Source organism: Aquabacterium sp. (assembly GCF_041909175.1).
Taxonomy (GTDB): Bacteria; Pseudomonadota; Gammaproteobacteria; order Burkholderiales; family Burkholderiaceae_C; genus Aquabacterium.
Window position 1 is genome coordinate 1 of sequence record NZ_JAYRDZ010000013.1, and the last position, 55,782, is coordinate 55,782.

General features: G+C 60.7%; 54 protein-coding genes and 1 tRNA gene (1 of these 55 only partly in view). 37 read left to right on the plus strand and 18 right to left on the minus strand.

Features of this window, described 5'->3' with window-relative positions:
* The first annotated feature begins 125 nt into the window (after positions 1–125).
* Both ACE3PH_RS15010 and ACE3PH_RS15015 read left to right on the plus strand, forming a co-directional pair.
* Complete coding sequence (locus ACE3PH_RS15010) at positions 126–395, plus strand: carbonic anhydrase family protein (protein ID WP_374320639.1); 270 nt, start codon at positions 126–128, stop codon at positions 393–395.
* 133 nt (positions 396–528) lie between these two features.
* The gene (locus ACE3PH_RS15015; RefSeq protein WP_374320641.1) at positions 529–1,383 is read left to right on the plus strand and encodes a PEP-CTERM sorting domain-containing protein; all 855 of its coding nucleotides are present in this window, start codon (positions 529–531) and stop codon (positions 1,381–1,383) included.
* Here the strand turns inward: ACE3PH_RS15015 and ACE3PH_RS15020 are convergent.
* The 3 genes from ACE3PH_RS15020 to ACE3PH_RS15030 form a co-directional block, all read right to left on the minus strand.
* Complete coding sequence (locus ACE3PH_RS15020; RefSeq protein ID WP_374320522.1) at positions 1,353–2,345, minus strand: MBL fold metallo-hydrolase; 993 nt, start codon at positions 2,343–2,345, stop codon at positions 1,353–1,355. The two genes, ACE3PH_RS15015 and ACE3PH_RS15020, sit on opposite strands and share 31 nt — an antisense overlap.
* A 153-nt stretch (positions 2,346–2,498) precedes the next feature.
* Positions 2,499–4,025 carry a fumarate hydratase gene (locus ACE3PH_RS15025; protein ID WP_374320524.1) on the minus strand — a complete coding sequence of 509 codons (1,527 nt, stop codon included), beginning with the start codon at positions 4,023–4,025 and terminating at the stop codon, positions 2,499–2,501.
* A 69-nt stretch (positions 4,026–4,094) separates the two neighbouring features.
* Positions 4,095–4,691 carry a YqhA family protein gene (locus ACE3PH_RS15030; RefSeq protein ID WP_374320526.1) on the minus strand — a complete coding sequence of 199 codons (597 nt, stop codon included), beginning with the start codon at positions 4,689–4,691 and terminating at the stop codon, positions 4,095–4,097.
* 157 nt (positions 4,692–4,848) lie between these two features.
* On the opposite strand from ACE3PH_RS15030, the gene acs reads away from it, so the two are divergent.
* From acs to ilvD, 5 genes are all read left to right on the plus strand, one after another.
* Positions 4,849–6,828, plus strand: coding sequence for an acetate--CoA ligase (acs, locus tag ACE3PH_RS15035; protein WP_374320528.1), 1,980 nt, complete (start codon positions 4,849–4,851; stop codon positions 6,826–6,828).
* A 178-nt stretch (positions 6,829–7,006) separates the two neighbouring features.
* Positions 7,007–8,392 carry a sulfatase-like hydrolase/transferase gene (locus ACE3PH_RS15040; protein WP_374320530.1) on the plus strand — a complete coding sequence of 462 codons (1,386 nt, stop codon included), beginning with the start codon at positions 7,007–7,009 and terminating at the stop codon, positions 8,390–8,392.
* A 173-nt stretch (positions 8,393–8,565) separates the two neighbouring features.
* Positions 8,566–10,221: an MFS transporter gene (locus tag ACE3PH_RS15045; protein WP_374320532.1), complete on the plus strand. Its 1,656-nt coding sequence runs from the start codon at positions 8,566–8,568 to the stop codon at positions 10,219–10,221.
* A 183-nt stretch (positions 10,222–10,404) separates the two neighbouring features.
* Positions 10,405–10,665 carry a TIGR04438 family Trp-rich protein gene (locus ACE3PH_RS15050; RefSeq protein WP_374320534.1) on the plus strand — a complete coding sequence of 87 codons (261 nt, stop codon included), beginning with the start codon at positions 10,405–10,407 and terminating at the stop codon, positions 10,663–10,665.
* A gap of 84 nt (positions 10,666–10,749) precedes the next feature.
* A complete protein-coding gene (gene ilvD / locus ACE3PH_RS15055) occupies positions 10,750–12,600 on the plus strand; it encodes a dihydroxy-acid dehydratase (RefSeq protein ID WP_374320536.1) in 1,851 nt (616 codons plus the stop codon).
* Here ilvD and ACE3PH_RS15060 read toward each other — a convergent pair.
* Both ACE3PH_RS15060 and ACE3PH_RS15065 read right to left on the minus strand, forming a co-directional pair.
* The gene (locus ACE3PH_RS15060) at positions 12,591–13,535 is read right to left on the minus strand and encodes a mechanosensitive ion channel family protein (protein WP_374320538.1); all 945 of its coding nucleotides are present in this window, start codon (positions 13,533–13,535) and stop codon (positions 12,591–12,593) included. The two genes, ilvD and ACE3PH_RS15060, sit on opposite strands and share 10 nt — an antisense overlap.
* Positions 13,536–13,709: 174 nt before the next feature.
* Positions 13,710–14,201 carry a MarR family winged helix-turn-helix transcriptional regulator gene (locus ACE3PH_RS15065; protein ID WP_374320540.1) on the minus strand — a complete coding sequence of 164 codons (492 nt, stop codon included), beginning with the start codon at positions 14,199–14,201 and terminating at the stop codon, positions 13,710–13,712.
* On the opposite strand from ACE3PH_RS15065, the gene ACE3PH_RS15070 reads away from it, so the two are divergent.
* Together ACE3PH_RS15070 and ACE3PH_RS15075 are read left to right on the plus strand one after the other, a co-directional pair.
* Positions 14,200–15,543: a chloride channel protein gene (locus ACE3PH_RS15070; protein ID WP_374320542.1), complete on the plus strand. Its 1,344-nt coding sequence runs from the start codon at positions 14,200–14,202 to the stop codon at positions 15,541–15,543. The two genes, ACE3PH_RS15065 and ACE3PH_RS15070, sit on opposite strands and share 2 nt — an antisense overlap.
* Before the next feature lie 93 nt (positions 15,544–15,636).
* Positions 15,637–16,392: a 4-hydroxy-tetrahydrodipicolinate reductase gene (locus ACE3PH_RS15075; RefSeq protein WP_374320544.1), complete on the plus strand. Its 756-nt coding sequence runs from the start codon at positions 15,637–15,639 to the stop codon at positions 16,390–16,392.
* Here the strand turns inward: ACE3PH_RS15075 and ACE3PH_RS15080 are convergent.
* Together ACE3PH_RS15080 and ACE3PH_RS15085 are read right to left on the minus strand one after the other, a co-directional pair.
* Positions 16,370–16,657, minus strand: a complete 288-nt coding sequence (locus tag ACE3PH_RS15080) for a hypothetical protein (RefSeq protein ID WP_374320546.1) — start codon at positions 16,655–16,657, stop codon at positions 16,370–16,372. The two genes, ACE3PH_RS15075 and ACE3PH_RS15080, sit on opposite strands and share 23 nt — an antisense overlap.
* Positions 16,658–16,742: 85 nt before the next feature.
* Positions 16,743–17,999: a putative Na+/H+ antiporter gene (locus tag ACE3PH_RS15085; protein WP_374320548.1), complete on the minus strand. Its 1,257-nt coding sequence runs from the start codon at positions 17,997–17,999 to the stop codon at positions 16,743–16,745.
* Positions 18,000–18,078: 79 nt separating this feature from the next.
* Here ACE3PH_RS15085 and lgt point away from each other — a divergent pair, with 79 nt between their 5' ends.
* Complete coding sequence (gene lgt / locus ACE3PH_RS15090; protein ID WP_374320550.1) at positions 18,079–18,897, plus strand: prolipoprotein diacylglyceryl transferase; 819 nt, start codon at positions 18,079–18,081, stop codon at positions 18,895–18,897.
* Positions 18,898–19,034: 137 nt separating this feature from the next.
* On the opposite strand, the gene ACE3PH_RS15095 is transcribed toward lgt, so the two are convergent.
* From ACE3PH_RS15095 to ACE3PH_RS15110, 4 genes are all read right to left on the minus strand, one after another.
* Positions 19,035–19,835, minus strand: coding sequence for an ABC transporter ATP-binding protein (locus tag ACE3PH_RS15095; protein WP_374320552.1), 801 nt, complete (start codon positions 19,833–19,835; stop codon positions 19,035–19,037).
* Positions 19,836–19,863: 28 nt separating this feature from the next.
* A complete protein-coding gene (gene ntrB / locus ACE3PH_RS15100; protein WP_374320554.1) occupies positions 19,864–20,778 on the minus strand; it encodes a nitrate ABC transporter permease in 915 nt (304 codons plus the stop codon).
* A 184-nt stretch (positions 20,779–20,962) separates the two neighbouring features.
* Entirely contained in the window at positions 20,963–22,186 is a 1,224-nt protein-coding gene (locus ACE3PH_RS15105; RefSeq protein WP_374320556.1) for a CmpA/NrtA family ABC transporter substrate-binding protein, read from the minus strand.
* Positions 22,187–22,451: 265 nt separating this feature from the next.
* Positions 22,452–23,084, minus strand: coding sequence for an ANTAR domain-containing response regulator (locus ACE3PH_RS15110; RefSeq protein WP_374320558.1), 633 nt, complete (start codon positions 23,082–23,084; stop codon positions 22,452–22,454).
* A gap of 43 nt (positions 23,085–23,127) precedes the next feature.
* Here ACE3PH_RS15110 and tsaD point away from each other — a divergent pair, with 43 nt between their 5' ends.
* The 23 genes from tsaD to ACE3PH_RS15225 all read left to right on the plus strand — a co-directional run bounded on the left by tsaD (position 23,128) and on the right by ACE3PH_RS15225 (position 44,752).
* Positions 23,128–24,240, plus strand: a complete 1,113-nt coding sequence (gene tsaD / locus ACE3PH_RS15115) for a tRNA (adenosine(37)-N6)-threonylcarbamoyltransferase complex transferase subunit TsaD (RefSeq protein ID WP_374320560.1) — start codon at positions 23,128–23,130, stop codon at positions 24,238–24,240.
* Between the two features lie 152 nt (positions 24,241–24,392).
* Positions 24,393–24,662, plus strand: a complete 270-nt coding sequence (gene rpsO, locus ACE3PH_RS15120; RefSeq protein ID WP_374320562.1) for a 30S ribosomal protein S15 — start codon at positions 24,393–24,395, stop codon at positions 24,660–24,662.
* 198 nt (positions 24,663–24,860) lie between these two features.
* Positions 24,861–27,140 carry a polyribonucleotide nucleotidyltransferase gene (gene pnp, locus ACE3PH_RS15125; RefSeq protein ID WP_374320564.1) on the plus strand — a complete coding sequence of 760 codons (2,280 nt, stop codon included), beginning with the start codon at positions 24,861–24,863 and terminating at the stop codon, positions 27,138–27,140.
* 8 nt (positions 27,141–27,148) lie between these two features.
* Positions 27,149–27,895 carry a triose-phosphate isomerase gene (gene tpiA / locus ACE3PH_RS15130; protein WP_374320566.1) on the plus strand — a complete coding sequence of 249 codons (747 nt, stop codon included), beginning with the start codon at positions 27,149–27,151 and terminating at the stop codon, positions 27,893–27,895.
* 33 nt (positions 27,896–27,928) lie between these two features.
* The gene (gene secG / locus ACE3PH_RS15135; protein ID WP_374320568.1) at positions 27,929–28,306 is read left to right on the plus strand and encodes a preprotein translocase subunit SecG; all 378 of its coding nucleotides are present in this window, start codon (positions 27,929–27,931) and stop codon (positions 28,304–28,306) included.
* 143 nt (positions 28,307–28,449) lie between these two features.
* Positions 28,450–28,534, plus strand: a tRNA-Leu gene (locus tag ACE3PH_RS15140).
* Positions 28,535–28,749: 215 nt separating this feature from the next.
* Entirely contained in the window at positions 28,750–29,109 is a 360-nt protein-coding gene (locus tag ACE3PH_RS15145; protein WP_374320643.1) for an NADH-quinone oxidoreductase subunit A, read from the plus strand.
* A 37-nt stretch (positions 29,110–29,146) separates the two neighbouring features.
* Complete coding sequence (locus ACE3PH_RS15150; RefSeq protein WP_374320570.1) at positions 29,147–29,623, plus strand: NADH-quinone oxidoreductase subunit B family protein; 477 nt, start codon at positions 29,147–29,149, stop codon at positions 29,621–29,623.
* Between the two features lie 15 nt (positions 29,624–29,638).
* A complete protein-coding gene (locus ACE3PH_RS15155; protein ID WP_374320572.1) occupies positions 29,639–30,250 on the plus strand; it encodes an NADH-quinone oxidoreductase subunit C in 612 nt (203 codons plus the stop codon).
* Positions 30,251–30,259: 9 nt separating this feature from the next.
* On the plus strand, positions 30,260–31,513 hold the full coding sequence (locus ACE3PH_RS15160; protein ID WP_374320574.1) for an NADH-quinone oxidoreductase subunit D: 1,254 nt from the start codon (positions 30,260–30,262) through the stop codon (positions 31,511–31,513).
* 13 nt (positions 31,514–31,526) lie between these two features.
* On the plus strand, positions 31,527–32,012 hold the full coding sequence (gene nuoE, locus ACE3PH_RS15165) for an NADH-quinone oxidoreductase subunit NuoE (protein WP_374320576.1): 486 nt from the start codon (positions 31,527–31,529) through the stop codon (positions 32,010–32,012).
* Between the two features lie 9 nt (positions 32,013–32,021).
* Entirely contained in the window at positions 32,022–33,365 is a 1,344-nt protein-coding gene (nuoF, locus tag ACE3PH_RS15170) for an NADH-quinone oxidoreductase subunit NuoF (RefSeq protein ID WP_374320578.1), read from the plus strand.
* Between the two features lie 14 nt (positions 33,366–33,379).
* Entirely contained in the window at positions 33,380–35,695 is a 2,316-nt protein-coding gene (gene nuoG, locus ACE3PH_RS15175; RefSeq protein ID WP_374320580.1) for an NADH-quinone oxidoreductase subunit NuoG, read from the plus strand.
* Between the two features lie 19 nt (positions 35,696–35,714).
* Positions 35,715–36,773: an NADH-quinone oxidoreductase subunit NuoH gene (nuoH, locus tag ACE3PH_RS15180; RefSeq protein ID WP_374320582.1), complete on the plus strand. Its 1,059-nt coding sequence runs from the start codon at positions 35,715–35,717 to the stop codon at positions 36,771–36,773.
* Between the two features lie 12 nt (positions 36,774–36,785).
* Entirely contained in the window at positions 36,786–37,277 is a 492-nt protein-coding gene (nuoI, locus tag ACE3PH_RS15185; RefSeq protein ID WP_374320584.1) for an NADH-quinone oxidoreductase subunit NuoI, read from the plus strand.
* A gap of 2 nt (positions 37,278–37,279) precedes the next feature.
* Positions 37,280–37,927 carry an NADH-quinone oxidoreductase subunit J gene (locus tag ACE3PH_RS15190; protein ID WP_374320586.1) on the plus strand — a complete coding sequence of 216 codons (648 nt, stop codon included), beginning with the start codon at positions 37,280–37,282 and terminating at the stop codon, positions 37,925–37,927.
* Positions 37,924–38,235: an NADH-quinone oxidoreductase subunit NuoK gene (gene nuoK / locus ACE3PH_RS15195; protein WP_374320588.1), complete on the plus strand. Its 312-nt coding sequence runs from the start codon at positions 37,924–37,926 to the stop codon at positions 38,233–38,235. Before ACE3PH_RS15190 ends, nuoK begins: the two co-directional genes overlap by 4 nt.
* Positions 38,236–38,262: 27 nt before the next feature.
* Complete coding sequence (gene nuoL, locus ACE3PH_RS15200) at positions 38,263–40,266, plus strand: NADH-quinone oxidoreductase subunit L (protein ID WP_374320590.1); 2,004 nt, start codon at positions 38,263–38,265, stop codon at positions 40,264–40,266.
* Between the two features lie 25 nt (positions 40,267–40,291).
* The gene (locus ACE3PH_RS15205; RefSeq protein WP_374320645.1) at positions 40,292–41,770 is read left to right on the plus strand and encodes an NADH-quinone oxidoreductase subunit M; all 1,479 of its coding nucleotides are present in this window, start codon (positions 40,292–40,294) and stop codon (positions 41,768–41,770) included.
* A 12-nt stretch (positions 41,771–41,782) separates the two neighbouring features.
* Complete coding sequence (nuoN, locus tag ACE3PH_RS15210) at positions 41,783–43,264, plus strand: NADH-quinone oxidoreductase subunit NuoN (RefSeq protein WP_374320592.1); 1,482 nt, start codon at positions 41,783–41,785, stop codon at positions 43,262–43,264.
* 43 nt (positions 43,265–43,307) lie between these two features.
* Positions 43,308–43,622 carry a DUF2818 family protein gene (locus ACE3PH_RS15215; RefSeq protein ID WP_374320594.1) on the plus strand — a complete coding sequence of 105 codons (315 nt, stop codon included), beginning with the start codon at positions 43,308–43,310 and terminating at the stop codon, positions 43,620–43,622.
* Positions 43,623–43,648: 26 nt separating this feature from the next.
* Complete coding sequence (locus ACE3PH_RS15220) at positions 43,649–44,236, plus strand: NUDIX domain-containing protein (RefSeq protein WP_374320596.1); 588 nt, start codon at positions 43,649–43,651, stop codon at positions 44,234–44,236.
* A gap of 15 nt (positions 44,237–44,251) precedes the next feature.
* A complete protein-coding gene (locus tag ACE3PH_RS15225; protein ID WP_374320597.1) occupies positions 44,252–44,752 on the plus strand; it encodes a DUF1178 family protein in 501 nt (166 codons plus the stop codon).
* Positions 44,753–44,760: 8 nt separating this feature from the next.
* On the opposite strand, the gene ACE3PH_RS15230 is transcribed toward ACE3PH_RS15225, so the two are convergent.
* Together ACE3PH_RS15230 and ACE3PH_RS15235 are read right to left on the minus strand one after the other, a co-directional pair.
* Positions 44,761–46,200: an FAD-binding oxidoreductase gene (locus ACE3PH_RS15230; RefSeq protein WP_374320599.1), complete on the minus strand. Its 1,440-nt coding sequence runs from the start codon at positions 46,198–46,200 to the stop codon at positions 44,761–44,763.
* A 1-nt stretch (position 46,201) separates the two neighbouring features.
* Positions 46,202–46,648, minus strand: coding sequence for a DUF2069 domain-containing protein (locus tag ACE3PH_RS15235; RefSeq protein ID WP_374320601.1), 447 nt, complete (start codon positions 46,646–46,648; stop codon positions 46,202–46,204).
* A 17-nt stretch (positions 46,649–46,665) separates the two neighbouring features.
* Between ACE3PH_RS15235 and ACE3PH_RS15240 the strand changes: the two genes are divergently transcribed.
* Complete coding sequence (locus ACE3PH_RS15240) at positions 46,666–47,910, plus strand: YihY family inner membrane protein (RefSeq protein ID WP_374320603.1); 1,245 nt, start codon at positions 46,666–46,668, stop codon at positions 47,908–47,910.
* 11 nt (positions 47,911–47,921) lie between these two features.
* Here the strand turns inward: ACE3PH_RS15240 and ACE3PH_RS15245 are convergent, their stop codons facing one another.
* Positions 47,922–48,245, minus strand: coding sequence for an Mpo1-like protein (locus tag ACE3PH_RS15245; RefSeq protein ID WP_374320605.1), 324 nt, complete (start codon positions 48,243–48,245; stop codon positions 47,922–47,924).
* A gap of 203 nt (positions 48,246–48,448) precedes the next feature.
* Between ACE3PH_RS15245 and ACE3PH_RS15250 the strand changes: the two genes are divergently transcribed.
* A complete protein-coding gene (locus tag ACE3PH_RS15250) occupies positions 48,449–48,919 on the plus strand; it encodes a CBS domain-containing protein (protein WP_374320607.1) in 471 nt (156 codons plus the stop codon).
* A gap of 98 nt (positions 48,920–49,017) precedes the next feature.
* Complete coding sequence (gene aroC, locus ACE3PH_RS15255; RefSeq protein WP_374320609.1) at positions 49,018–50,115, plus strand: chorismate synthase; 1,098 nt, start codon at positions 49,018–49,020, stop codon at positions 50,113–50,115.
* A gap of 71 nt (positions 50,116–50,186) precedes the next feature.
* On the opposite strand, the gene gloA is transcribed toward aroC, so the two are convergent.
* The 4 genes from gloA to ACE3PH_RS15275 are packed head-to-tail and all read right to left on the minus strand — an operon-like array spanning position 50,187 to position 53,455.
* Positions 50,187–50,603: a lactoylglutathione lyase gene (gloA, locus tag ACE3PH_RS15260; RefSeq protein ID WP_374320610.1), complete on the minus strand. Its 417-nt coding sequence runs from the start codon at positions 50,601–50,603 to the stop codon at positions 50,187–50,189.
* Between the two features lie 24 nt (positions 50,604–50,627).
* Entirely contained in the window at positions 50,628–52,475 is a 1,848-nt protein-coding gene (locus ACE3PH_RS15265) for a chorismate-binding protein (RefSeq protein ID WP_374320612.1), read from the minus strand.
* A gap of 22 nt (positions 52,476–52,497) precedes the next feature.
* Complete coding sequence (locus ACE3PH_RS15270) at positions 52,498–52,998, minus strand: disulfide bond formation protein B (RefSeq protein WP_374320614.1); 501 nt, start codon at positions 52,996–52,998, stop codon at positions 52,498–52,500.
* 1 nt (position 52,999) lies between these two features.
* The gene (locus tag ACE3PH_RS15275; protein WP_374320616.1) at positions 53,000–53,455 is read right to left on the minus strand and encodes a RidA family protein; all 456 of its coding nucleotides are present in this window, start codon (positions 53,453–53,455) and stop codon (positions 53,000–53,002) included.
* Between the two features lie 155 nt (positions 53,456–53,610).
* Between ACE3PH_RS15275 and ACE3PH_RS15280 the strand changes: the two genes are divergently transcribed.
* Positions 53,611–55,782, plus strand: partial view of a DNA internalization-related competence protein ComEC/Rec2 gene (locus ACE3PH_RS15280; protein WP_374320618.1) — the 5' portion only. Its footprint extends 276 nt past the window's final position; only the first 2,172 of its 2,448 coding nucleotides appear in the window; its start codon is at positions 53,611–53,613; its stop codon lies off the right edge, out of view.

Genomic DNA, 55,782 nt, shown 5'->3' on the forward strand with positions numbered 1-55,782 from the left:
TGCTCTGAGCGGTGCTCCAGCACCATGCGCACAGCGCGCTCACGGACCTCTGGCGAAAACTTTGCGGACTTCTTCATGGCTCCATTCTCCAGTGTTGGAGCCTCCGCAAAACCCGGGGCGCTTCAATTTTTGATCACTTGCCTCGGGTGGGTGAAAAGATCTCGGTTGATGACCTCTCGCTGGACATGGCTGCGGTGCTCCCATCAGAGCGTGGTTACTACAACTTCGAGGGCTCCCTGACAACGCCGCCGTGTTCGGAAGGGGTGAACTGGATGGTGCTGAAGAGCCCCATTGAGTTGAGCCGCGCTCAGATTCAGTCCTTTCAGCGCATGATCAAATTCAACGCCCGCCCACTGCAACCACTCAACGGGCGCGTTATCAAGGAATCCATGTAATCGGGTGGCTGCGCGGTACACACCCGTCAGCCACACTGTCGACCGAGCCTCTGCCTGAAAGGGCTGGGGCTTTTTTTTGCGATTTTTTGACAGTGTCAATGTCAATCTTGGGGGTTGAGGTCGGGTCTTGTTCGTGAAAAAATTCACGAAGAATGAGTTGGGTGTCCGCATGTGCCATGAGTTAGGTAAAGCGCTGACGGGGAGGATCAGATCCGCCTGGTCAAGCCCGGTACTCCGGTGTGTGCAAACAGCTGAGTTGCTCTGCCAAGCTGCTGACGTGGATAAAGCCGTCAATTTGGATAGGCGTTTGGGTGCACCGGGCGTCTATGTACTCGACGAAGAAATTGCCTGGAACAACTGGCTGGCTAAAGGCAACCATGGTGTGATCAAACATCTTGTTTCGGGAGTGGGCGCGTTGCCTGGGATGGCCGACCCGTCTGAGGCTGCGAATGCTCTTGTCAAGCACATGCTGGACAACTCCGGTTGCGAACAGGGCGTACATCTGTTTGTTTCGCATGACTCGATCGTGGCACCTACCGTCGCGCGTGTATTTGATGCAGCAATGACTTGGGGGGGAATGATGAAAAAACTCGCTATTGGCATGGTGCTGCATGCATTGATGCTCGCGACAGGCCTGGCGCACGCTACGTCATCTTCTTCATCAGACTTCATATCAGCCGACCTTGTCCCGGCTGAAACCGATTCAATTGCTGACGCCACCGCTTCTTTCGCTCACTTGTCGGGTGAGCGGGTGGTCGGGTTCAAGCAGGACCGACATGGTGAGGCCTTCTGGGGTACACACGGCCATTCGCCTACCAGTGGCTGGTCGGATGGCGATGGGGCTGGGCACTTGCCGCATTGGTCTGGACATGATCAGGTCATGTCGACACCTGTCCCTGAGCCTTCAACGGCCATGCTGCAGATCTTGGGCTTGGGCGCCTTGGGTGTAGCGGTGCGTCAGGTGCGCCGAGGTACCAGGCGCGTCTGACCAATCGCCAGCACGTCAAACAGCTCTGGTGCAACATGGGCGCGCCGCAAGGCTGCGGCCAGTTCGCGGGGCGGCTCATCCAGGGCCTCGTCGGTCAGTTGATACGTACCCCAGTGCACGGCAATGGCTCGCTTGGCAGCCAGATCCTGGAAAATCTGAACCGACTCTGCCGGGTTGGCATGCTGGTCTTTCATGAACCAACGTGGCTCGTAGGCCCCAATGGGTAGCAGTGCCATGTCAAAGCCACCACCTTGCGCCGGGCTCTGTACATGGGCGAAGTGCTGGCGAATGTCTACAAAGTCGGCTGAGTAGGCGGTGTCCCCCGAAAAGAACAGGTGGCAGTCGGGCGACAGCACGGCATAGCCGCCCCACAGGCTGCGGAGTGCGTCCGTGGCCGTTCGGGCTGACCAATGTTGTGCTGGTGTCAGCGTCACCGGGATGCGCAAGCTATGGTCGCTGGCTTCCAGCACATGCTCGTCCCACCAGTCCAGCTCCACCACGTGATGTATGCCCCGTTTCGCAAACCAGGCCTTGTGGCCCAGAGGGGTGATGAACAGCGGTGATCCCCCTTTTTGTCGAGCCAGGGCCGTCAGCGAGGCTTCGTCCATGTGGTCGTAATGGTTGTGGGACAGCAGGACCACATCGATGCGGGGGAGCTGTTCCAGCGTCAGCCCGGGCGGTGTCTGTCGCTGGGGCCCTGCCCACTGCACCGGGAAGCACCGCTCTGAGAACACAGGGTCGGTGAGGATGTTGAGACCACCGATCTGAGCCAGAACGGTGATGTGTCCGATCCAGGTCATCGCGGGCTGCATGATGAGCCCGGCCTTGGCATTGGCCTGGATGAACGTCAAATCAGGTGCTGTAACCGGGATGGGGGTGGTGATGGGCTTGGGGTGGCCCGCCCGCCAGGCCTGCCACCGCCAGCGCAAGATCTCGTGCCAGCGCTTTCCCCGAAACGACATGTAGTTGTTCTGAAACCCGTCTGGTCGATGGTGCTTTTTGGCAGGGTTGAAGTAGGGGTTCTTCATGCGCATGAATGGGCGAGCTGAAAAACAAAACCCCGAGGGGCCGAAGCCCATCGGGGTTTTCTCAGGATCAGATGACGGAGCGAGTCATCAGGCCACGGTCACTGGGATCTTGCCAATCTTGGCTTGCCAGGTCTTGGGCCCTTCGATGTGTGCGCTGGTGCCGCCGGCATCCACTGCCACGGTCACAGGCATGTCGACCACGTCAAACTCGTAAATGGCTTCCATGCCCAGGTCGGCAAAGCCCACCACCTTGGCGGCCTTGATGGCCTTGGAAACCAGGTAGGCCGAGCCACCCACAGCCATCAGGTAAGCCGACTTGTGCTTCTTGATGGCTTCGATGGCGGCGGGGCCGCGCTCGGCTTTGCCCACCATCGAGATCAGGCCAGTCTGAGCCAGCATCATCTCGGTGAACTTGTCCATGCGGGTGGCGGTGGTGGGGCCTGCGGGGCCCACCACTTCGTCGCGCACGGGGTCCACCGGGCCAACGTAGTAGATGACGCGGTTGGTGAAGTCCACGGGCAGCTTTTCGCCCTTGGCCAGCATGTCCTGAATGCGTTTGTGCGCAGCATCACGACCGGTCAGCATCTTGCCGTTGAGCAGCAGGGTGTCACCGGGCTTCCAGCTGGCCACTTCTTCCTTGGTCAGCGTGTTCAGGTCCACGCGCTTGGACTTGTTGTAGTCCGGTGCCCAGTGCACATCGGGCCACAGGTCCAGACTAGGCGGGTCCAGATACACGGGGCCCGAGCCGTCCATCACGAAGTGGGCGTGGCGGGTGGCAGCGCAGTTCGGGATCATGGCGATGGGCTTCGAAGCCGCGTGCGTCGGGTAGGTCTTGATCTTGACGTCCAGCACGGTGGTCAAACCACCCAGGCCTTGTGCGCCAATACCCAGGGCGTTGACCTTCTCATACAGCTCGATGCGCAGTTCTTCCAGCTTGTTCTGCGGGCCGCGGGCCAGCAGCTCATACATGTCGATGTCGTCCATCAGCGACTCTTTGGCCAGCAGGGCCGCCTTTTCGGCGGTACCGCCCACCCCAATGCCCAGCATGCCGGGTGGGCACCAGCCCGCGCCCATGGTCGGTACGGTCTTCAGCACCCAGTCGACGATGTTGTCAGACGGGTTGAGCATGTAGACCTTCGACTTGTTTTCCGAGCCGCCGCCCTTGGCTGCCACGGTCACATCGACCTTGTCGCCCGGCACCAGCTCCATGAAGACCACGGCAGGGGTGTTGTCCTTGGTGTTCTTGCGTTCGAAGATGGGGTCGGACAGCACAGAGGCGCGCAGTTTGTTGTCCGGGTTGTTGTAACCACGGCGTACGCCTTCGTCGATGGCTTCCTGGATGCTGCGGGCGCCAAAACCTTCCCACTTCACTTCCATGCCGATCTTCAGGAACACGTTGACGATGCCGGTGTCCTGGCAGATGGGGCGGTGACCTTCGGCACACATGCGGCTGTTGGTCAGGATCTGCGCAATCGCGTCCTTGGCTGCAGGGCTTTCCTCGCGCTCGTAAGCGCGCGCCAGGTGAGCGATGTAGTCAGTGGGGTGGTAGAAGGAGATGTATTGCAGCGCGGCTGCGACGCTTTCAACGAGGTCGTCGTAACGAATGGTCGTCATGGCTAGGCCTTTTTGGGGCGGTCAGTGGGGGATGAGACCGACATTGTGCCAAGGTCTGGCCCCCTGTGTTCAATGGTGTTCGTCCGAATGCCCACTGGCTGGGTGAAGGATACGATCAGCGGCAGCAATGGCCATGGCCGACAGCAGGAACGCGATGTGGATCACCGTCTGCGCAATCAGCACCTTCTCCGAGTAGTTTTCTGCGTTGATGAAGGTCTTGAGCAGGTGAATGGACGAGATCCCGATGATGGCCGTGCCCAACTTGACCTTCAGTACGGACGCATTCACATGGTCAAGCCATTCGGGTTGATCGGGGTGGCCTTCCAGATTCATGCGCGACACAAAGGTTTCATAGCCGCCCACGATCACCATGATCAGCAGATTGGAGATCATGACCACGTCAATGAGCCCCAGCACCACCAGCATGATGGTCGTTTCAGTCAGGTGCGTTGGCACGGTGTCAGCGTGCTGACCAGATGCTGCATAGATGGCTTGCAGTGCATTCTGGTTGCCGAAGGCTGCCTCAACCAGGTGAACCAGTTCGACCCAGAAATGGAAGACATAGACGCCCTGAGCCAGGATGAGGCCGAGATAAAGCGGCAACTGCAGCCATCTGCTGGCAAAAATCAGGGACGAAATGAAGTTGGGGCGTTTGTTGATCTGCATTCAATTGTTTTCGTTTCTAGGGGAATGTCCGAAGTTCCAAATGTTAAAGATGTTGGCATCTTTAAGGTCTGTCGAAGTGTCCATCCATGAGTGGACGTTCCGATGATTTCAAACACAGGTGCCAAAAGCGCCGGTACCGGTACCCAGGAGCAATGACATGACTGGTTCCAGCCAGACGACCACTTCCAAGCTTTATCCCGTTCCCGAGGCCTTTGCCCGCACGGCGCACATTGGCAGCCGTGCCGCATATGACCAGCTTTGTGCTGAGGCCCAGGCCGACTATCCCGGTTACTGGGCGCGTCTCGCACGCGAACTGATCACATGGCAAAAGCCTTTCACGAAGGCGCTGGATGAAAGCCAGGCACCATTTTTCAAATGGTTCGATGACGGCTTGCTGAACGTATCCTACAACTGTCTCGATCGCCATGTGGAAGCAGGGTTGGGTGACAAGGTTGCCATCATCTTTGAAGCCGATGGCGGCGAAGTCACACGCGTTACCTACAAGGAACTGCTGTCGCGCGTCTCGCGTCTCGCCAATGCGCTGAAGACGCAAGGCGTGAAAAAGGGCGACCGCGTCGTGCTGTATCTGCCGATGTCGGTTGAAGGTGTGGTGGCCATGCAGGCGTGTGCCCGCATTGGCGCAATCCACTCGGTCGTGTTCGGTGGTTTCTCTGCGCAGAGCCTGCGTGATCGCATCGAAGATGCTGGCGCAGTGCTGGTGATCACGGCGGACGAGCAGATGCGTGGCGGCAAGAGTCTGCCCTTGAAGGCCATCGTGGATGAAGCGGTGGCGCTGGGCGGCTGTGATTCGGTTCGCAATGTGATCGTGTTCAAGCGGACCGGCGGCGATATCCCATGGTCGGCTGGCCGCGACCTGTGGATGAGTGACGTGATGGCGTCGGAGTCCGATGTGTGCGCCCCCGAGTGGGTGGAGGCCGAGCATCCCTTGTTCCTGCTTTATACGTCTGGTTCAACCGGCAAACCCAAGGGTGTTCAGCACAGCACCGGCGGCTATCTGCTGCATGCAGCGTTGACCACCAAGTGGACGTTCGACCTGAAGCCTGACGACGTTTTCTGGTGCACGGCTGACATCGGCTGGGTGACGGGGCACACCTATGTGGCCTATGGTCCTTTGGCCAACGCGGGCACTCAGGTGGTGTTCGAAGGCGTGCCGACTTATCCGGATGCCTCGCGCTTCTGGCGCATGATCGAGGCCCACAAGGTCACGATCTTCTATACCGCTCCGACAGCCATTCGTGCGTTGGTGAAGGCGGCCGAGTCGAATGCAGCCGTTCACCCCCGCAATTTCAACCTCAGCAGCTTGCGTCTGCTGGGTACCGTCGGTGAGCCCATCAACCCTGCGGCCTGGGAGTGGTACCACCGTGAGGTCGGCGGCGGTCGTTGCCCGATTGTGGATACCTTCTGGCAGACAGAAACCGGTGGGCACATGATCACGCCGATTCCGGGCGCGCATGCCCTGACGCCGGGCTCTTGCGGTTTGCCTTTCCCTGGTATTGATGCCGCTGTTGTCGACGAAACGGGCAAGGAAGTACCGTGGGGTCAGGGTGGGGTGCTGGTGGTGCGCAAGCCCTGGCCGTCCATGATCCGAACCATCTGGGGTGACCCTGAGCGTTTCAAGAAGAGCTACTACCCGGCAGACTTCGGTGGCAAGTATTACCTGGCAGGTGATGGCGCCATCCGCGATGCCGAGACCGGCTACTTCACCATCACCGGGCGCATTGATGACGTGCTGAACGTGTCCGGGCACCGCATGGGTACCATGGAGATCGAGTCGGCCTTGGTGTCACACCCGCTGGTGGCCGAAGCTGCAGTGGTGGGGCGCCCAGACGACCTGACCGGCGAAGCCATCTGCGCCTTCGTGGTGCTCAAGCGGCCGTGCCCGACTGGGGACGAGGCCAAGCAGCTCGCCACTGAGTTGCGCAACCACGTTGGCCACGAGATCGGGCCGATTGCCAAGCCCAAGGACATCCGCTTTGGTGACAACCTGCCCAAGACCCGCTCGGGCAAGATCATGCGGCGCCTGTTGCGTGTGGTGGCCAAGGGCGAGACCGTCACCCAGGATACCTCCACGCTGGAAAACCCCGCGATCCTGGATCAACTGTCCAAGGCCAACTGATTGGCGTGATGCGGACATTTGTCCGCATCCCATCCCCAAAGCTCGGTATCGACCGAGCTTTTTTTACGCCCATACTGGCCGGTTGTTTGTTTCCAGGCTTGTTCAGGGGTGGTTTGTGGTGTGGGGTGCTGGTCGAGAGCCGTGTGCAGGGTGGCGTATCGCCTTGCGGTTTGTCTTCGTGTGGCTTTTGCTGACGCTGGCTTTTGCCCTGTGCGTCTTTCCGTTCTGGCTGGCTCGCCATTTCGGTCAGGTCGGATTCGATCAGGTTGTCTTCCAGCTTCAGTCTGGTGTTGACAGTCTCTTTTGTGCAGATCAGCGGCTTATCCGGCGTTTTGTGCGTGAGTGTGTGGTCAGCCCGGCTCTGCTGGCCGTGTTTGTCAGCACGCTGCTGTGTCGAAGTGGTGCCCTCGTTCGATGGGGGTGTTTGGCCGTGTCCTGGGTGGTTGGCCTGGGGCTGCTTGTTGTGAGCTTGAATGTGCCCGCGTACTTGACTACGCTTGCCGGCCCGGATGTGTTTGCCACGATGTATGTCGACCCGGCCAGCGTGAAGCTGTCCCCGCCACCGAGATACCAGAACCTCTTGTTGATTTATGTCGAGAGTCTGGAGCGAACCTACGAAAATGCCGAGGTATTTGATCGCAATCTTCTCGCCCCACTGTCACCATTTGAGGCAGAGGGTCGTCACTTTGCGCATTTGAGGCAAACGCCCGGTACCGGGTGGACCACGGCCAGCCTGGTGGCCTCTCAGTGTGGGGTGCCCTTGAAGGTGTTCGGTTTGTGGAACAAAAACCGACAGGGTGAGCATTTCGAGCAGTTTTTGCCACATGCCACCTGCATGGGTGATTTGCTGGCGCAGCATGGCTACCGGAATGTTTTTCTCAATGGCGCTGACCTCCAGTTTTCCGGCGTGGGCAGGTTTTTGTCCACTCATGGATATGAGGAGCGTTTGGGGCGGCAAGAATGGTTGAGTGCGGGATACCGCACTCAAGACATGCATACCTGGGGCTTGCCTGACGATCAGTTGATGTTGCAGGCGCAACGCCGACTGAACGAGCTGATGTCAGCAGGAGAGCCTTTCAACTTGACGCTGCTGACCATTGATACCCATGGGCCGGCAGGGTTTCGTAGCCAGAGTTGTCGCCCAAGGGCGGCGGTGTGGGGCTTCAAGGATACGGTGAGTTGCACGGCCAGCCTGGTGGCTGGTCTGCTGGCCCACGTTCGTGAGCAGGGCTGGGAGGATCGGATCAAGGTCGTTGTTGTTGGAGACCATCTGGCCATGGAAAATCCGCTGTCTGCAGATTTGGCTCGCGCTAAAGACCGGTCGCCATTCAACTTGTTTTGGACTCCTGGAAAACCTGGGTTGACTGGGCGTGATATTGCCTATTACGACCTGTTCCCCAGCATCCTTGAATTTCTGGGATTTGATGTTCAGGGCGGGCGATTGGGGCTTGGCTGGAATGCTTTGGGTGATGACACCAGCTTTGATTCAGATGATCGATGGAGAAATTTGAATCGTATGCTGCAAAACAGTACACGTTACGCGAAATTGTGGGGTTTTGAATAACGTTCCGAAAACCAGGTAGGAACCCTATCAGGACATTCCCATGTTTGGGCTGGTTTGGGCTGTTTGTCCGACTTTCCTAGCGTTCACCCTCATTACAAATGCTCGTCGCGCCCCCTAGATTGCGGGGTGTAAAGGTCAAAAGCCTTCGACGTTCATGAAGAGGAGAACACATCATGGCCAGTAGCCCGGCATCCAATGCGCCAATGACATCGGAGGAGAAGAAAGTCATCTTCGCATCCAGTCTTGGGACTGTTTTCGAGTGGTACGACTTCTATCTCTATGGTTCTTTGGCAGCCATCATCGCCAAGCAGTTTTTCGCCGGTCTCGATCCGACTTCGGCATTCATTTTCGCGTTGCTGGCTTTTGCCGCTGGCTTCATCGTGCGTCCCTTCGGCGCACTGGTTTTCGGTCGCCTTGGCGACATGATCGGTCGCAAGTACACCTTCCTGGTCACCATCCTGATCATGGGCGCCTCGACCTTCATCGTCGGTGTGCTGCCCAACTATGCGGCCATTGGTGCTGCCGCCCCTGTCATCCTGATTTGTTTGCGTCTGCTGCAAGGCCTGGCGCTGGGCGGTGAGTACGGTGGCGCCGCCACCTACGTGGCCGAGCATGCGCCGCATGGTCGCCGTGGTGCCTACACGGCCTGGATTCAAACCACTGCGACGATGGGCCTGTTCCTGTCGTTGCTGGTCATCCTGGGTACCCGCACAGCCGTGGGCGAGGAGGCTTTCGCTGACTGGGGCTGGCGCGTGCCGTTCATCGTCTCGCTGGCCCTGCTGGCCGTGAGCGTGTGGATTCGCATGAGCATGAACGAAAGCCCGGCCTTCAAGAAGATGAAGGCTGAAGGCAAGACTTCCAAGGCACCGCTGTCCGAATCCTTCGGCCAATGGAAGAACCTGAAGATTGTGATCCTGGCTCTGGTGGGTCTGGTTGCTGGTCAGGCCGTGGTTTGGTACACAGGTCAGTTCTATGCCCTGTTCTTCCTGACGCAAGCCTTGAAGGTTGATGGCGCTACCGCCAACATCCTGGTTGCCATCTCGCTGCTGATCGGTACGCCGTTCTTCGTGGTGTTTGGTTCGCTGTCTGACAAGATCGGTCGCAAGCCCATCATCCTGGCAGGCTGCCTGATCGCGGCGCTGACCTACTTCCCGCTGTTCAAGGCGCTGACGGAAGCAGCCAACCCTGATCTGGCCAAGGCTCAGGCATCTGCTCCGGTGACTCTGGTTGCTGATCAAGCCGAGTGCTCGTTCCAGTTCAACCCCACCGGCACGGCCAAGTTCACCAGCTCTTGTGACATCGCCAAGCAAGTGTTGGCTGCCAACTCGGTGAACTACGAGAACGTAGCTGGTACCGGTGTGGCGCAGATCAAAGTGGGTGACAAAGTCATCTCTTCCTACACTGCCAAGGGCTTGTCGCCTGATGATGCCAAGAAGGCCGATGCGGCCTTCAAGAAGGACGTGGTGGGCGCGATCAAGGCCGCTGGCTATCCTGCCAAGGCTGACCCGGCCAAGATGAACAAGCCGCTGATCATCGCTATCCTGACGGTGCTGGTGCTGTACGTCACCATGGTGTACGGTCCGATTGCAGCCATGCTGGTGGAAATGTTCCCGACCCGCATCCGCTACACCTCGATGAGCCTGCCGTATCACATTGGTAACGGTTGGTTTGGCGGTCTGCTGCCCACCACCGCGTTCGCGATCGTGGCTCAGACGGGCAACATCTACAACGGTCTGTGGTACCCGATCATCATTGCGTCCATCACGTTCGTGATTGGCCTGCTGTTTGTTCGCGAAACCAAGGATGTGGACATCTACGCTGGTGACTGAGGTCTGACCAGTCGATTCCCATACAAAGCCCCGCCTTGGCGGGGCTTTTTTGTGGCGTAGCCAGCAGTCGCTTGCACGTTGAGGAATGCGTTCATCTCGTCTGCCATGTGCTGCGGTACATTCGCGTATATGAAGCCCTCGTGGGTAGGGCAGGTGCTAGTCAAGCCAAAGGGAAGCGTTCATATGTGGTTCATCGTGATTGGGGTGGCCATGCTGGTCATGAACTTTCTGGGTATCGGCCCGGTAGGTGAATGGACCTGGGCCGAGAAGTGGTGGGTCATGTTGTCGCCATTTGGTCTGGCGCTGATCTGGTGGTGGTGGTCCGATGCATCAGGTCGCACCACGCTGAAAGAGATGGAAAAGATCGACGACAAGCGCGAGGCGCGTCGTCAGAAAAACCTCGAGTTGCTCGGTTTGAACGACAAGAACAAGAAGAAGCATTGACCCTTCTTGGCGGGCAGGGTGTGCTGCTTTGAGGCGGCGGCGCTAAAATCGGCAGTCTGACTCGATTACAGCCCGGAGCCATCCATGCCTCAGTATCGTTCCCGCACCTCTACCGCCGGCCGCAATATGGCCGGTGCACGCGCTCTCTGGCGTGCAACCGGTATGAAGGACGGCGACTTCGACAAGCCGATCATCGCCATTGCCAACAGCTTCACCCAGTTCGTGCCAGGGCACGTGCATTTGAAGGACCTGGGTCAACTGGTTGCGCGCGAGATTGAGGCTGCCGGCGGCGTAGCGAAAGAGTTCAACACCATCGCCGTGGACGACGGCATTGCCATGGGTCACGGCGGCATGCTGTATTCGCTGCCTTCGCGCGACCTGATCGCCGACAGCGTTGAATACATGTGCAACGCCCACACCGCCGATGCGCTGGTGTGCATTTCGAACTGCGACAAGATCACCCCGGGGATGCTGATGGCTGCGCTGCGCCTGAACATCCCGGTGATCTTCGTGTCCGGTGGCCCGATGGAGGCCGGCAAGGTCAAGCTCGAAGGCAAAGTCATTGCGCTGGACCTGGTTGATGCCATGGTCAAGGCCGCAGACAAGCACTGTTCCGATGAGGAAGTGGACGCGGTCGAGCGCTCGGCCTGCCCGACCTGCGGCTCCTGTTCCGGCATGTTCACGGCCAACTCGATGAACTGCCTGACCGAGGCACTGGGCTTGTCGCTGCCGGGTAACGGCACCATCGTGGCCACCCACGCAGACCGTGAAAAGCTGTTCCGCGAGGCAGGGCGTCGCATTGTCGATCTGGCCCGCCGCTATTACGAACAGGATGACGAATCGGTTCTGCCCCGTAACATCGCCAGCTTCAAGGCGTTCGAGAACGCCATCAGCCTGGATGTGGCCATGGGCGGTTCGACCAACACCGTGCTGCACTTGCTGGCGGCCGCCAAAGAGGCTGGTGTGGACTTCATGATGCAGGACATCGACCGCATTTCGCGTCGTGTGCCTTGCCTGAGCAAGGTGGCGCCTGCTGTGCCGGATGTGCACATTGAAGACGTGCACCGTGCTGGCGGCATCATGTCCATCCTGGGCGAGTTGGCTCGCGGCGGTCTGTTGCACACCGACGTGCCGACGGTGCACAGCCCGACGCTGGCAGACGCCATCGCCCAGTGGGATGTGACCGTGTCTGAAGATGAAGCCGTCCGCACGATGTACCGTGCGGCGCCGGGTGGGGTGCCTACCCAGGTGGCGTTCTCGCAAGACAGCCGCTGGAAGGCCCTCGACACCGACCGCGAAAACGGGGTGATTCGCTCCGTCGAGCATGCCTTCACCAAGGACGGTGGTCTGGCCGTGCTGTTCGGCAACATCGCTGAAAAGGGCTGCATCGTGAAGACCGCCGGGGTGGACGAGTCCATCTGGGAATTCACCGGCAAGGCCCGTGTGTATGAGAGCCAGGAAGACGCAGTGGAAGGCATCCTCAACGAGGAGGTGCAGGCCGGTGACGTGGTGATCGTGCGCTATGAAGGCCCGAAGGGGGGCCCGGGCATGCAGGAAATGCTGTATCCCACGTCTTATCTGAAGAGCCGCGGCTTGGGCAAGCAGTGTGCGCTGCTGACGGACGGTCGCTTCTCCGGCGGCACATCTGGCCTGTCCATTGGTCACGCTTCACCTGAAGCAGCCTGTGGCGGTGCCATTGCACTGGTTGAAAACGGTGACGCCATCGAGATCAACATTCCGGACCGGAAGATTCATCTGGCCGTGAGTCCGGAGGTGTTGGCAGCACGTCGTGCAGCCATGGAAGCGAAGGGTGCGAAGGCCTGGAAGCCAGTCAATCGCGAGCGCTATGTGTCGGCTGCCCTGCAAGCCTATGCTGCGCTGACCACCTCCGCCGATACCGGCGCGGTGCGTGACGTCACGCAAGTTCAGCGCTGAGCGGTGTGATCTCCCATGAAGGGGCTGGCGTGGGAAACCATGTCGGCCCCTTTGTCATTGGGCGCTTGCGCAGATTTTCTGATCACGGTCAGGTGAGGGAAGGGGATGGCAATGTGATGCCGCTCGAATGCCTGTTTGACCAGCTTCAGGTAGGCGCGCCGGACAGCCCATTGTTGTAGTGGCTTGACGCGAAAGCGGATCTGAATGACAACGGCCGAGGCGGCCAATTGGTCGACCCCGACCAGCTCGTATTCACCATCCAGGCGGTCTCGACAGGCGGAGTCTCGCAGCATGCCTTCTGCGACGTCAGCCATGATGGACATGGCGCGTTCGATGTCGGTGTCATAGCTGACGTTCACGTTCACAACCGAATACGCATAGCCGCGACTCATGCTGATCACGCTGTCTATGGACCCGTTAGGTACAAAGTGGACGTTGCCGTCATAGTCGCGGAGGCGAACGTAGCGCAAGGTGACCTCCTCGACTGCACCTGTATGCGCGCCCAGCGTGACGACATCACCTTGCCGGATCTGATTTTCGATCAGGAGGGAGAGACCCGCGAAAAGGTCTTTCACCAGGCTCTGTGCGCCGAAACCGATGGCCACGCCGGCTACACCAGCGGCACCCAGCAACGGCGCCACAGAAATGCCCAACTCGGACAATATCAGCAACAAGGCCAGCAAAGAGACGATGACCGTGATGGCATGGCGCGCCGCCCGGCCAACGGTCTCTGCGCGCTGGATGGATTCGCGGTCCGCCATTTTGGCGGTGAGCCTGGCTCGAAAGGTTCGAATCACCTTGTGGGCGACCGCGACGGCAACCCACGCCAGCGCGATGATCAGGCCAATTCGCATCATCGAGACCATTGCGCCGTCGGAGTCATTCGGGGCCAGCGTGAACAGACCAGCAAGATCCACATTGTTGATGCCACCCATGAGCCATCTCCAAATCGGTTAAAAGATTTGCACAAATGTATTGTAGCGCCGACCCCAAAAAAAGAGGCCCTGCCGGTTGGGCAGGGCCTTGAACACACTCCTATTCACACGTATGCAACGGTTTGCTCAGAACGACGTTACAGACGGTATATTATATTTGAACAAATGCAGGTGTCACAGATTTGCAAGAGGCGTTTGCGCCGCTTTCGACATGCCGTCGATGCCCAGCACATTGATCAGCCTGTCCAGATCACCATGCAAGCGTTGCAACGTTTCTCCATCCAACTTCTGAAGCGCGTCAGGCAAGATGCCCGAGAACGGGCCAGGGGCGTTGGCCAGGATGGCCATGCCATCCGGGCTGATTTCCAGATGCACTACCCGTTTGTCATGCACGTCACGGGTGGACAGCAGCAACTGCTTGCTGACGAGGGCTCTCACCAGGTTGCTGGCAGTCGATTGGTGGATGTCCATGGCTTCAGCCAGATCGCCGACGCCCAATCCCTTGCGTTCGGCGACCAGGCTCAGCGCCCAGAGCTGGGCCCCGCCCAAGCCGGAAAGCCGTTCAATCTGCTGGAAATGGGTTTTCACGGCATTGAAGACCACTCGAAATTGACGCAGCACGGTGGCGGCGTCATCACTCATTGCGGATGGGGTAGGTAGGCTCATGGATCAACAGCAGGGGGCTTCGCAGTTTCCGGTCGAAGAAATCAAATCCGAGTTGTCTGACTGGCGTCGCTGGGCAGCTCGCGCCGTGGTGATGAGCTTTGCGGTGCTGGCCGGCTTGGGTGTGGTGCTCATGACCTGGTTGAGCGAGCATGCATTGTCTTTGTTTTTTGTTATCACAGCATACTCGCCTTGGTTGGCCTTGGCGTGGACGCCAGCCGTGACGGCCGCCATCGTGTGGCTTACGCGCAAGTATTTTGTGGGTGCCAGTGGGTCTGGCATTCCCCAGGTGCTGGCAGCCCTTGATACCAGTACACCCCCACAGGGGCGCCATCACTTTATTTCACTGCGTTTGTCGCTTGCCAAATTGGTGTTGACCGTGGGTGGATTGCTGGCTGGTTTGTCGACCGGTCGTGAGGGCCCCTCGGTTCAAGTTGGCGCGGGGATCATGCATCACGCCCGCAAATGGTTGCCCGCACGCTCCAGTGTGGGAGACCATGGCTTGATCGTGGCAGGTGGTGCCGCCGGGATCGCCGCAGCCTTCAATACGCCGCTAGGAGGGGTCATGTTCGCGATCGAGGAGCTGTCGCGCCGCCCCGAGCATCGTTCGAGCGGTATCCTGATTGCGGGCATCGTCCTGTCGGGCCTGATGGCGATATCGATTTACGGCAATGGCAGCTATTTTGGGCACATCCAAGTTGCCAGTGTTTCTCTGGCGGAGTTGCTGCCTGGTCTGGCGATTGCGCTATCGACAGGGGTACTGGGAGGGCTTTTTTCCAAGTTGATGATCGAGTCGACACGTGGCGGCAAGGACATCTTCAGCCGCTGGCGGGCCAGCTATCCGATTCGTTTTGCTGCAGGGTGCGGTTTCGTGATTGCCTTGATTGGCATCATCAGTCAGGGTGCCACGTTCGGCAGCGGGTACACCGCCACCAAGCAGTTGCTCGACGGGCAGGACCCCACGGGTGGCTTCTATGTGACGCTGCGCTTTCTGGCGACATGGCTGTCGCAGTGGAGCGGGGTGCCTGGTGGGGTTTTTGCGCCGTCGTTGGCGATTGGTGCTGGCATCGGTAACGACATTTCCCAGTGGACGCACCATGCCAACAGCCCGGCGCTCATAGCGCTGGGTATGGCGGGTTTCCTGGCTGCGGCCACCCAGGCACCCATCACGGCCTTCATCATTGTCATGGAAATGGTCGAGGGCCATTCGCTGGTACTGAGCCTGATGGCCTGCGCCATGGTTGCCAGTGCAGTGTCCCGTCTGATCAGTCCGCCGATGTATGGTGTGATGGCCGAGTTGCAGTTGGCTCGAGTCAAAGGTCTGAGCCGTAGCCCCACTGATTGAGTTGCCTGCCGCGGTGCTTGCCCCCCAGATGTATTTACATTTGCACAAATGCAAATGCTATGATCCAGATGGGACAAGAACGAGGAGACAGACATGATCAAAGTGGGACTGCTGGGGTACGGTAAAGCAGGACAGGCCGTAGCCGAAGTGCTCAAGACTGACGAGAGATTGGGTCTGGCCTGGGTTGCGCGGGCACATGTCCGGGACCCTGATGAGCGCGTTCCGGGAACCGATATTCCGGTTGTCGGGCTGGATCAGGTTTCCATGGAGGACATGCTGGATGCCTACCCGGTAGATGCTTTGGTTGACTTCTCCACGCCAGAGGCAGTGATGGGGTATGGCGAGGCCCTGCGCAGTCGCGGCATCACCTTGGTGAGCGCGATTTCAGCCTATTCAGACGAGCAGTTGGCGTATGTTCAAAGTCTGGGCGCAGATACCAAGGTGCTCGCTTCCCCAAACATGACCATCGGTATCAATTTTCTGATTCTGGCTGCACGTTTGTTGCGCCAGATCGCTCCGTTTGCGGACGTCGAGATCCTGGAGCAGCATTTCCGTGACAAGCCCGAGGTCTCAGGTACGGCGCGCAAGATTGCAGAGAGCCTGTCATTGGAAGATGAACGCATCACGTCGCTGCGGCTGGGGGGCATCGTCGGCCACCACGAGGTCATTTTCGGGTTTCCATACCAGACGGTTCGCATCACCCATGAGTCCATCAAGCGGGAAGCATTTGGAACGGGCGCGGCATTTGCGTTGAGCCAGCTGAGCGCGTGTGAGAAGGGCTTTTATACCTTTGATGATCTGCTGATGCGCAATGTGCGCGAGCAGCTCAAGATGGTGGCCGCTGCATGAGGATCAGTTGCGTGCCGACATGGATGAGGTAGCCTGCACACAAGGCTGTGCCTGGCCTGGACCAGCGTCCCCACTTCGTTCGCGTTTCAGGATTGTCGCGAGCCGCAAGCCAGGTGATGCTGGTCATCGCCAGTGCCATGGATGCAGAAACGATGTGGGCCCCGGATAGCTGCTCGAACAGCGGTGCGGCCTGGTAGACAGTGTCATCCACCGTGAGGATCAAGGCATCAAAGAGGTTGCTGCCGACCAGGTTGCCCAGGATCATGTCAATCCGACCAATGCGGATCGAGCCGATGACACATGCACACGCAACAAAGAGCAGCCATGTCGTCACCATAGGCCGGATCAGATCACAGCAGCATGAATGCGGTCATGGCAACCAGGGTGGGGACCAGCGCAGCCAACAGCAGACCGCCGGCATGGATGGCCTGATCTTCGAACGAGCCCTTGAGGATCGATGCGCCGGCTGGGTTGGGGGCATTGGCAATGATGGTCAAACCGCCCCCTGTCACGGCACCGGCGACGAGCGCGTATTGGAACTCGGGGCTCAAACCATCCACCAATGAGCCGAGGTAGGTCAGTGCTGCGTTGTCTGTGACTGCAGTGAGTGCGGTAGCCCCAAAAAACACGCTGTCGGCGTTCATGTGCATCAGCACGGGTTCGAGCCACCACTGCTGTTGGCCGCCGAGCACCACGAGCCCCGCCAGGAAAAAAGCCACCAGCAAGCCTTCACGCAGGATGAGAGGGGCCTGGTAGCGTTCATAAGCGGCCGTGAAGCCGAGGAAAAACAGAAACATCCCCATGAACACGGCCGGGTGGTGCGCAAACACCACGATGCCCGCCAGGAACATCAAATGGATGGCTGTGACAGGCAGCGGTGGCGGTGCTTCGGGCTCGCTACCGCCAGGTTGAACGTGGCGCAGTTCGCGCGCAAAGACCGCGACAAGACCTACCGCATTGATGCATACCGCCAGTGCAGCCTTCCACCCAAAGTGATGCATCATGAAGCTCAGATCCCAGCCCCATGCCGTGGCGACCATCAGGACAGGTGGTGCGGCGTAAGGGGTCAAGGTGCCACCGATCGACACATTCACAAAAAGAACTCCCAGCATGGCATACCGCAACCTGGTCGACAGTGGCTGGTTGTAGAGGTTGTCGCGCAGCAGCAGTGCGGCCAGGGTCATGGCAGCCGGCTCGGTGATGAACGAGCCCATCAGCGGCACCAGAGAGAGCACGACTAAAGGCATGGCCCAGCCTGCAGGCAAGGGTAATACACGCACGAGCAGGCGTGTCACCCAGCCAGCCAGTTGCAAGATAGGCTTGCTGGCTGCCGCCACCATGATGGTGAAGACAAACAGGGGCTCGGTGAAGTTGCGGCTGTCCAGATAGTGCGTGGCGGCTTCTTTGCCTTCAATGGCAAACATCACCAGCACGAGAACAAGCGCCCAGAACCCGAAGACGACTTCGACCTCACCCAGCAAGTGCCATAAGCCTGCATGTGCTGGTCGGGCGTGCGCCAAGCGTTCAAAAAACTTGGTCGAAAAAGTGTGCAGCAAGGCGACGGCAAAAATAATGCCGCCGATCAACTGGATGGTGGTTGGATTCATTTGTCCAATCCTATCAGGACACTGCCAGATTCAGCCTGCGGGCGCCAGCTTGTCACTGACTTGGGGTATCGTTCGCGCCATGCTGATCCATCCTCAATTTGACCCTATTGCGATTGCCATCGGACCACTGAAGGTCCACTGGTATGGTCTGACCTATCTGGCGGCCTTCTCGCTGTTTTACCTGCTGGCTACTGCCCGTGCTGCCAAGCCGCCATTTGTAGACCGAGGGTGGACCCGGCAAATGGTGGAAGACCTGCTGTTCTTTGGCGTGCTGGGTGTCGTGCTGGGTGGGCGGCTGGGCTATGTGTTGTTCTACAAGCCGAGTTATTACCTGTCTCACCCGGCAGAGATCGCGGCCCTGTGGCAAGGCGGTATGGCCTTCCATGGTGGCTTGCTTGGCGTGATCTCGGCCATGTTGCTGTACGCCTGGCGCCAGAAGCGCCCCTTCTTCGAGATCGCTGACCTGGTCGCGCCATGTGTGCCCATTGGTCTGGCTGCCGGGCGCATCGGCAACTTCATCAACGGCGAGTTGTGGGGCCGGGCGGCGGATCCGAGCCTGCCCTGGGCCATGGTGTTTCCGCAGTCAGGCTCCATGGAGCCCCGCCACCCCTCTCAGTTGTACCAATTCGGCATGGAGGGCGTGTTGCTTTTCGTGCTGTTGTGGTGGTATGCCCGCAAGCCTCGTCAGCAAGGTGCTGTGGCGGCGGCATTCATGTTTGGCTACGGCTGCTTCCGCTTCATTGCCGAATACTTCCGCGAGCCTGATAGCTTCCTCGGGTTGCTCGCCCTCAATATGAGCATGGGGCAGTGGTTGTGCGTCCCCATGATCGTTCTGGGCGCACTGTTTTGGGTCATGGCAAAAAAAGACGCCTTCCGATCCAGGGACCGGAAGGCGTGAAGAGGTCTGTGGATTTTCGCGGACCCACTGACCCCCGCTGAGGAAGACCGCCTGGCTCTGGCGAATCAGGCGATCTTCAAAACTGTATGCAAGTGGTGTGCCAGCTCAGCGGTGGTGCATCAGGGTCCGGCCGCAGATCAGGCGGCGTGCTTGTCTGACACGCCGTGACGGGTGTAGAGGAAGTCCAGCACGGCCTTGCGGCAGGCGATGTAGGTCGGGTCTTCAGCCAGTTCGACACGGTTGCGGGGGCGCGCCAGCGGCACGGTGAGGATTTCGCCGATCGTGGCAGCGGGGCCGTTGGTCATCATCACGATGCGGTCGGACAGCAGCACGGCTTCATCGACATCGTGGGTCACCATCACCACGGTGCTCTTGGTGCGGGCCACGATCTTCAGCAGCTCATCTTGCAACTTGGCGCGGGTCAGTGCATCCAGTGCGCCGAAGGGTTCGTCCATCAACAACACCTTGGGCTCCATGGCCAGTGCGCGGGCAATGCCGACACGCTGCTTCATGCCGCCTGAGATCTCGTTCGGGCGTTTCTGCGCTGCGTGACCCATGTTGACGAGTTCCAGTGCATCGTTGGTGCGCTTCTTCAGTTGTTCCTTGCTTTCCTTGCCGCCGAACACGCGCTCGACTGCCAGGTAGACGTTGTCGAAGCAGGTCAACCAGGGCAGCAGCGAGTGGTTCTGGAACACCATCGCCCGCTCAGGACCAGGGCCGCTGATTTCCTTGTTGTCGCAGATCAGACCGCCGCTGCTGGGCATCAGCAGGCCGGCAATCAGGTTCAGCAAGGTCGATTTGCCGCAGCCTGAGTGGCCGATCAGTGCAATGAATTCGCCTTTGTCGATGCCGAGGTTGACGTCATGCAGTGCATGGAAACGCCCCTTTTTGGTGTTGAACACCATTTCGGCTTGTTGGATGTCGATGAAACGGGCCATGACAGTTCTCCGTGAATGGTGGGTGGGCTTATTCGAAGCTGAAGCGCTTGGCGATGGACACCAGGGCTTGTTCCAGCAGCAGACCAACGATGCCGATCACGAAGATGGCGATGATGATGTGTTGCACGTTCAGGTTGTTCCACTCGTCCCAGACCCAGAAGCCGATACCGACACCACCGGTCAGCATTTCTGCTGCGACGATCACCAGCCAGGCCGTACCCACGGACAGGCGCACGCCAGTCAGCATGTAGGGCAGCACAGAGGGGAACAGGATCTTGGTGACAACCTTCCACTCGGACAGGTTCAGCACCTTGGCCACGTTCAGGTAGTCTTCTGGTACGCGTTGCACGCCCACAGCCGTGTTGATGATCATGGGCCAGATCGAACAGATGAAGATGGTCCAGATGGCGGCGGGGTCAGCCGACTTGAAGACCAGCAGGCCGATCGGCAGCCAGGCCAGTGGCGACACAGGGCGCAGCAGGCTGATGATCGGGTTCAGCATGTTGCTGACCACGGTGAAGCGGCCGATGATGAAGCCCATCGGGATGCCGACCAGTGCGGCCAGGCCAAAGCCCAGGGCGACGCGCTTGAGCGAGAACAGGATGTTCCAGCCAATGCCCTGGTCGTTGGGGCCATTCTGGTAGAACGGGTGGGCGAAGAGTTCGACCGCCGAGTTCCACGTGGCCAGCGGGGTCGGGAAGGCGCCGCCTTCCTTCATGGTCAACAGGGCCCAGATGCCAATCAGAATTGCCAGGCCGGCGATCGGGGACAGGGTTTTCAGTGCAAGACCGGCCCAGTCGAACGGGATCTTGGGCTGAACGGGGGTGGGTGCTGGCGCTGGGGTGGCTGCAGGCATGGATTTGGCGGCTTGAGGCGCGGCAGGGGGTGAAGCCTTCAGGGCTTCGCTGGCTTCGGTGGGGCTGTGGAAGACGGCACTGACCATGGTGAACTCCTGATCTGGCTTCGTTGAACATGTTGCTGCCGGAGCAGCGGGGCTTTGGGGAAAAGGTGGTCACTCGGAGCCATCCATCAGGGGATGACCTGGATCGAAGCAGGGCTTCGTCTGGTGCCTTCGTGGGCGCTCCGAGGCCGGTCTCAGCGGGACTCAGTGGTCAAGGAAAGCAAAATCAGGCGTGGATCTTGAAGCCGTCGGCGTACTTCTTCGGGTCCTTGCCGTCCCATACCACGCCGTCCATCAGCTTGCTGGTCCGCATCACGTCCTTTGGAACAGCGATGTTCAGTGCGCTGGCGGCCTGTTTGTAGAGGTCAATCTTGTTGATCTGCTTGGCCACGCCCAGGTAGTCGGGGTGATCCTTCAGCAGGCCCCAACGCTTGTGCTGGGTCAGGAACCACATGCCATCGCTCAGGTACGGGAAGTTGACCTTGCCGTCATTGAAGAACTTCATGTAGTCAGGGTCGTCCCAGGTCTTGCCCAGGCCATTCTGGTAGCGACCCAGGATGCGCTGGTTGATGGCATCGACGCCGGTGTTCACATAAGACTTGGCTGCAATGGTTTCGGCCATCTTCAGCTTGTTTTGCAGGCCGGCGTCAATCCACCGGCTGGCTTCCAGTACGGCCATCGTCACGGCGCGCGCGGTGTTGGGGTACTTCTTGGTGAACTCGTCGGTGCAGCCGAGCACCTTCTCAGGATGATCCTTCCAGATGGACTGAGACGTGGCGGCCGTGATGCCGATGCCGTCCATGATGGCGCGGTGGTTCCAGGGCTCGCCCACGCAGAAGCCATCCATGTTGCCCACGCGCATATTGGCCACCATTTGAGGAGGCGGCACGGTGATGACCTTGGCATCCTTCATCGGGTTGATGCCGCCGGCAGCCAGCCAGTAATACAGCCACATGGCGTGGGTGCCGGTCGGGAAGGTCTGCGCGAAGGTGTATTCGCGCTTTTCGGTGGCCATCAGCTTGGCCAGCGAAGCGACATCCACAGCACCCTTTTCGGCCAGCTTCTTGGACAGCGAGATGGCCTGACCGTTGTTGTTCAGGGTCATCAGGACGGCCATGTCTTTCTTGGGGCCGCCAATGCCCAGGTGCACGCCATAAACCAGGCCATACAGCACGTGGGCCATATGGAGGTCACCGTTCACCAGCTTGTCGCGCACGCCGGCCCAGGATGCTTCCTTGGTCGGGATGATCTTGACGCCATACTTCTTGTCGAAGCCCAGCACCGATGCCATCACCACGGAAGCGCAGTCGGTCAGGGGGATGAAGCCGATCTTGACCTCTTCGAGCTCAGGCTTGTCGGAGCCTGCAGCCCACACGGCCGACTGGAGTCCGGGCACCACGCCCACAGCCGTAGCGGCTGCGGCGGTTTTCAGAATCGAGCGGCGGGTCATTTTGTTGTCCTGCGAGTTCATGGTGTGAGGCATTCCTGTTTAGAAAAACAAAAAAGGTGCCGTCGAGAGAACCAGCACTGCTGCGTGGTCATCTCGAAGACACCTTTGTCGGAAAGCTCAGGCCCCAACATTGGGAACCTAAGACTTGCAAAATCGCCGTTGACTTTGCTTGCCTTGGTTAATGCAAAGGGTGTGCCAGCTTTTTTTGCCTGTTTTTGATGCAATTTGGGGCAAACCCCAGTCCACCTTGGGGCGATATGCTGTTTTAGCCCAGTAAATCGGCTGCATCGATCAGGCGCTGCGCCACTTCGGACACCCGAATGCCCTTGTTCATGGCGGCTTTGCGCAGTCGCTGGTAGGCGTCCTGCTCAGAGAGCCCCTGTCTGGACATCAGGAGGCCCTTGGCGCGGTCGACGAGCTTGCGCTCTTCCAGTTGGCTCTTCGCGTTGGCCAATTCCTGGTGCAGTTGTTCTTCGTGCTCGAATCGCGCCAGTGCCACATCAATCACCGTCTTGATGTGTTCTTGAGGCGTACCCGCCGCGACATAGGTTGAGACGCCGGCGGAAATCGCCTTGCGCACGTAACTGGTGTCTTCGTCATCCGAGAACATCACGATGGGGCGCCGCTCATCGCGTGTGGCCATCACCACGTGCTCAAGGATGTCTCGCCCTTGTGATTCGGCGTCGACTACGATCATGTCCGGCTGGATCTGCGCAATCCGGTCCGGGAGAAAGCTGTCCCCGGGGAAAGTCGCAACCACGTTGTAGCCAGCTTCTAGCAGTCCAATGCGAAGGATGCGCGAACGCTCCAATTCCGCCTGCTCCGTGTCATCAAGGTCTGCGGACACGGGTGCGGGCAGGACAATCACGACTCGAAGATTGCGTGCATCTTTCGTCATGGCTTTGATCATGCAACAACTGCGCCGGCCCTAAACTTCTCACATGTCTGAAATTCATTCTGTGTCCTCTATTCCCGGTGGGGGTGTGGGGGAGGGGCAACTGATCCTGGGGATCGAGTCATCCTGTGATGAAACCGGGGTGGCCTTGGTGCGGCGAGATGGTGCCGGCGTGCCTCGCCTGCTCGCACATGCGCTGCATAGTCAGATCGACATGCACCAGGCTTATGGTGGTGTGGTGCCTGAATTGGCTTCGCGAGACCACATTCGGCGGGTGGTGCCCCTGGCTCGCCAGGTCTTGCGCGATGCCGGGTGCACCTTGCAGGCAGTGGATGTTGTGGCCTATACCCGTGGTCCCGGGCTTGCCGGGGCGCTGCTGGTGGGGGCGGGCGTGGCCTGTGCCCTTGGTACGGCGCTCGATCGCCCATTGCTGGGTGTGCATCATCTGGAGGGGCATCTGCTGTCGCCGTTCCTGTCGACTGACCCGCCTGAATTCCCCTTTGTGGCCTTGCTGGTATCTGGCGGGCACACCCAACTGATGCGGGTCAATGGGGTGGGTGACTACGAATTGCTGGGTGAGACAGTCGATGATGCGGCCGGTGAGGCCTTTGACAAATCGGCCAAACTCATGGGGTTGCCATACCCCGGTGGTCCGCACCTGTCTCGACTGGCTCAGACAGGCAACCCGGGCGCTTTTGAATTGCCGCGTCCGATGCTGCACAGCGGTAACCTCGATTTTTCGTTTGCCGGTCTGAAAACGGCTGTACGCACACATCTGGTGCGTCAGGGTTGGCTTGATCGAGAAGATTTGCTGCTCAGCGACGAGGCGCGGCCGGTCCTGGCTGATCTGGCAGCGTCTACACAGGCCGCCATTGTGGAGGTGTTGGTCAAGAAAACGCTGGCAGCGCTCAAGCAAACGGGGCTCAAGCGTGTGGTGGTGGCTGGCGGCGTGGGGGCGAATCAGGCCTTGCGTGCCCAACTCGACGAGGCTTGCCGGCGGCGTGGCATCAGGGTGCACTATCCCGAATTGCACTTGTGCACCGATAACGGCGCCATGATTGCGCTGGCAGCAGCCATGCGCTTGCAGGCGGGCAAGGCCGAGTTGACCCGCGAGCCGGTGTTCGATGTGCGCCCGCGATGGGATTTGTCCGCTATCTGAGTTGCTGCTATACTGTGCGGCTACCTTGAATGGCTGAAACCATTTGGGGTGTTCGCACGGCCCAGGTTGGTTTCACCGGGTGCCGCAAGTTCAACGCAGAAACCGCCAGGCCTTGCTGCCTGAGGTCTGCATCTGTTTTTCAGGAAACACTCATGTCCGTCGCAGACATCAACACCGCCGAGATCATCAAGGCCAACGCACGTGGCCAAAACGACACCGGCTCTCCAGAAGTGCAAGTGGCCCTGCTGACCGCTCGCATCAACGAACTGACACCCCACTTCAAGGCCAACAAGAAGGACCACCACGGTCGTCGCGGCCTGCTGCGCATGGTGAGCCGTCGCCGTAAGCTGCTGGACTACCTCAAGTCCAAGGACGCTGACCGCTACGTGGCACTGATCCAGAAGCTGGGCCTGCGTAAGTAAGCACCCCATGACGACAAAAAGCCTGTCTGGACGCCTCCAGCACAGGCTTTTTGTTTTTTGACGCCGACCACTCGACTCAAGCGACCGCTGTGTCATTCCAACGAGGTTGCCCTCAGGCTCGCTGGAATGGCATCGCGAAATGAGTGACGGCACCACAAGGCGAACTGCTCGCCGACCAATGAAACGGAGATCATTTCCATGACCATGTTCAACAAAGTCACCAAGACCTTCCAATGGGGTCAACACACCGTCAAGATGGAAACGGGCGAAGTGGCCCGTCAGGCCACGGGTGCTGTGGTGGTCGACATCGAAGGCACCGTGGTGCTGGCCACCGTCGTGTGCGCCAAGAACGCCAAGCCCGGCCAGGATTTCTTCCCCCTGACCGTTGACTACCTTGAAAAGACCTATGCCGCCGGCAAGATCCCTGGTAGCTTCTTCAAGCGTGAAGCCAAGCCATCCGAGCTGGAAACCCTGACCTCGCGTCTGATCGACCGTCCGATTCGCCCGCTGTTCCCTGAAGGTTTCTACAACGAAGTCCAGGTGGTGATCCACGTGGTGTCGCTGAACCCTGAAGTGTCGGCCGACATCGCTGCCATGATCGCTACCAGCGCTGCGCTGTCGATCTCGGGTATCCCGTTCAACGGCCCGATTGGCGCCGCTCGTGTGGCCTATATCAACGGTGAATACGTGCTCAACCCGAGCCCGGCTCAGCTGACTCAGTCGAAGCTGGACCTGGTGGTGGCTGGTACCGAGGCCGCTGTGCTGATGGTGGAATCGGAAGCCGATCAGCTGTCTGAAGATGTCATGCTGGGCGCCGTGGTGTTCGGTCACGACCAGGGTAAGGTGGCCATCGAAGCCATTCACGAGTTTGTGCGTGAAGGCGGCAAGCCGGCCTGGGAATGGCAAGCGCCCGCCAAGGACGAAGCTTTCATTGGCAAGGTCACTGCACTGGCTGAAGAGGCCCTGCGCGCCGCTTATCAGATCCGCTCCAAGCAAGCCCGTACCCAGGCTTGTCGCGAAGCTTACGCTGCCGCGAAGGCTGCCCTGAAGGCCGAAGGCATCGAATTCGATGACGTCAAGGTTGACGGTCTGCTGTTCGAAGTCGAAGCCCGCATCGTTCGCAACCAGATTCTGTCTGGCGAACCCCGTATCGACGGTCGCGATACCCGCACCGTGCGCCCCATCGAAATCCGTACCGGCGTGCTGCCGCGTGTGCACGGCTCGGCCTTGTTCACCCGTGGCGAAACCCAGGCACTGGTCGTGGCCACGCTGGGCACCGAGCAAGACGCTCAACGTATCGATGCGCTGGCTGGTGAATACCAGGATCGCTTCCTGTTCCACTACAACATGCCTCCGTTCGCCACCGGCGAAACCGGCCGCGTGGGTTCGCCCAAGCGTCGCGAAATCGGCCACGGCCGTCTGGCCAAGCGTGCGCTGGTGCCGCTGCTGCCCCCGAAGGAAGACTTCGCCTATACCGTGCGTGTTGTGTCGGAAATCACCGAGTCCAACGGTTCGTCCTCCATGGCTTCCGTCTGCGGTGGCTGCCTGGCGTTGATGGATGCCGGCGTGCCCATGAAGGCACACGTGGCGGGTATCGCCATGGGTCTGATCAAGGAAGGCAACAAGTTCGCTGTGCTGACCGACATCCTGGGTGATGAAGATCACCTGGGTGACATGGACTTCAAGGTGGCTGGTACCACCTCCGGTGTGACTGCTCTGCAGATGGACATCAAGATCCAGGGCATCACCAAGGAAATCATGCAAGTGGCTTTGGCTCAGGCCAAGGAAGCTCGCTTGCACATCCTGGGCAAGATGACCGAAGCCATGGCTGGTGCCAACACCGAGGTGTCCGAGTTCGCACCTCGCCTGTACACCATCAAGATCAACCCCGAGAAGATCCGTGACGTGATCGGCAAGGGCGGCGCCACCATCCGTGGCCTGTGCGAGGAAACCGGTTGCCAGATCAACATCGCCGAAGATGGTGTCATCACCATCGCTTCGACCGATGCGGCCAAGGCTGACATCGCTATCAAGCGCATCAACGAAATCACCGCTGAGGTCGAAATCGGTGCTGTCTATGAAGGCGCCGTGACCAAGCTGTTCGACTTCGGTGCCTTGGTGAACCTGCTGCCAGGCAAGGATGGTCTGCTGCACATCAGCCAGATTGCCCACGAGCGCGTCGAGAAGGTGTCGGACTATCTGCATGAAGGCCAGATCGTCAAGGTCAAGGTGCTCGAGACCGACGAAAAGGGCCGCGTGAAGCTGTCCATGAAGGCTCTGCTGGAGCGCCCTGAGGGTATGCCTGAAGAGCAGCCTCGCGAGCGCCGTGAGCGTAGCGACCGCGGTGACCGTGGTGACCGCCGCGATCGTGGTGACCGTGGCGAGCGCCGTGAGCGCGCCCCCCGTGCAGAGCAACCTGCAGGTGATGTGGCCGAAGGCGCTGCTGAAGGCCACTCCCAGCAACAGCAGCAACAGTGATTGCGGTCATGAAGAAGCTGGTTGTTGGTAACTGGAAGCTGCATGGCAGCCGTGCGTTCAACGCCGAGTTGATCCAGGGGCTGCTGGCGGCTGATCTGGCTGCCACGGCACCCCGTGCCGACGTGGCGGTGTGCCCGCCTTTCGTCTACCTCGGTGAAGTGGTGTCTGCCTTGAGTGGCAGCGCCATCGGTGTGGGGTCGCAAGACGTGTCTGCGCAAGCGCAGGGTGCGTTCACCGGTGAGGTGGCCGCGCCCATGGTGCGTGAGTTGGGTGCGCGTTACGCGATCGTTGGGCACTCCGAGCGACGTTCCTACCATGGTGAAACCGATCAGGTGGTGGCTGACAAGGCCAAGGCGGCCCTGGCTGCTGGCCTTATTCCCATCGTTTGTGTGGGTGAAACCCTGGCTGAGCGCGAGTCGGGGTCTACCGAAGCAGTGGTGGGGCGTCAGCTGAAGGCGGTCATTGACTTGCTGGGTGCGCAGTTGGTCGACATCGTTGTGGCGTACGAGCCTGTGTGGGCTATCGGCACCGGCAAGACGGCTTCCCCTGAGCAGGCTCAGGCCGTGCATGCATTCTTGCGTGCACAACTGGTGTCTGCGCAGGCGGCTGCGGCGGGTGTGCCGTTGCTCTATGGCGGCAGCGTCAAGCCCGATAATGCAGCCCAACTGTTTGCGCAAGCAGATATCAACGGCGGCTTGATTGGTGGTGCCGCACTGAAGGCGGCAGATTTTGTCGCCATTGCCCGCGCGGCCTGATCGCGCGGTCTGGTTCTTGAGGAGTTTGGACGAATGCAAGTCTTGTTGACGCTGGTTCAGGTGCTGCAGGTTCTGTCGGCCCTGGCCATGATCGGTCTGGTGCTGGTGCAGCACGGCAAGGGGGCCGACATGGGTGCCTCTTTTGGTAGCGGTGCTTCCGGTAGCCTGTTTGGTGCCACGGGCAGTGCGAATTTCCTGTCGCGTTCCACGGCTGTGGCTGCGACGGTTTTCTTCCTGTGCACCCTGGGTCTGGCCTACGCCGGCAACTACCGCGGTGCCGCACAGGCGGATCAGCCTTCCGTGTTTGATCAGGCTGCCAGTGCGGCTGCCGAGTCTGCCTCTGTGGCCGCGTCGGCTGCCGTGGTGCCGGCTCAGCCGGCGTCGGGTTCGGCCCTGATTCCGACGAAGTGATGCTGGCAGGTGAGGGCGTTTCGCCCTCACTGTTGGTTTTTGCTTTGGTCTGTATCAAACAGTTTGGTTTTTCAGGTTAGAATTCAAGTCTTCGGTGAGCAAGCCTCAAGCAAGCCGAAGTTGAAGTGGACAATGTGGTCCATGCCGACGTGGTGAAATTGGTAGACACGCTATCTTGAGGGGGTAGTGGCGAAAGCTGTGCGAGTTCGAGTCTCGCCGTCGGCACCAATAAGAATGTTTGTGATCACACAGCCCACCTATGACCAGCCTGGCTTCTTTTTCTCTGGTTAAGGAAGTTTCGAAGCTGGTCAAGGGCCTGGCCCATGGGGGCGTTGTGTGAAAACCTAAGGTGAGCGCGTCTGAGTTTTCAACTCAACGCGCTTTTTGCTTTCTGAGTGTGTTTCAATCACGCCGTTTGTCCTGAGTGAGAACTGCCGGTCATGATGAATCTTGAAAACTACCTGCCTGTCATCCTGTTCATCCTGGTGGGCGTGGGTGTCGGCGTTGCACCCCAGTTGCTCGGCTTTCTGTTGGGCCCCCGTCGTCCTGACGCGGAAAAGAACTCTCCCTATGAGTGCGGCTTCGAGGCATTTGAAGATGCCCGCATGAAGTTCGACGTGCGCTACTACCTGGTAGCCATTCTGTTCATCCTGTTCGACCTGGAAATCGCCTTCCTGTTCCCCTGGGCTGTGGCCCTGAAGGAGGTGGGTGTGGTTGGTTTCGCCGCGGTCATGCTGTTCCTGGGCATTCTGGTCGTGGGCTTCGCCTACGAATGGAAGAAGGGTGCCCTGGATTGGGAATGACGCTGGGCGACACAGACATCTGAAGAGGAAGCAATTTATGGGTATCGAAGGCGTCTTCAAAGAGGGCTTCATCACCACCACGGCCGATTCGCTCATCAACTGGTCCAAGACCGGTTCGTTGTGGCCGATGACGTTTGGTTTGGCGTGCTGCGCGGTTGAAATGATGCATGCGGGCGCAGCCCGTTACGACATCGACCGTTTTGGTATGTTGTTCCGCCCCAGTCCCCGCCAGTCCGATCTGATGATCGTGGCCGGCACGCTGTGCAACAAGATGGCTCCGGCACTGCGCAAGGTGTATGACCAGATGGCCGAGCCCCGCTGGGTGTTGTCCATGGGTTCCTGCGCCAACGGTGGGGGCTACTACCACTACAGCTATTCGGTGGTGCGTGGTTGCGACCGCATCGTGCCGGTGGACGTTTATGTTCCTGGCTGCCCTCCTACCGCTGAGGCGCTGCTGTACGGCATCCTGCAACTGCAGGCCAAGATCCGCCGTGAATACACCATTGCCCGCTGATCAGGAAACGTGCTCATGAGCCAGAAACTCGCCATCCTGCAAGCTGCCCTGCAAAACGTGCTGGGCGACAAGGTCAAGCGCCTGGATAACGTCAAGGGTGAGCTCACCCTGACGGTCTCGGCTGCCGACTATGCTGCCGTGTGCCTCACCCTGCGCGATCACGAAGACCTGCGTTTTGAGCAGTTGATCGACCTGTGCGGCATGGATTACTCCACCTACAAGGACGGCGCAGCCAGCATCTACGCCGAAGGCCCCCGGTTCTGTGTCGTCAGCCATCTGCTGTCGGTGACGAAGAACTGGCGCCTGCGTGTGAAGGTGTTTGCGCCTAACGACGACCTGCCTGTGGTCGCGTCGGTCAGCGACATCTGGAATGCTGCCAACTGGTACGAGCGCGAAGCGTTCGACCTGTACGGCATCATTTTCGATGGTCACGTCGATCTGCGCCGCATCCTGACCGACTACGGTTTCATCGGTCACCCGTTCCGCAAGGACTTCCCGACGACGGGCTATGTCGAAATGCGGTACGACGAGACGCAAAAGCGTGTCATCTATCAGCCGGTCACGGTCGAAACCCGCGAAATCACCCCGCGCGTCATCCGCGAAGACAACTACGGCGGTCTGCACTGAGTACGAGTCATGGCTGAAATCAAAAACTACACCCTGAACTTTGGTCCGCAGCACCCTGCCGCTCACGGCGTGCTGCGTCTGGTGCTGGAACTCGACGGTGAAGTGATCGAGCGGGCTGACCCGCACATCGGTTTGCTGCACCGTGCCACCGAGAAGCTGGCGGAGTCCAAGACCTTCATCCAGTCGCTGCCCTACATGGACCGTCTCGACTATGTGTCGATGATGGCCAACGAGCACGCTTACTGTCTGGCTGTGGAACGGCTGCTAGGCATCGAAGTGCCTGTGCGTGCGCAGTACATCCGCGTGATGTTTGCCGAAATCACCCGGGTGCTGAACCACTTGCTGTGGCTGGGCTGTCACGGCCTGGATTGCGGTGCGATGAACATCCTCATCTACTGCTTCCGCGAGCGTGAAGACCTGTTCGACCTGTACGAGGCTGTGTCGGGTGCCCGCATGCACGCGGCTTACTTCCGTCCGGGTGGCGTCTACCGCGATCTGCCGGACACCATGCCGCAGTACAAGGTCAGCAAGATCAAGAATGCCAAGACCATCGCGAAGCTCAATGAGAACCGTCAAGGTTCCATGTTGGACTTCATCGATGACTTCACGCAGCGTTTCCCCAAGCTGGTCGATGAGTACGAAACCCTGCTGACCGACAACCGTATCTGGAAGCAGCGTACCGTTGGCATCGGCGTGGTGTCGCCCGAGCGCGCCCTGCAAATGGGCTTCACCGGCGCCATGCTGCGTGGCTCCGGCGTGGTCTGGGATCTGCGCAAGCACCAGCCCTACGACGTCTACGACCGTGTCGACTTCGACATCCCGCTGGGCAAGAACGGCGACTGCTACGACCGCTACCTGGTGCGTGTGGAAGAGTTGCGTCAGTCCAACCGCATCATCAAGCAGTGTGTGGACTGGCTGCGTGCCAACCCTGGTCCGGTCATCACCGACAACCACAAGGTTGCACCGCCCTCGCGCGTCGAGATGAAGTCCTCGATGGAACAGCTGATTCACCACTTCAAACTGTTCTCGGAAGGCTTCCACGTGCCGGAAGGCGAAGCCTACGCCGCTGTGGAGCATCCGAAGGGTGAGTTCGGCATCTATCTGGCTTCGGATGGTGCCAACAAGCCATACCGCATGAAGATCCGTGCCCCGGGCTTCCCGCATCTGGCGGCCCTGGACGAAATGGCACGAGGCCACATGCTGGCCGACGCCGTGGCGATCATCGGCACGATGGACATCGTGTTCGGCGAAATTGACCGATAAGTACTGACGAACCATGCTCAGCGAACAAACCAAAGCGCGCTTCGATCGCGAACTCGCCAAGTACCCGGCTGATCAGCGTCAGTCGGCCGTCATGGCTTGTCTGGCCATCATCCAGCAGGAACTTGGCTGGGTGTCGCCTGAAAGCGAACAGGAACTGGCCGACTACATCGGCATGCCTGCCATTGCAGTGCATGAAGTGGTCACCTTCTACAACATGTACAACCAGAAGCCGGTCGGCAAGTACAAGCTGAACGTCTGCACGAACCTGCCTTGTCAGTTGCGTGATGGCCAGAAGGCCTTGCAGCACCTGTGCGAGAAGCTGGGTGTGGAAGACGGTGGTACCACTGCCGATGGCCTGTTCACCGTGCAGCACTGCGAGTGCCTGGGCGCCTGCGCCGATGCACCCGTGGCTCTGGTCAACGATCGTCAGATGGTCAGCTTCATGAGCAACGACAAGCTCGACGAGCTGGTCGACGTGCTCAAGGCCCAGGCCAAGTGAGGTAAACAGATGCTGGATCTCTCCAAATTCCAGGCGACCGGTCTCGAAACCGTGTTTCACGGTCGTCACATCAGCCCTCAGATTTATGCCGGTCTGGACGGCCAGAACTGGAGCCTGAAGGACTACGAAGCCCGTGGTGGCTATGCAGCCCTGCGCAAGGTGCTGGGCAAGGATGGCGGCGAAGGCATGACCCCTGATCAGGTCATCGCCGAAGTCAAGGCATCGGCCCTGCGTGGTCGTGGCGGCGCTGGCTTCCCCACCGGCCTGAAGTGGAGCTTCATGCCCCGCGCGTTCCCGGGCCAGAAATACCTCGTCTGCAATTCGGACGAAGGCGAGCCGGGCACCTGCAAGGACCGCGAAATCCTGCGCTACAACCCGCATATCGTGATCGAAGGCATGGCCATTGCAGCCTATGCCATGGGTATCTCGGCTGGCTACAACTACATCCACGGTGAAATCTTCGAGGCGTATGACCGCTTCGAGGCTGCCCTGGAAGAGGCTCGTGCCGCAGGCCTGCTCGGCGACAACATCCTGGGTAGCGGCTTCAGCTTTCAGCTGCATGCGCACCACGGCTTCGGCGCCTACATCTGCGGTGAAGAAACAGCGCTGCTGGAATCGATCGAAGGCAAGAAGGGGCAACCGCGCTTCAAGCCGCCGTTCCCCGCCAGCTTCGGTCTGTATGGCAAGCCGACCACCATCAACAACACCGAAACCTTTGCGGCCGTCCCGTGGATCATCCGCAACGGTGGTGAAGCCTTCCTGAACGTGGGCAAGCCCAACAACGGTGGCACCAAGCTGTTCTCGATCTCCGGTGATGTCGAGCGCCCTGGCAACTACGAGATCCCCATGGGCACACCTTTCAGCACCTTGCTGGAACTGGCTGGTGGCGTGCGCGGCGGCAAGAAGCTCAAGGCTGTCATCCCCGGCGGCTCGTCTTCGCCGGTGATCCCCGCTCACATCATGATGGACTGCACGATGGACTATGACTCCATCGCCAAGGCCGGCTCGATGCTGGGTTCGGGCGCGGTCATCGTGATGGACGAGACGCGCTGCATGGTCAAGAGCCTGCAACGTCTGTCGTACTTCTACATGCACGAATCCTGCGGTCAGTGCACACCTTGCCGCGAAGGCACGGGCTGGCTGTGGCGCATGGTCGATCGCATCGAAAACGGTCAAGGCCGTCCAGAAGACATCGACATGCTGAACTCCGTGGCTGACAACATCCAGGGGCGCACCATCTGTGCCCTGGGTGACGCAGCTGCCATGCCGGTACGCGGCTTCATCAAGCACTACCGCGATGAGTTCGTGTACCACATCGAACACAAGACCTGCATGGTCCCGGCCTACATCTGAGCAGGGCAAGACACATGGTTGAAATCGAAATCGACGGACAGAAAGTCCAGGTGCAGGAAGGCAGCATGGTCATGCATGCGGCCGAACAAGCCGGCACCTACATCCCGCACTTCTGCTACCACAAGAAACTGTCCATTGCGGCCAACTGCCGCATGTGCCTGGTGGACATCGAGAAGGCGCCCAAGCCCATGCCTGCCTGTGCGACCCCGGTCACACAGGGCATGATCGTTCGCACCAAGAGCGACAAGGCGATCAAGGCTCAGCAAGGCGTCATGGAATTCCTGCTGATCAACCACCCGCTGGATTGCCCGATCTGCGACCAGGGCGGTGAATGTCAGCTGCAGGATCTGGCCGTGGGTTACGGCGGTGGGGCTTCGCGCTACAAGGAAGAAAAGCGCGTCGTGATGCCGAAGAATGTCGGCCCGCTGATCTCCATGGAGGAGATGAGCCGCTGTATCCAGTGCACCCGCTGCGTGCGCTTCGGACAGGAAATCGCCGGCGTGATGGAACTGGGCATGGTCCACCGTGGCGAGCACTCCGAGATCATGACCTTTGTGGGTCACTCGGTGGACTCCGAGCTGTCGGGCAACATGATCGACATCTGCCCGGTGGGTGCGCTGACCAGCAAGCCTTTCCGCTACAACGCCCGTACCTGGGAGCTGTCACGCCGTAAGAGCGTCAGCCCGCACGATTCCACCGGTGCCAACCTGATTGTTCAGGTCAAGAATGGCCAGGTGCTGCGCGTGGTGCCGCTCGAGAACGAAGCCGTCAACGAATGCTGGCTGGCTGACCGTGACCGCTTCAGCTACGAAGCGCTCAACAGTGACCAGCGTCTGACCAAGCCCATGCTCAAGCAAGGCGGCGAATGGCGTGAAGTCGACTGGACGACGGCACTCGAATACGTGGCCAACGGCCTCAAGGGTGTGAAGAACGACCACGGCGCAGCCTCGATCGGCGCGCTGGGTACCGAACACTCGACGGTCGAAGAGCTGTATCTGCTGGCCGAGCTGATGCGCGGCCTGGGTTCCGACAACGTCGATACCCGCTTGCGTCAGGTTGATTTCGCAGCAGGCGAGGGCGCTCGCTGGCTGGGTATGCCGGTGGCATCCCTGTCGAGCCTGGACCGCGTGCTGGTCGTGGGTTCTTTCCTGCGCAAGGACCACCCACTGTTTGCCTCGCGTCTGCGTCAGGCGCAAAAGCATGGTGCCAAGATCTCGGCCATTGGCGGTGTTGCTGATGATTGGCTGATGCCCCTGGCCCAACGCGTGACCGTGGCGCCAAGCGCCTGGGCTCAGACACTGGCAGACGTGGCGGTCGCTGTGGCTGCGCAGACTGGTGCAGTTGCACCTTGCAATGGCCAGGCATCCGATGCGGCGCAAGCCATCGCCGCTTCGCTGTTGTCCGGTGAACGCAAGGCCATTTTGCTGGGTAACGCCGCTGTGGCGCATCCGCAAGCCTCGACGCTGCAAGCGCTGGCTCAATGGATTGCCGAGCAGACCGGTGCGACCGTGGGCTTCCTGACCGAGTCGGCCAACACCGTGGGCGCCCAACTGGTTGGCGCCCAGCCCAAGCAAGGCGGCCTGAACGCTGCCCAGATGCTGAATGGCAAGTCGCTGAAGGCTGTGGTGCTGCTCAATGTCGAGCCTGAGCTCGACGCAGCCAACCCGGCAGCGGCCCGCGCGGCTGTCGACGGTGCGGAGATGGTGGTGGCCCTGTCGGCCTTCAAGACCATGGCGCTTGAGTACGCCGATGTGATCCTGCCGATCGCGCCGTTTGCTGAAACCTCTGGCACCTTCGTGAATGCCGAAGGCCGTGTGCAAAGCTTCCATGGCGTGACCAAGCCGCAAGGCGACGCACGTCCGGCCTGGAAGGTGCTGCGCGTGCTGGGCAGCATGCTGGGTGTTGCCGGCTTCGACTTTGAAACGTCTGAAGAGGTGAAGGCCCGCGCTCTGGGTGACCTGGCCGCACTGCCTGCCAAGCTGTCCAATCGCACGAACGCTGCGATCGTGGTGACCGGTTCCACCGGTGGTCTGGAGCGCCTGGCTGATGTGCCCATCTACAGCGCCGACGCCCTGGTGCGTCGCTCGCCGGCTCTGCAGGCCACGGCTGACGCCAAGGCCCCTGTGGCCAGCCTCTCGCAGGCGCTGTGGTCCGAACTGGGCCTGACCGAAGGTGCCCAGGTGAAGGTCTCGCAAGACGACGCTGCGGTGGTGCTGCCTGCTGCACTGGATGCCAGCCTGCCAGCCAACGTGGTGCGTGTGCCGACCGGCCACGTCCTGACGTCCAAGCTGGGCGCACAGTTCGGCGCGATCCGCGTCGAAAAAGCCTGAGCGGGGAAGGGAACACAAGATGATTGAAACCCTGTACAACGCCGGTGCCCAGTCTCTGGGCGGCGCATGGCCCGTGGTCTGGGCGCTGATCAAGATCGTGGCGCTGCTGCTGCCCCTGTTGGGGTGCGTGGCTTACCTGACCTTGTGGGAGCGCAAGGCCATTGGCTGGTCCCAGATTCGTCCGGGCCCGAACCGTGTGGGCCCTGGTGGTCTGCTGCAACCGATCGCCGATGCCGTCAAGCTGATTTTCAAGGAAATCATCGTGCCGACGGCGGCCAACAAGGGCCTGTTCTTCCTGGGCCCGATCATGACGATCATGCCGGCTCTGGCCGCCTGGGCTGTGGTGCCCTTCGGCCCCGAAGTCGCGCTGTCCAACGTCAATGCCGGGCTGCTCTTCCTGATGGCGATCACCTCGCTGGAAGTCTATGGCGTGATCATCGCCGGTTGGTCGTCGAACTCGAAGTACGCGTTCCTCGGTGCCATCCGTGCATCGGCTCAGATGGTGTCCTACGAAATCGCGATGGGCTTCTGCTTCGTGATCGTGCTGATGACGGCTGGTTCGCTCAACATGACCGACATCGTGATGAGTCAGAACAAGGGCATGTTTGCTGGTGCGGGCTGGAACTTCCTGTCCTGGAACTGGCTGCCGCTGCTGCCTATCACCGTGGTCTACTTCATCTCCGGTCTGGCTGAAACCAACCGCCACCCGTTTGACGTGGTGGAAGGTGAGTCGGAAATCGTGGCTGGTCACATGATCGAGTACTCGGGCATGGCCTTCGCGATGTTCTTCCTGGCCGAATACGCCAACATGATCCTGGTGTCCACCCTGTGCGCCATCATGTTCTTCGGTGGCTGGCTGCCTCCGGTCGAAGCCCTGAGCTTCATTCCGGGCTGGATCTGGCTGGGTCTGAAGGCTTTCATCATCGTGACGATGTTCCTGTGGGTGCGGGCGTCCTTCCCCCGCTTCCGTTATGACCAGATCATGCGTCTGGGCTGGAAGATCTTCATCCCCCTGACACTGGTCTGGCTGATCGTGGTGGGTGTCTGGATGATGTCTCCCTGGAACATCTGGAAATAAGGGGCTGCCGACATGACAACGTCCATCAAGAACTTTGTCTCCAGCTTCTTCCTGCTGGAGCTTTTCAAGGGGTTGGCCCTGACCGGCCGCCACTTCCTGAAGCCGCACATCACTGTGCAGTTCCCGGAAGAGAAGACCCCGCTGTCGCCGCGTTTCCGTGGTTTGCACGCCCTGCGCCGTTATGAAAACGGGGAAGAGCGCTGCATTGCCTGCAAGCTGTGCGAGGCGGTCTGCCCCGCCATGGCCATCACCATCGAAGCCGGTGAGCGTGAAGACGGTTCGCGCCGTACCACCCGTTACGACATCGACCTGACCAAGTGCATCTTCTGCGGTTTCTGCGAAGAGAGCTGCCCGGTCGATTCGATCGTCGAAACGCACATCTTCGAATACCACGGCGAAAAGCGTGGCGATCTGTACTTCACCAAGGACATGCTCCTGGCCGTGGGCGATCGCTACGAAAAGGAAATCGCAGCCAACAAGGAGGCGGACGCCAAGTACCGTTGAACATGGATACCACAACCGCGCTCTTCTACTTCTTCTCATTCGTCCTGCTGTTTGCCGGCTTCCGCGTGATCACCGCGAAAAGCCCGGTGGCGGCAGCGCTGAACCTGGTGCTGGCGTTTTTCAATGCCTCCTGCATCTGGATGCTGCTGCAGGCTGAATTCCTCGCCATCTCGCTCGTGCTGGTGTACGTCGGTGCTGTGATGGTGTTGTTCCTCTTCGTCGTGATGATGCTCGACATCAATGTCGACTCGCTGCGCCAGGGCTTCTGGAAGCACTTTCCGCTGGCCGCCGGTATCGGTGTGCTGATTGCGCTGGAAATGGCTTTCGTGCTGGTCCGCGGCTTCGATCTGCCTACAGCCAAGGCCTTTCCGCCAGAAGTGGCCAAGGTCGCCAACGCCAAGGCACTGGGTATCGAGCTCTACACGCACTACCTGTTCCCGGTTCAGATCGCTGCAGCCATCTTGCTGGTGGGCATGATTGCCGCCATCGCGCTGACGCTGCGCAAGCGCAAGGATTCGCAGTACCAGAATCCGTCTGAACAGGTTCGTGTCACCAAGGCCGAGCGCCTGCGTATCGTGAAGGTGGCACCCCAGGTTGAAACTCCCGTTGCCGAAGAGGCAGCGTCTACACAGGCTGGAGGCCAGGCATGACCTCGATCACCCTTGGACACTACCTGTCGCTGGGCGCGATTCTTTTCGCGATGTCGGTGATCGGTATCTTCCTGAACCGCAAGAACCTGATCGTGCTGCTGATGGCCATCGAGCTGATGCTGCTGGCGGTCAACCTGAACTTCGTCGCGTTTTCCCATTACCTGGGCGACATGGACGGTCAGGTGTTCGTTTTCTTCATCCTGACCGTTGCGGCTGCCGAATCGGCCATCGGTCTGGCCATCCTGGTGGTGCTGTTCCGCAATCGCTCCTCGATCAACGTGGACGAGCTGGACACCCTCAAGGGCTGACCGAGCGACGCTAGGAGAACCACAAGAATGTCAGAGCTCTCTCTCAACTCGCTGCTGGCGGTGCCCCTGGCCCCGCTGGTCGGCTCGATTGCCGCCGGCTTGTTCGGCAAGGCTGTTGGTCGTCGCGGTGCCCACCTGATCACGATCCTGGGTGTGCTGGTCGCCTTCATCATCTCCGCCATGACCCTCAAGGCCGTGGCGGTAGACGGTGCCACCTTCAATGGCACGGTCTACGAATGGATGACGCTGGGTACGCTGAAGATGGAAGTCGGTTTCATGATCGACGGCCTGACGGCGATGATGATGTGCGTCGTGACCTTCGTGTCACTGATGGTGCACATCTACACGATCGGCTACATGGAAGAAGATCCGGGCTACCAGCGCTTCTTCTCGTACATCTCGCTGTTCACCTTCTCGATGCTCATGCTGGTCATGAGCAACAACCTGCTGCAGCTGTTCTTCGGCTGGGAAGCAGTCGGTCTGGTGTCTTACCTGCTGATCGGTTTCTGGTTCAAGAAGCCCACGGCCATCTTCGCCAACATGAAGGCCTTCCTGGTCAACCGTGTGGGTGACTTCGGCTTCATTCTCGGCATCGGCCTGATCGTCGCCTTCACCGGCACGCTGAACTACACCGAGATCTTCGCCAAGGCCAACGAACTGGCTGCCGCCACGCTGCCCAAGACGGACTGGTCGCTGATCACCGTGATCTGTATCTGCCTGTTCATCGGTGCGATGGGCAAGTCGGCTCAGTTCCCGCTGCACGTCTGGCTGCCTGATTCGATGGAAGGCCCGACCCCGATCTCCGCGCTGATCCACGCCGCCACCATGGTGACGGCTGGTATCTTCATGGTGACCCGCATGTCGGCGCTGTTCGAGCTGTCCGATGTCGCGCTGAACTTCGTGCTGGTCATCGGTTCGATCACGGCGCTGTTCATGGGCTTCCTGGGCATCATCCAGAACGACATCAAGCGCGTGGTGGCTTACTCCACGCTGTCTCAGCTGGGTTACATGACGGTGGCGCTGGGTGTGTCGGCCTACAACGTGGCCGTGTTCCACCTGATGACCCACGCTTTCTTCAAGGCGCTGTTGTTCCTCGGCGCGGGTTCGGTCATCATCGGCATGCACCACGATCAGGACATCCGCAACATGGGTGGTCTGTGGAAGTACATGAAGATCACCTGGATCACGTCGCTGCTGGGTAACCTGGCGCTGATCGGCACGCCGTTCTTCGCTGGCTTCTACTCGAAGGATTCGATCATCGAAGCCGTGCACGCCAGCCACCTGCCTGCTGCCGGTTTCGCCTACTTCGCCGTCATCGTCGGCGTGTTCGTGACGGCCTTCTACAGCTTCCGGATGTATTTCCTGGTCTTCCACGGCAAGGAACACTTCCATCACAAGCCGTTCCCTGGCGAGCATGATCACCATGACGACGATCATGGCCACGCCCACACGCCGCATGAGTCGCCATGGGTGGTGACGGTGCCGCTGCTGTTGCTGGCCATCCCGTCGGTCGTGATCGGTTTCTTGACCATCGAGCCGATGCTGTTCGGTGACTTCCTCAAGAGTGCCGTCCACCTGAATCTGGAACGTCACCCCGCCATGGAAGAGCTGGCGCATGAGTTCCATGGCGCAACCGCCATGGCACTGCACGCCTTCACCAGCCTGCCGTTCATCCTGGCTCTGTCGGGTGTGGTGTGCGCCTATGTGTTCTACATGGTGGCGCCGCAGATTCCGGCCTTCTTTGCCAAGGTGCTGCGCCCGGTGATCGTGGTCATGGAGAACAAGTACTTCATGGACTGGATCAACGAGAACATCATCGCCGCCGGTGCACGCCTGCTGGGCCGTGGCCTGTGGAAGGTTGGTGACGTCGGCCTGATCGACGGGCTGATCGTCAACGGCTCGGCCAAGCTGGTCGGCCTGACAGGCTCCCTGGTGCGTCTGTTCCAGACGGGTTACCTCTATCACTACGCGCTGGTCATGATCCTGGGGGTGTTCGCCCTCATGACGTGGTTCGTGTTCATGCATCCCTGAGCGCGAGGACCAGTCCATGCAAACCATGTCCAACATCCTGTCTCTTGCCATCTGGATCCCGGTGGCCTTCGGTCTCCTGCTGCTGGCCATCGGCCGTCAGGAAAATGCCGCTGCCACACGCTGGATTGCCCTGATCGGTTCGATCGTGGGCTTTCTGGTGACGATCCCGCTGATGCTCGACTTCAACACGAGCACCGCAGCGATGCAGTTCGTCGAAAACGCCTCGTGGGTGGAACGATTCAACATGTTCTACCACCTGGGTGTCGACGGCATCTCCATGTGGTTCGTCCCGCTGACTGCCTTCATCACCATCATCGTGGTGCTGGCCGGGTGGGAGGTGATTGAAGACCGTCCGCACCAGTACTACGGTGCCTTCCTGATCCTGTCGGGTCTGATGATCGGTGTGTTCTCCGCTCTGGATGGCATGCTGTTCTACGTGTTCTTCGAAGCCACGCTGATCCCGATGTACATCATCATCGGTATCTGGGGCGGTCCACGCCGTGTGTACGCAGCGTTCAAGTTCTTCCTGTACACGCTGCTGGGCTCGCTGCTGATGCTGATCGCGCTGGTCTACCTGTACTACAAGTCGGGTGGCAGCTTCGACATCCTGACCTGGCAAAAGTTGCCGCTGCCGGCTACGCCGCAAGCGCTGCTGTTTGGTGCCTTCTTTGCCGCCTTCGCCGTGAAGGTCCCGATGTGGCCGGTGCACACCTGGTTGCCTGATGCCCACGTGGAAGCGCCTACCGGTGGTTCCGTGGTGCTGGCAGCCATCATGCTGAAGCTGGGTTGCTATGGCTTCCTGCGCTTCATGCTGCCGATCGTGCCGGACGCCAGCCGCGAATTCGCGCCAGTCGTCATCACGCTGTCCCTGATTGCCGTGATCTACATTGGTCTGGTGGCGATGGTCCAGCAGGACATGAAGAAGCTGGTGGCTTATTCGTCCATCGCCCACATGGGCTTCGTGACCCTGGGTTTCTTCATCTTCAACGAGCTCGGCGTGGCCGGTGGCTTGGTCCAGATGATCTCCCACGGCTTCGTGTCGGGTGCCATGTTCCTGTCGATCGGCGTCCTGTACGACCGTGTTCACTCGCGTGAGATTTCGTCTTACGGTGGCGTGGTCAACGTGATGCCGAAGTTCGCTGCCTTTGCACTGCTGTTCTCGATGGCCAACTGCGGCCTGCCGGGTACCGCTGGTTTCATCGGCGAATGGATGGTGATCCTGGGTGCGGTGCAGTACGACTTCCTGATCGGCCTGCTGTCTGCCACCGCGCTGATTCTGGGCGCTGCCTACACCTTGTGGATGTACAAGCGCGTCTACTTCGGTGATGTGACGAACGATCACGTGCGTGAACTGACCGACATCAACGCCCGCGAATTCCTGATGCTGGCCGTGCTGGCCGTGGCCGTGCTGTGGATGGGTATCCAGCCCAAGCCCTTCACCGATGCCATGCACGTGTCGGTGGTCGAGCTGCTCAAGCACGTGGCTCAAAGCAAGCTGAACTGAGGTCGACACAAGATGACTGATATGAACTGGCTCGTGGTCGCCCCCGAGATTCTCCTGCTGGGCATGGCCTGCTTGGTCGCGCTGGTGGACCTGTTCGTGACCTGTCCCAAGCGCATGCCGACGTACCTGCTGACGCTGGCCTCGCTGGCGGCAGTGGCTGGCCTGCACATCGGGGCACTGGACTCCAGCGTGTCGGCCTTTGCCATGCAGCGCATGGTGGTGGTGGACCCGATGGGGCACTTGCTCGCCTTGTGCGCCACGCTGGCCGTGATGGCCGCACTGGTCTACGCACACACCTATGCCGCATCGCGCGACATGCTCAAGGGGGAGCTGTTCTCCCTGTCGATGATGACCCTGCTGGGCATCTCGATCATGATCATCGGCAACAACTTCCTGACCATCTACTTGGGTCTGGAACTGATGTCGCTGTCGCTGTACGCCCTGGTGGCACTGCGTCGTGACCACTTTGGTTCGACCGAAGCGGCCATGAAGTATTTCGTGCTGGGTGCGCTTGCTTCTGGTTTCCTGCTGTATGGCCTGTCCATGATGTATGGCGCCACGGGTTCGCTGGACCTGGGCGAGGTCTATCGTGCCACGCTGACCGGTCAGATCAACAAGCAAGTGCTGGCCTTTGGCCTGGTGTTCATCGTCTCCGGTCTGGCCTTCAAGCTGGGTGTGGTGCCGTTCCACATGTGGGTGCCTGATGTGTACCAGGGGGCGCCGACTGCCGTGACCGCGATGGTTGCGGGTGCGCCCAAGCTGGCTGCCTTTGCCATCACGGTGCGTCTGCTGGTTGAAGGTCTGATCAACATGGCAACCGACTGGCAGCAAATGCTGCTGATCCTGTCCGTGCTGTCGCTGGCGATCGGTAACTTGGCCGCCATTGCCCAGACCAACCTGAAGCGCATGCTGGCTTACTCGGGTATCGCTCAACTGGGTTTCATGCTGCTGGGCTTCGTGCCGAGCGTGGTGGCAGGCAACACCGTGTCGGCCGGTAACGGTTACGGTTCGGCGCTGTTCTATGTCCTGACGTATGTGCTGACTGCACTGGGTACCTTCGGCATGGTGATGTTCCTGGCTCGCCCGGGTTTCGAGTCGGAACAGATCTCTGACCTGTCCGGCCTGAACAAGCGCAGCCCGATGCTGGCTGCTGCCATGGCCATCTTCATGTTCTCGCTGGCCGGCATCCCGCCGACGGTGGGTTTCTACGCCAAGCTGGCGGTGCTTCAAGCGCTGATCACGACCAACTCGGCCATGCTGATGTATGTGTCGATCTTCGCCGTGATGATGTCGCTGATCGGTGCTTTCTACTACCTGCGTGTGGTGAAGGTCATGTACTTCGACGAGCCGGTCGATACCACCCCGATCGCAGCTGGCGGCGAGGCCCGTGCGCTGTTGTCGGTCAATGCACTGGCCGTGCTGGGCCTGGGCATCCTGCCCGGTGGCCTGATGGCACTGTGCGCCCGCGCCATTACCCAGTCGCTGGCAGGCTGATCAGCATGATGCTTCGACAGATCGAAGAACAAAGGGAAACCGCATGAGCACGGGCCTGGTGCCCGGCTGGGCGGTGACCCTGATCCTGTTGGCCGCGTTGATCGCGGCCAATTTGCCTTTTGCGAACGAGCGGCTGTTTGTGGTCGGCCCTCGACGGGATCCCAAGGCGGTGGCTTTTCGCCTGCTCGAACTGGCGGTGTATGCCGCCTTGGTCGGTGGGTTGGGGCGCGTCATCGAAATGCAACTTGGTCAGGCGACGCCGATCCGCTGGGAGTTTGTCGCGGTCTGGTGCTGCGTGTTCCTGACCTTGGCCTTCCCGGGCTTTGTCTGGCGCTATTTGCGCCGTCGGCGCGCCTGAGCCGGCCTCACCGGGCACAGCAAGCCATGAACGACTCCAAGGACGACGACACGCACCTGCGTGAAACGTGCGTGCATTCCGAGACGGTCTACCAAGGTCGCTTTCTGGAGATGCGACGCGACGAGATCAAGCTGCCCGATGGCGGCCAGGCTTTTCGTGAGTACGTGATCCATCCGGGTGCAGTGATGGTCATCGCCATCCTGCCGGATGGGCGCCTTGTGATGGAGCGTCAGTACCGTTATCCCGTTCGTCTGACGATGATCGAGTTTCCGGCAGGCAAGCTCGATGCGGGCGAGGGCGGGCTGGCGTGTGCACAGCGTGAGCTGCTGGAAGAAACCGGATACCGTGCGGCTCGCTGGGCCCGCGCAGGGGTGATGCATCCGGTCATCGGTTATGCCACGGAAGTCATCGAGATCTGGTTTGCCGATGGGCTCACCCTGGGTGACCGGCACCTCGACGAAGGCGAGTTTCTGGATGTGTTTGCTGCGAGCCAGGATGAGCTGGAGCAGTGGATGCTGTCTGGCAAGCTGACCGATGCCAAGACCATCGTCGGCATGATGTGGCTGCGCCAGTGGCGTGCAGGTCAGTGCCAGCTCGACTGGGTCGCAGCCTGATCAGGACACCAGGACATGTTGGTCGTTGATCTGCACTGCGAGCACGGACACCATTTCGAGGGCTGGTTTGCCTCGGCTGATGACATGCATAGCCAGCGTGAGCGTGGGCTCTTGAGTTGTCCGGTTTGTGGTTCGTCTGACGTGACGCGGCGTCCGTCTGCGCCGCATCTGAATGTCTCAGGCATCCGTGATGAGGGGCGCTCGACATCGCATGCGCGCCAGGAGTCGGATCGGCCTGCGGGGGGCTCGGCCAGACCCGCCACGCCTGAGTTGCCCACCGACCCTCAGGCTGCTTTCCAGGCCTTGATGCTCAAGGCTGTGCGAGAGGTGCTCGACAAGACCGAGGACGTGGGCACCGAGTTCGCTGACGAAGCGCGGCGTATCCACCATGGTGATGCACCGCAGCGTCCCATTCGTGGGCAGTCTGATGCCGAAGAGGTGGAAGCCCTCAAGGAAGAGGGCATTGATGTTTTCACCTTGCCTGTGCCCGACAACCTCAAGGGGCCGCTGCAGTAGCAGCTCTGTCAGACAACCCGACCAGGGTTGAGGATGTTGTCCGGATCCAGTGTCTGCTTGAGTGCACGCATCAGGGTGTTGGCCACTGGCGATTGACGGCGAGCCAGTTCCGCCTTGCGCAGGCGACCAATGCCGTGTTCGGCAGAGATGGTGCCCTGGCGGGCGACGACGTCACCAAAGACCAGTTCGTTGACGTCGGCCTCGAACGCCAGCAGGGCATCGCCCTGCCGTTGACCGTCAGGTGCTTGCACGTTGTAGTGCAGATTGCCATCGCCCAGATGCCCGAAGCAGACGATCTGGGCCTGTGGCCATCGGGCATGAATGCGCTCAGCCATGTCGCGCACGAACTCAGGAATGGCTGACGTGGGCAGGCCGATGTCATGTTTGACCATCAGCCCTTCTGCCTTTTCAGCCAGGGGGATGCCCTCGCGCACCTGCCACATGGCGGTGTGCTGAGCGGATTGGCGTGCCACCATGGCATTGCTGATCAGATCGAGTTCGAGGGCGCGCTGCAGCAAGTGATCCAGCCTGGTTTCTGCGTGACTGGCCGATTCGGCGCTGGCATTTTCAATGAGCACCAGCCAGGCAGGTAGCGCACCGCCCTCGTTGCGCAGGGGAGCGAGGATGCGGGCCACCTCAGGCAGGTGCTTGTCGAGCAAGCTCAGGGGCAACTGGGCCATGACCTCGAAGGCTGTGAGCCCCGCGTCGAGTTCATTGCGCGCCAGTTTCAGCAAGTCGACTGCAGCTTCCAGCGAGTCGCATGCGGCCAGTGCCGCTGTTTCCCCTCGCGGCTGGGGGTAGAGGCGCAATGTGGCGGCGGTGATCACGCCAAGCGTGCCTTCGCTGCCAATGAAGAGGTCCCGCAGGTCGTAGCCGGTGTTGTCCTTGCGCAGCCCTTTGAGGTTGCTCCAGACGTCGCCGCTGGCCGTGACCGCCTCCAGACCCAGGCACAGGTCGCGGGCCGTGCCGTAGCGCAGCACCTGGGTGCCACCCGCATTGGTGGCGAGGTTGCCACCGATGGTGCAAGTCCCTTCAGATGCCAGACTGAGCGGAAACAGCAGGCCGGCGGCGCGGGCCGCTTCCTGCACGTCGGCCAGCAGGCAGCCCGCCTGAACCGTGATGGTGAGGTTCGCGGGGTCGACCGCCAGCACCTGACGCAATCGTTGCAGGCTCAGCAGCACCTGCTGACCTGACTTGTCCGGGATGGAGCCCCCAACCAGCCCTGTGTTGCCACCCTGCGGTACCACCGACACGCGGTGCTGGCGGCATACCCGTATGACTTCGGCGACCTGATCGGTTGTGGCAGGTCGGACCATGCACAGGGCTTGACCGGTGTAGCGACCTCGCCAGTCCTGGAGGTGACGCTCGGCCTGCTCAGGGGACGAGATGTCGACAAGCCCGCTGGCGTCCAGCACCAGGCGCAGGGCATCGACCACGGGGTGGTTCATGTCAGGCCTCCTGCTGCGGGGCTTTCTTGCCTGGCTTGGGGGGCAGCACCTTCAGGCGCAGGCGCACGTACACGGCACAGGCCACAAACAACACCACGCTCAGAGCCAGCTCGGCCAAGGCCAGGGCCTGCGAGACGCCATGATCGGTGGTGCCCCGCACGACACCTTCGGTGAAGTAAAGCCAGACCAGCAAAGACAGCCAGCGATAGGTATAGAGCCGGTGACTGGCAACGCCACTGAGCGCCAGAGTCAGGGGCAGGACCTTGAGCGCCAGTGCGCCAGTGCCGCCCTGCAAGGGGGCAAGCTTGAGCTCCCAGGCCAGGCCCAGACCAATCAACAGGATCAGCGTGCTCAGGGTGAGGCTGCGCAGCAGCTGGATACGCTGCATGCGCTCAGGAGGGTGGATGCCCAAAGGTTGGGCATCCTGATTCGTGTTCAGGTCAGACATGCTGGCATCATAGCCAGATGATTTCGAAACTCGTGAAACTGGTGGCAGATCTGCGGCAGCGCTGGGCGCTGTTGGCGCAGACCTTGCACCAATGGCCATGGGGTCAGACCTTTCTGACCTTGCGCCAGCGCTTCCGTGAAGACAGGTTGGGGCTGACGGCAGGTAGCCTGACCTTCACCACCACCATTGCCTTGGTGCCCCTGTTCACCGTGATGCTGGCCTTGTTCAGCGCCTTTCCGGTGTTTGCCCGCTTTCGCGCGGTGCTGGAAAAGCAGTTCCTGCAGGAGTTCGTGCCGGATGCCATTGCCAAGCCTGTGCTGCTGGGGTTGACCAAATTCGCCATGAAGGCCAGCCAGCTTGGGGGGGTAGGGCTGATTGGCCTGGGGGTGACGGCAGTGGCCCTGATGCTGACCATTGACCACACGCTCAATGCCATCTGGCGGGTGCGTCAGCCACGGCCCTTCGCACAGCGCGTGCTGGTCTACTGGGCTGCGTTGACCCTGGGGCCGTTGCTGCTGGGGGCCAGTCTGTCGATGACGTCCTATGTGTTGTCGGCGTCAAAGGGGCTGGTCAATGAGCTGCCGGGTGGGGTGGGTTTCTTGCTGTCTGTGGTCGTCTTCCTGCTGGAAACGGCAGGCTTCGCTGCGCTGTTTCGCTATGTGCCCAATACCTATGTGCGCTGGGAGCATGCCTGGGGGGGCGCTGCTTTTGTGAGCATCGCGCTGGAGTTGGGGCAGCGGGGTCTGGCGTTCTACTTGGGCAAGTACCCGATCTACGCCACGATCTATGGCGCTTTTGCTGCCGTACCCATCTTTCTGGTCTGGATCTATCTCAGCTGGGTGATCGTGCTGCTGGGCGCCGTGATCGTGGCCTACACACCGAGTTTGCTGTCGCAGGTGAAGCGCTGGCCGGATACGCCCGGCTACCGCTTCCAGATCGCCCTGGCGCTCTTGAGAGAGTTGTGCGCCGTGCAGCATGGTGCGCAGCGGGGGCATTCTGCTGAAACGCTGGCGCACTTGCTGAAAACCGATCCGCTGCAGATCGAGCCCATCATCGAGACCCTGGTGGCGTTGGACTGGGTGGCACTGCTTCAGGAAGAAGGCCGCGAGGGCGGTGGCCGCTTTGTGCTGCTGTGTGATCCTGATACCACCTGCCTGGCACCGCTGGTCAAGCAGTTGCTGCTCAAACCCGACGCACTGACCTCGGGCTTCTGGATATCCACACGGATGGATGGTGTGACCGTGGGGCAGGCCTTGCGCTGAGCAGGCGTCGATCAGAAGGGAATGCGGCCAGTCAGGACATCCTTGAACATGACCCAGTCGCCCATGAAGCTGTAGAGGGGGCGGATGAATGTGGCGGGTCTGTTCTTCTCGAAGACGAAATGGCCGACCCATGCAAAGCCGTAGCCCGTCAGCAAGGCCAGCAGCAGGCCGCTGGCCGCGCCACTGGCGATGCTGGCCGTGACGATGCACAGGACCATGAACGAGCCCACCACATGAAGCCGACGGCAGGTGCGGTTGCTGTGCTCGCCCAGATAGTAGGGATAGAACTCGGCAAAGCTCTTGAACTGACGCGGATCAACTGCAGAGGTTGGCATGTCTTGTTACCGATGGTAGGCTGTGAGGGCTAACCCTATTTAACAGTGACCTCTGTTGGGTAGCAATCATGGCTTGCCCTTTGAAAAGCTTTGTTTTTGCAGGGGGCTGGGCCTTGTAGGCATTGGCGATTCGGTCATGTTGGGGCAATATTTGTCCCCCGGCCCGTCGTTTTTGCCAACCCTGAACCAGAGGAGACGAGACCATGAAAGTCAGTGACATCCTGCGCGTCAAAGGCAGCACGCTTTACACCGTTCACCCCGAACAGGCCTTGGCCGAAGCCTTGGCTACGATGACCGAATTCGATATCGGCTCCCTCGTGGTCGTCGAGCACGGCGATGTCGTCGGCATGCTGACCTTCCGCGAGGTGCTGCAGGCTGTTGTTCGCAATGGCGGCGTGGTGGGTGAAACCCGTGTGCGTTCCGTCATGGACGATCACCCGCTGACCTGCACCCCTGATACGGCCGTTGATGAAGTGCGCCGCATGATGCTGAGCCGCCACGCCCGTTACATGCCGGTGATGACCCAGAAGACGTTGATGGGCGTGATCTCGCTGTACGACGTGGCCAAGGCGGTGGTCGATGCGCAGGACTTCGAGAACCGCATGCTCAAGGCCTATATCCGCGACTGGCCGGCTGAAGACAACGAGCCGAACAGGACGCCGACACTGTCCTGATCCTTCAGGATGCCCCCAGAAAGCGCCCGGTTCAGCCGGGCGTTGTCGTCATGGGGGACAATATCGGTTTTCCCGTTTCATTCTTCCCGGTAGGCGCTATGTCTGGCAGCACCTTTGGTCATCTGTTCACGGTCACGAATTTCGGCGAGTCGCATGGTCCGGCCATCGGCTGCGTCATTGACGGCTGCCCTCCGGGCATGGCCCTGTCGGAAGCTGACATCCAGCCCGATCTGGATCGTCGCCGCCCTGGCACGTCGCGTCACGTCACGCAACGCAATGAGCCTGATTCGGTAGAGATCCTGAGCGGAGTCTACGAAGGCAAGACCACGGGGGCGCCGATCGCCCTGTTGATCCGCAACACCGATCAGCGCAGCAAGGACTACGGCAACATCCTGCAGACCTTCCGCCCGGGGCATGCCGATTACACCTACTGGCACAAATACGGCATCCGCGACCCGCGTGGTGGCGGTCGTTCTTCTGCGCGCCTGACCGCGCCGATGGTGGCGGCAGGGGCGGTGGCCAAGAAGTGGCTGCGTGAACAGTTCGGCACCGAGTTCCGGGGCTGCATGACCCAAATCGGCGAGCTGCCCATTGCCTTCGAGGGCTGGGAGCATGTGCACAACAACCCGTTCTTCGCGGCCAATGTCAGCCAGATCGATGCGCTGGAAGCCTATATGGACGCGCTGCGCAAGGAGGGGGACTCCTGCGGTGCCCGCCTGACGGTTGAGGCCTCGGGCATGCCGGTTGGCTTGGGTGAGCCGCTGTTCGACAAGCTCGACGCCGACATCGCCTACGCCATGATGGGCATCAATGCGGTCAAGGGCGTGGAGATTGGCGACGGTTTTGCCTGCGTGTCGCAAAAGGGCAGCGAGCACGGCGACGAGCTGACGCCGGAAGGCTTTGCCTCGAACCACGCGGGTGGCGTGCTGGGCGGCATCTCGTCCGGGCAGGATCTGCGCGTGTCGATCGCCATCAAGCCAACCAGTTCGATCCGCATTCCCCGCCAGTCGATCGACCTGAACGGTCAGCCCGCCACGGTGGAGACCTTTGGTCGCCACGACCCCTGCGTGGGCATCCGCGCCACCCCGATTGCCGAGGCGATGCTGGCTCTGGTGGTGATGGACCATGCGCTGCGCCACCGTGCCCAGTGTGCGGATGTGCAGGTGTCGACACCGAAGATTCCGGCGCAACGCTGATTCGCCTGGTACATAAAAATAGGGCCCCCACGTGGAGGGCCCTTTTTCATGGCCGGATCAGGCCGGCAGGATCAGTTCAGTTCGGACGCAGCCTCGGGGCGCTCGATCAGCTCCACCTTGTAGCCGTCGGGGTCGGTGATGAAGGCGATGATGGTGTTGCCGCCCTTGATCGGGCCGGCTTCACGTGTCACGGCACCACCCAGTTCAGCCGTCTTGGCTCGGACGGCTTCGCACACGGCGGCGGCGCTGTCTACACCAATGGCAATGTGGCCATAGGCCGAGCCCAGCTCGTAGCTGTCGACCCCGTAGTTGTAGGTCAGCTCGATTTCGGCGTGTTCGGGGTTGCTGCCATAGCCCAGAAAGGCCAGGGTGTACTGCTGTTCGGGGCGGTCGGTGGTGCGCAGCAGCTTCATGCCCAGGGCCTGGGTGTAGAAGTCGATCGAACGCTGCAAGTTGCCGACGCGGAGCATGGTGTGCAAGAGACGCATGGGGGTTCCTTGGAAAATGGGGACTCAGGATGAATGGGGGTGGATGGCGGCTTGGGCCAGCAAGTCGGCCAGATCGACCTCCAGCCAGCCGCGCACGCTGTTGAGCAGGGCCGCACCAGTGGCGCGCCACAAATCATTGGTTTCAATGATGCGCTCTTGCAGTCGACCTTGCTGAAGCAAGGTCTCGCGCATCACCCCGGGCAGCAGGCCGCAGGACAGAGGCGGCGTGACCCACTCGCCATGAAGCTGCACGGCGATGTTGCCTATGGTGCATTCGGTCAACTGGCCTGCTTCGTTCCACAGCAAGGTGTCGAAACAACCCGCTGGGGGAGCGAAGGGGGCATAGGCCTCGCGCCGGGTGGTTTTGTGGGTGATGAACTCGTCTGCCGGCGGCATGGGCTTGCGGGCCAGGTGCAGCCGTACCGGGGTGTGGGTGGCGGTCAGTGGGGCTGCTTCGCAGCGAACGCCTCCATCGGCATCGAGCAACAGGCGCACCTTGAAGACGCCTTGCGGGTGGCGTGTGGCCAGTTGCTGCAGCGCAGCGGTGACGCGCGCCACATCACAAGGTCGACCAAAGTGCTGTGCGCTGCGGCTCAGCCGGGCCAGGTGTGCATCCAGCCGCGCCACGGCGCCGTTGTCCAATCGGAGTGATTCCAGCACATCGAATGGGCGTGCGGCACGCCGCAGGAAGGCTTGCTTGTGCCACCACTCATGGGCTTCAGCCGCAGCTTGGGCATCGATGGTGACGCCGCTGCCAATGCCACAAGACGCTGCCCAGCCGGATGGAGCCGCCTGCAGCGTCACGGTGCGGATGGGCACGTTGAAGGTGGCATGTCCACCTGGGCGGATGAGGCCGACCGCACCGCAATACACGCCACGGGGGCCGTCTTCCAGCTGCGTGATGTGGTGCATGGCCCGCCGCTTGGGGGCCCCCGTGATGGAGCCACACGGGAACAGTGCTGTGAACACATCTGACAAAGACGTGCCGGCGCGCGTGTTGGCCGTGATGGTCGAGGTCATTTGCCAGACGGTGGGCAAGGGCTCGACATCGAACAAGGCGGGCACTTGCACGCTGCCGGTTTCGGCAATCACGGACAGATCGTTGCGCAGCAGGTCCACGATCATCAGGTTTTCGGCCTTTTCCTTGTCGCTGGTGCGCAGGTGCTCAGCGGCGGCTGCGTCAGCTTGAGGCGAGGCGTGGCGCGGTGCTGTGCCCTTCATGGGGCGTGTGGTGATGCGCTGAGCCTGCCAGTCAAAAAACAACTCGGGCGAGACACTCAGCACATGGCTGGGTGCCCCGGCTGGCAATCCCTGCATGTCGAAGTAGCAGCCGAAGCCCAGGGGTTGACTGGCATGCAGCGCGTGAAAATAGGCCCGTGGGGTGCTTGCTTGAGGGGGCGTCAGCTCTGCCCGATAGGGCGCGGTCAGGTTGATCTGGTAGACCTCGCCTGCGCGGATCAGCTCGTGGATGCGCTCGATGCGGCCCGCAAAGTCGTCAGCCGACCCAGACGCTTGCCAGTCAGCAGTTGACCAGGTCGCAGCGGCAAGGGGCTCGTCAGGCCAGCTGGAAGCCTTGTCGAACACGGCAAAAACGGCCAAGGGCTGGCCTGGCGTGGCGGGGTGGCAGGGCAGGATGGCTTGCAGGCCGCTGACGGCTTCATAGGCCACCCAGCCGATGCACCAGAGGCCTTGTCGGGCCAGCGCTTCAGCCTGGTCGAGCGTGGGGCGCACCTGCGCCGCGCTGGTGGCGATCAGCCATTGGCGAGGCTGGGAGAAGGCCAGACGCTCACGCTGAGGCGAGCCCGAGCGCAGATCGGCCGGGAAATCGATGAGGGCGACGGGCTCGGTGGCCACCACGGGTTGCGATGTCATGGCAAACGGGTGGCGGCCTGACTCAGCCGCGCGGGCGGCGCAGGCTCCACAGTGCGGCAACGATCACCACCGCATACAGCAGCGCGCTCCAGAACTCGAAGGGCACACCGATCAGGTTCACGGCGGCATCCGCGCAGGACGAACGCACCTCGAAGACTTCGGGGAAATGCAGGTCCAGCTGCAGGCCGGAAATGATGCGGTCAGCCAGCGTCAGGTTGCACGAATTGGTTTTGGCGGCGACAAAGTGCTGATAGAGCGCCGCGGCGATGCCCGCGCCCGCCAGCGGGATGCTCAGCACGGCCGTGGGGACGGTGGCCCAGCGGCGGCCTGCCAGTGCGCCGAGCCCGGCAAGCAAGGCGATCAGCAGGAAGAGGATCCGTTGCAGCACGCACCAGGGGCAAGGCTGCATGCCCAGCTTGTGTTGGGCAAACAGGGCGAAGCCCACCGATGCCAGGCAGGCCAGGGCGACCAGGCCCAGCACCTGCCGGCTGCTCAGACGGCCGAGCATGGACAAGGCAGACATCTCAGCGAACTTCCGCAACCAGTTCAATCTCGACGCAAGCGCCCAGCGGAATCTGTGCCACACCGAAGGCGCTGCGGGCATGCTTGCCGGCTTCGCCAAACACCTCACCCAGCAACTCGGAGCAGCCATTGGTGACCAGATGGTGCTCGGTGAAATCAGGGGTGCTGTTGACCAGGCTCACGACCTTGACGATGCGTACCACGTTGTCCAGGCTGCCGGCTGCGGCCTGCAGGGTGCCCATCAGGTCGATGGCGATGGCGCGGGCGGCTTCCTTGCCTTCTTCGGTGCTCAGGTTCTTGCCCAGTTGGCCCACCCAGACCTTGCCATCTTTCTTGGCGATGTGGCCCGAAATGAACACCAGATTGCCGGTGCGAACGAACGGCACATAGGCAGCAGCAGGAACGGCGACAGGGGGCAGGCTGATGCCCAGAGCTTGCAGGCGGTCTTGAATTGACATGATCGGAATGCGGTGCGATGGAGTGAGGGGTTGGACAGGGCTTGGCGCCGGAGGTTCCCTCTTCCTGGGGCGCCCGTAATGTGGGGCCTGTCAATGGTTTGAGATCCTACACTGCCCGCCACATCAATACAGAAACAGGGATAGGAAACCGGACCATGGCCATGTGGGTGTCAGCCATGCTGGGCTGGCTCTTGGGCGTGGCCTTGCCGCAGGGCATGCCAGCCTTGCCGTCTGGCACCGGGCAACTGGCTGCAGTGGTGCTGGGCTTGCTGGTGATGGCGGCCGTGGTGCGTGCGCGGAGCTGGGTCGCCTGGTACCGATGCCTGGGTGTGTTGTGCGCCGTGGCCTTGCTCGCGTGGGTGCAGGCTTGCTGGCGCGCTCAGGCGCTGGTTGAACAGCAGGTGCCACTTGCTTGGGAGGCCAGTACCGTGCGCCTTGAAGGCCAGATTGACGGCCTGCCGGTTCGGCGCGGTGATGCCTGGCAACTGGAGGTGCTTGTGCGTCGGCTGGACGGCGAGATGCCTCGCCCGCAGTGGCCAGCTCGGGTGATGCTCTACTGGCGCCAGGCTGAAAAGGGGCTTCCCGATGTCGAGTCCGGCCAGGTCTGGTCATGGCCTGTGCGGTTTCGGTCGCCTCAGGGGCCTGGCAACCCGGCCGGCTTTGACCAGGCCTTGTGGCTGCTGGAGCACGGCATGCGAGCGACCGCGACAGTGCGGGCCAAGGGCGAAGAGCTTGCGCAACTGATTCAGCCAGCGCGTGGCTGGACAGGGTCGCTGGACCGCTTTCGCCAGCGCGTACGCGAGCGGATTGCGGGGGTGGTCATCGACCCCCGCCTGGCGGGTGTGCTGGCCGGGCTCACGGTGGGTGACCAGTCGGCCATTGATGCCGAAGACTGGGACGTGTTCCGTCAGACGGGCGTGGCACACCTGATTTCCATCAGTGGTTTGCACATTGCCATGGTTGGGTGGATGGTGGCCGGCGCGGTGTCCGCCGTGTGGCGACGCAGCCCCAAGCTGATCTGGCGGCGTCCGACAGCGGAGGTGGCTGCCTGGTCGATGGTGCTGGGTGCCGCGGGCTACGCCGTGCTGGCGGGCTGGGGGGTGCCTGCTCAGCGCACTGTGTGCATGTTGCTGGTGTCGTCCTTGTTGCGGCTGTCTGGCAGGCGATGGCCTTGGCCCTTGCAATGGTTGATCGGCGCCACCGTGGTGACCGCCTGGGACCCCTGGGCGCTGGCGCAAGCCGGTTTCTGGCTGTCGTTTGTGGCGGTGGGCGTGTTGCTGGCCAGTGGGCCCTCTGTACAGCGAGGGGACGAGCCTGTGGCCTGGCCCCAGCGCTGGGGGCGGGCCGCCAGGGAGGCTGTACGCACGCAATGGCTGGCCACGCTGGGTTTGTTGCCACTGGGGGCGCTCATCTTCCAGCAGGTGTCCGTGGTGGGCTTTCTGGCCAATCTGGTGGCCATACCCGTGTTCACCTTGCTGGTTACGCCTTTGGCACTGGCAGGCATGGTGTGGTCGCCGCTCTGGCATGTGGCAGCCTGGGTGCTGCACGGGTGTCTGGGCATCTTGCAAGGCATGGCGGCGTGGCCTGGTGCGGTCTGGTACACCGCGGCCTGGCCAGCGTGGCTGGGGCCGCTGGCCATCGGCTCAGCTTGCCTGCTGGTCATGCCGGTGCCCCGCGGCTGGCGTTGGCTGGGTTTGCCCTTGCTGTTGCCTGTCTTGCACCTGCCTTTTGCCTGGGGCACCTTGTCTCAGCCATCCGTGGGGCAGTTCGGGGTACTGGCGCCCGATGTCGAGCAGGGCACGGCCGTGGTCATCTATACCGCCCGCCATGCCCTGCTGTTTGACACCGGACCGAAGTTGGGCGAGCGGTCTGATGCCGGGCAACGGGTGGTGGTGCCGGTATTGCGGTCGGTTGGCTTGACGCGGCTCGATGAAGTGGTGCTCAGCCATGGGGATGCCGACCACACGGGTGGCGCCTTGTCGGTTGATGCGGCGATCCCGGTGAGTGTCTGGCGAACCACACTGGCCGAAGACGACCCGGTGCGGGTGCAACTGGCGGCGCTTCAGCCGCTTCGTGCGCATGTGCCTTGCCAGGCTGGTCAGCGGTGGCAATGGGATGGCGTGTTGTTTGAGGTGCTGCACCCGACAGCGGATGAGCTGGCAGGGCGGAGCCATGTGCCCGATAACGCTTTGTCTTGCGTGATCCGGGTGGTAGCACAGGCCCGCCACGGTCACGCACCAAAGGCGGTTTTGCTCACCGGCGACGTCGAGGCACCGCAAGAGGCTGCCTTGCTGCATCGGGAGGGTGAGGCAGGGCGCTTGACCAGT

Excerpts from the sequence above, each read along its gene's own strand:
- ACE3PH_RS15020 (WP_374320522.1), bottom strand. The coding sequence starts at position 2,345 with ATGTCGTTTCGGGGAAAGCGCTGGCACGAGATCTTGCGCTGGCGGTGG.
- ACE3PH_RS15025 (WP_374320524.1), bottom strand. The coding sequence starts at position 4,025 with ATGACGACCATTCGTTACGACGACCTCGTTGAAAGCGTCGCAGCCGCG.
- ACE3PH_RS15030 (WP_374320526.1), bottom strand. The coding sequence starts at position 4,691 with ATGCAGATCAACAAACGCCCCAACTTCATTTCGTCCCTGATTTTTGCC.
- acs (WP_374320528.1), top strand. The coding sequence starts at position 4,849 with ATGACTGGTTCCAGCCAGACGACCACTTCCAAGCTTTATCCCGTTCCC.
- ACE3PH_RS15045 (WP_374320532.1), top strand. The coding sequence starts at position 8,566 with ATGGCCAGTAGCCCGGCATCCAATGCGCCAATGACATCGGAGGAGAAG.
- ACE3PH_RS15050 (WP_374320534.1), top strand. The coding sequence starts at position 10,405 with ATGTGGTTCATCGTGATTGGGGTGGCCATGCTGGTCATGAACTTTCTG.
- ilvD (WP_374320536.1), top strand. The coding sequence starts at position 10,750 with ATGCCTCAGTATCGTTCCCGCACCTCTACCGCCGGCCGCAATATGGCC.
- ACE3PH_RS15060 (WP_374320538.1), bottom strand. The coding sequence starts at position 13,535 with ATGGGTGGCATCAACAATGTGGATCTTGCTGGTCTGTTCACGCTGGCC.
- ACE3PH_RS15070 (WP_374320542.1), top strand. The coding sequence starts at position 14,200 with ATGGATCAACAGCAGGGGGCTTCGCAGTTTCCGGTCGAAGAAATCAAA.
- ACE3PH_RS15065 (WP_374320540.1), bottom strand. The coding sequence starts at position 14,201 with ATGAGCCTACCTACCCCATCCGCAATGAGTGATGACGCCGCCACCGTG.
- ACE3PH_RS15075 (WP_374320544.1), top strand. The coding sequence starts at position 15,637 with ATGATCAAAGTGGGACTGCTGGGGTACGGTAAAGCAGGACAGGCCGTA.
- ACE3PH_RS15080 (WP_374320546.1), bottom strand. The coding sequence starts at position 16,657 with ATGATCCTGGGCAACCTGGTCGGCAGCAACCTCTTTGATGCCTTGATC.
- ACE3PH_RS15085 (WP_374320548.1), bottom strand. The coding sequence starts at position 17,999 with ATGAATCCAACCACCATCCAGTTGATCGGCGGCATTATTTTTGCCGTC.
- lgt (WP_374320550.1), top strand. The coding sequence starts at position 18,079 with ATGCTGATCCATCCTCAATTTGACCCTATTGCGATTGCCATCGGACCA.
- ACE3PH_RS15095 (WP_374320552.1), bottom strand. The coding sequence starts at position 19,835 with ATGGCCCGTTTCATCGACATCCAACAAGCCGAAATGGTGTTCAACACC.
- ntrB (WP_374320554.1), bottom strand. The coding sequence starts at position 20,778 with ATGGTCAGTGCCGTCTTCCACAGCCCCACCGAAGCCAGCGAAGCCCTG.
- ACE3PH_RS15105 (WP_374320556.1), bottom strand. The coding sequence starts at position 22,186 with ATGACCCGCCGCTCGATTCTGAAAACCGCCGCAGCCGCTACGGCTGTG.
- ACE3PH_RS15110 (WP_374320558.1), bottom strand. The coding sequence starts at position 23,084 with ATGACGAAAGATGCACGCAATCTTCGAGTCGTGATTGTCCTGCCCGCA.
- tsaD (WP_374320560.1), top strand. The coding sequence starts at position 23,128 with ATGTCTGAAATTCATTCTGTGTCCTCTATTCCCGGTGGGGGTGTGGGG.
- rpsO (WP_374320562.1), top strand. The coding sequence starts at position 24,393 with ATGTCCGTCGCAGACATCAACACCGCCGAGATCATCAAGGCCAACGCA.
- pnp (WP_374320564.1), top strand. The coding sequence starts at position 24,861 with ATGACCATGTTCAACAAAGTCACCAAGACCTTCCAATGGGGTCAACAC.
- tpiA (WP_374320566.1), top strand. The coding sequence starts at position 27,149 with ATGAAGAAGCTGGTTGTTGGTAACTGGAAGCTGCATGGCAGCCGTGCG.
- secG (WP_374320568.1), top strand. The coding sequence starts at position 27,929 with ATGCAAGTCTTGTTGACGCTGGTTCAGGTGCTGCAGGTTCTGTCGGCC.
- ACE3PH_RS15145 (WP_374320643.1), top strand. The coding sequence starts at position 28,750 with ATGAATCTTGAAAACTACCTGCCTGTCATCCTGTTCATCCTGGTGGGC.
- ACE3PH_RS15150 (WP_374320570.1), top strand. The coding sequence starts at position 29,147 with ATGGGTATCGAAGGCGTCTTCAAAGAGGGCTTCATCACCACCACGGCC.
- ACE3PH_RS15155 (WP_374320572.1), top strand. The coding sequence starts at position 29,639 with ATGAGCCAGAAACTCGCCATCCTGCAAGCTGCCCTGCAAAACGTGCTG.
- ACE3PH_RS15160 (WP_374320574.1), top strand. The coding sequence starts at position 30,260 with ATGGCTGAAATCAAAAACTACACCCTGAACTTTGGTCCGCAGCACCCT.
- nuoE (WP_374320576.1), top strand. The coding sequence starts at position 31,527 with ATGCTCAGCGAACAAACCAAAGCGCGCTTCGATCGCGAACTCGCCAAG.
- nuoF (WP_374320578.1), top strand. The coding sequence starts at position 32,022 with ATGCTGGATCTCTCCAAATTCCAGGCGACCGGTCTCGAAACCGTGTTT.
- nuoG (WP_374320580.1), top strand. The coding sequence starts at position 33,380 with ATGGTTGAAATCGAAATCGACGGACAGAAAGTCCAGGTGCAGGAAGGC.
- nuoH (WP_374320582.1), top strand. The coding sequence starts at position 35,715 with ATGATTGAAACCCTGTACAACGCCGGTGCCCAGTCTCTGGGCGGCGCA.
- nuoI (WP_374320584.1), top strand. The coding sequence starts at position 36,786 with ATGACAACGTCCATCAAGAACTTTGTCTCCAGCTTCTTCCTGCTGGAG.
- ACE3PH_RS15190 (WP_374320586.1), top strand. The coding sequence starts at position 37,280 with ATGGATACCACAACCGCGCTCTTCTACTTCTTCTCATTCGTCCTGCTG.
- nuoK (WP_374320588.1), top strand. The coding sequence starts at position 37,924 with ATGACCTCGATCACCCTTGGACACTACCTGTCGCTGGGCGCGATTCTT.
- nuoL (WP_374320590.1), top strand. The coding sequence starts at position 38,263 with ATGTCAGAGCTCTCTCTCAACTCGCTGCTGGCGGTGCCCCTGGCCCCG.
- ACE3PH_RS15205 (WP_374320645.1), top strand. The coding sequence starts at position 40,292 with ATGTCCAACATCCTGTCTCTTGCCATCTGGATCCCGGTGGCCTTCGGT.
- nuoN (WP_374320592.1), top strand. The coding sequence starts at position 41,783 with ATGACTGATATGAACTGGCTCGTGGTCGCCCCCGAGATTCTCCTGCTG.
- ACE3PH_RS15215 (WP_374320594.1), top strand. The coding sequence starts at position 43,308 with ATGAGCACGGGCCTGGTGCCCGGCTGGGCGGTGACCCTGATCCTGTTG.
- ACE3PH_RS15220 (WP_374320596.1), top strand. The coding sequence starts at position 43,649 with ATGAACGACTCCAAGGACGACGACACGCACCTGCGTGAAACGTGCGTG.
- ACE3PH_RS15225 (WP_374320597.1), top strand. The coding sequence starts at position 44,252 with ATGTTGGTCGTTGATCTGCACTGCGAGCACGGACACCATTTCGAGGGC.
- ACE3PH_RS15230 (WP_374320599.1), bottom strand. The coding sequence starts at position 46,200 with ATGAACCACCCCGTGGTCGATGCCCTGCGCCTGGTGCTGGACGCCAGC.
- ACE3PH_RS15235 (WP_374320601.1), bottom strand. The coding sequence starts at position 46,648 with ATGTCTGACCTGAACACGAATCAGGATGCCCAACCTTTGGGCATCCAC.
- ACE3PH_RS15240 (WP_374320603.1), top strand. The coding sequence starts at position 46,666 with ATGATTTCGAAACTCGTGAAACTGGTGGCAGATCTGCGGCAGCGCTGG.
- ACE3PH_RS15245 (WP_374320605.1), bottom strand. The coding sequence starts at position 48,245 with ATGCCAACCTCTGCAGTTGATCCGCGTCAGTTCAAGAGCTTTGCCGAG.
- ACE3PH_RS15250 (WP_374320607.1), top strand. The coding sequence starts at position 48,449 with ATGAAAGTCAGTGACATCCTGCGCGTCAAAGGCAGCACGCTTTACACC.
- aroC (WP_374320609.1), top strand. The coding sequence starts at position 49,018 with ATGTCTGGCAGCACCTTTGGTCATCTGTTCACGGTCACGAATTTCGGC.
- gloA (WP_374320610.1), bottom strand. The coding sequence starts at position 50,603 with ATGCGTCTCTTGCACACCATGCTCCGCGTCGGCAACTTGCAGCGTTCG.
- ACE3PH_RS15265 (WP_374320612.1), bottom strand. The coding sequence starts at position 52,475 with ATGACATCGCAACCCGTGGTGGCCACCGAGCCCGTCGCCCTCATCGAT.
- ACE3PH_RS15270 (WP_374320614.1), bottom strand. The coding sequence starts at position 52,998 with ATGTCTGCCTTGTCCATGCTCGGCCGTCTGAGCAGCCGGCAGGTGCTG.
- ACE3PH_RS15275 (WP_374320616.1), bottom strand. The coding sequence starts at position 53,455 with ATGTCAATTCAAGACCGCCTGCAAGCTCTGGGCATCAGCCTGCCCCCT.